We start from the raw sequence: 57,325 nt of genomic DNA, 5'->3' as shown, positions 1-57,325 counted from the left end.
CCGAGGCCCGAGCTGGTGAAACCGTCCCAGATGAGGTCCCGAACGGCTCCGTCCGCCGTGTCTTTCGTGGTGATCTTCTGGACGGTACGGCCGGTCCTCTCCGACGTGATGGTCAGGGTCGCCCAGGCCAGGGGTTCGGTGGTGTCGAAGGCCGGGGCCCAGGTGTCGCGGACGCCGTCGCCGTCGGGGCTGAAGCCCAGCAGACGTACCGAACCGGTCAGCCGGGGGTGCGACGTCACCTCGAAGGGAAGGTCTGAGACCATGAGATCCATAGGTTCGTATGGGTTCTCGCGCTCCAGCGAACGGGCGACCAGGCCCCGGTCGAGGGCCAGGGAACGGGTGGTGCCGGGCAGGTGCACCGGAGTGCTGTCCCCGGCGGACAGATCGAGCACTGCTGCGTCTCCGGCGGCCACCCAGGCGAGCGAGCCCTCGCCGATGCTGAGTTCGATGTCGGCGGGCTCCGTGGTGGGGACGATGCCGGTCGCCACACTTCGGATGGCGCCGGTCACCAGGTCGCGCACGGCGAGGCGGGTGGCGCCGCAGTTCAGCCAGGTTGCGGTGCGGCCCCACAGGGCGACCGGTGGGGCGTGGTCGCAGGTCTGCTCGAAAAGCATCACGGCCTTGCGCTTCTCGGCATCCAGGAGCCAGACCTGGCCGCGTCGTCCGGCGGTGGTGCCGTACAGCACCTTCGGGCCGAAGAGGCTCTGCCGGCCGGCCACCCGGGCCGCAGCGGGCAGCGATCCCAGCAGTTCGCCGTCCGTACGGTGAATCTGGCCACCCAGTAAGGCGTATGCGCCGGACACCTGCGGTTCGGCGGCGACGACCACGGTGCCCCTGCGGGTCTTCACCGGTGTCTCCTCGATCGAGACGGTGTGCCGGTCGCGGTCGAGCAGGTCCCACTGCAGGTTGTACTTCGGGCTGCCGACGATGCCCCGGGCGCCGGAGAAGGCGATCGGCAGGGCGTTCCGCTCCTGCGGCACGCCCCCGGCGGGGGATGCCATCGAGATCTCGTCACCCAGCTCCGCCCCGGTCCCGATCGATCGCGCCCACAGGGCCAGAGTTCGCCCCGATCCCTTCGCGCGATCGGCGTAGTAGAGCTTTCCGGCGTCGAGATCCCAGCTGCCGACCGGGTTCTCGGGAGCCTGGACGCGTGCTGCCAGAACCGGGGTGCCGTCGGCGCCGATCCGGTAGACACCGGGGGAGTCACCGCGGCCGGTGGCGGTGACGAAGTCGCCACCCACCGCGTCCAGGCCGGCGCTGCCGGTGGGCAGGGAGACGTCCCGCACCGCTGAACCGCTGACGGTCCGCAGGACGGTTCCGGTGCCGGTGGGCACGAGATAGCCGACGGTGCCGTCATCCCGCACGGCGAGGTGGTCCAGGTCGGCCTTCGGGTCGGCCTCGACGTGGCTGACCGGGGTGCCGCCGGTGCGGGCGGCGGTCGAGACCCGGCGCACACCCGAGGAGTCCTGGGTGCTCCAGGCGATCGTGCCGGTGCCGAGAGCCAGATCGGTGACGTCGGCGCCGTCGGTCGTCGCCAGAGGCTGAGGCAGGCCTCCTGCCAGCGGCTGGACCTGGACCTGGAGGTTGCCCGTGGGACTGAAGGGGTTGTCGTCCTTCCCGTAGGCGCGCGTGACGACGGCGGCCGAAGTGGCGTCCGAGTCCCAGCCGGCCAGGGCGGCTGTGGCCGGCGGGGTGAAGAATTCGCTCTCTCCCGGCCAGCCCGCTACCGCGTCGCCCGGGGCGGTGGCCAACGGCAGCAGCTGGAGGCCCTCAGACCCGAACGGCAGGGTGGCGAACGGGTCGGGCCGCGTCAGCCAGCTGTTCCCGGCCAGCCGGAAGCTCACACCGGAGGTCCGGCCGTCGAGTGTGGTGCTCCCGGTCGCCAGGTCGGTGCGGTACAGGGTGGAGCTGGAGGAGTTCGAGCCGTGGAAGGCCATGCCCCAGGCCAGGACGTCACCGGACACGTCACCGGTGAGGTACTGCTGCCGGAAACCCTCGGTGGTGGGCATCTGCGGGCGGGCGGTCAGGTCCAGCCCCCAGAGACCGGTGTGGACGACGTCCGGGTCCGCGGTGGAGGCACCGTCTTGAAGTACTGCCACACCGGTGGACGAGGCCCCCAGGAGCCGCACGTCCCTCACCTGGGTGTGCAGCGGGAGGGTGGAGTCGGCGTGGGCCGGGCCGATCGCCGTTCCCAGGAGAAGGACCAGTGCGCCGGTCACGCCGGTCGTTCCGGTCATTCCGGTCACCGGACGGTCAGGACGTTCGAACACAGCAGGTTCCCCCGGGACACGTGAGCGTCAGCGACGGTCCGAGCCTGCCGTTCAGGGCCTGACAAAGCATGTCGCCGCCTCGGGGGGCGACCCCGGAGGCGGCGACAGACAGAGCGGGGCGTGCTACTCGCCCGACACCTCGTCCAGGTTGAAGAGCGAGGTGACCGAACCGTCCTCGAAGACCTCGTGGATCGCCTGGGCGATCAGCGGGGCGATCGAGAGCACGGTGAAGTTCGGCAGCAGCCGGTCGGAGTCGATCGGCAGCGTGTTGGTGAGCACGATCTCCGTGGCACCGCAGTCACGCAGCCGCTCGGTCGCGGGGTCGGACAGGATGCCGTGGGTGGCGGCGATGATCACGTCTTTCGCACCCTGCTCGAAGAGCTTGGTGGCGGCCTTGGTGATCGTGCCCCCGGTGTCGATCATGTCGTCGACCAGCACACAGGTGCGGCCCTCGACGTCACCGACGACCCGGTTCGTGACCACGGTGTTCGGCATGCGTGGGTCACGGGTCTTGTGGATGAAGGCCAGCGGCGTGCCACCCAGCCGGTCGGCCCAGCGCTCGGCCACGCGAACGCGGCCGGAGTCGGGCGCGACCACGGTGATCTCCTCACCCTTGTACTTGCTCGCGACATGGTCGGTGAGCAGGTGCAGGGCGAAGAGGTGGTCGACCGGGCCGTCGAAGAAGCCCTGCGTCTGGTCGGTGTGCAGGTCGACCGTCATCAGTCGATCGGCGCCGGCCGTCCGCAGCAGGTCGGAGATCAGCCGGGCGGAGATCGGCTCCCGGCCCCGGTGCTTCTTGTCCTGGCGCGCATACGGGTAGAACGGCAGCACCACGGTGATCCGATCGGCTGACGCGCGCTTGAGCGCGTCGATCATGATCAGGGTCTCCATCACCCAGGTGTTGATGCCTGCGCCGCAGGACTGGACCACGAAGGCGTCCGCCCCACGCACCGACTCCTCGAACCGCACGAAGATCTCGCCGTTGGCGAACTCGTAGGCGGATTGAGGCGTCAGGCTCACGTCGAGATACTTGACGATCTCCTCAGCCAGCTCTGGGTATGCCCGGCCGGAGAAGACCTGGAGCGTCTTCCGGCTTTGGATCGAAACAGTGTTCACCAGCGGTACCTCTCACGGGGGTGTTGCCGCCATGTTCCCAGACTTTTCATGCGACAAGCTTTTGGGGGATTGAAGCACCCTTCCCATCGGCCGACTGTTTATCGACGATGACCGAAAACTGGCCCCTCCGGCTCGGGGAGGGGGTGCTGATCGGTATGGCTGAATCGCAAGGGGGCTACATGTCCACATTCGTGCAGTTGGGTCGGGTGGAGGCTGGGCTGCCACCCGCGCTCACCGACGATGATGTCGTACCCGGACCGCAGCTGGTGTACGTGCGCAGGGTGCTCGCCGGTAGCGCGGGTCACGTCTGGCACATCTTGGTAAGTCCGGTCGGCACCTCTGTCTGGCTGGGTCACGGTGCCGTGCTGCGCGGCGAGGGGCACAGCTTCATGAGTGACGAGGGTGAGGCCGGCATGGTGCGTAGCTATCACCCTCTGGAGCAGTTGCGACTGTCGTGGCACTCCGGGGACGCCGACGACGAACCCAGTCTGGTCGAACTCGATCTGACCCCGGTCACGGGCGGTACGCGGCTGCGGCTGTGGCACGAGGGCCTGCCCGCGGAGCAGCGGCAGCGGATGCAGCAGGAATGGGAGCACCGGTTGGACGACTTCGCCCAGGTCTGTCTCTAGGGCGCGCAAGGGCCTGCCGCGATGCCGGCACGGTCTCGGCAGGGCCCTCGAACCCCCGGTCGGTGCGAATCCGGCCGGGGGCCCGTGGCACCTACGGGTTCCAGCTCAGCATCAGCCAGCCACCGGCCACGATCGAGGCCAGGGACAGCAGGAAGAACACCGTGACCCAGAACACGCCGGGGACGTGGCTCAGCCAGGCCAGCTGATCGGCGTCCGAGGTCACCGGGGGCCCACCGCGCCGCCCGCTGCCCTGCGCCCGGCGGGAACTCTGCAGCTCGATCACTGCGCGCAGCCCGCCGATCAGCAGCAGCCAGGTCACCGCGCAGGCGAAGCCCAGCGCCGTGCGCTCGTTGCCCCAGACCATCACCGCCACCGCCGCACCACCGGTGACGACCACCGTGAGCACCCCGAAGGCGTTGCGGATCTGTGTCAGCAGCACCGCCAGCAGGCCCACCACCACCCACAGCAGCACGGTGATCAGGTCGAGCCCGATCAGCGCCGCCAGCCCCACACCGATCACGGCCGGCGCCGGGTAGCCCGCGAGCGCGGTGAAGATCATGCCCAGGCCGCGTGGCTTGCCCCGGGAGAGCGTCACGCCGGAGGTGTCCGAGTGCAGCTTGATACCGGCCAGCTCGCGGCCCATGAGCAGCGCGATCACGGCGTGGCCACCCTCGTGGGCGATCGTCACCACGTTGCGCAGCACGTGCCAGGTGGTGCGCTCGCCGGTCAGCACGACCGCTGCGACCCCCAGCACGATCACCATGACGCGCTCGTCGCCGAGGGAGTCCCAGGAGAGGTTGTCCCAGTTGAGACGGGAGAAATCGGAGTTCACCGCTGACATTTCGCCAAGGGTAGGGGTCATCCCCGCTGGGGAACGAGTCTGCGGTCCGGAAGATGATCATCGACGGGCCCGAAGGCCGGATCGTCCACACCCTGCCGCCGTACCGGATCGGCCTGGGGCCGGTAGATCGTGTGGACGATCATGGCGCAGATGAGCAGCACCAGCAGGTCACGCAGCACCACCACGGTGAGGAACCGCTCGGGGGAGTTGCCCCGGGACGGGTCCTGCAGGCCGAGGAAGTACCCCAGCCGGGGGTACCAGAGGTAGGCGTCCGTGACCATCCAGACCAGCAGTACCCAGACCCGGGGCAGGGCCAGCACGGCCAGGGGCACCAGCCACAGTGAGTACTGCGGGCTCCACACCTTGTTGGTCAGCAGGAACGCGGCCACCACCAGGAAGACCAGCGAGGCCAGCCGGGGCCGGCGCGGTGAGGTGAGCCCGATCACCCCGATCACCAGGCACAGCACCAGGAAGGCAGCCAGGCTGAAGGTGTTGAGTTTCTCCGGCGACTGACCCGCGTACAGCGGGCCGTCGAACCCTTCCCAGCGGGTGAAGGTCGTGATCGCGTTGTAGATCGAGTCGTGGTCGGCCGGGCGGGTCGAGTTCAGCCGGAAGAACTCCCACCAGCCGCGCGGGTAGAGCAGCGCGAACGGGGCGTTGCAGGCGATCCAGGCCCCGGCGGCCGCCAGGGTGGCCTTCCACCACGGCTTCAGCGTTCCCGAGCGCCAGCAGAGGATCAGCAGCGGCCCGAGGATGAACAACGGGTAAAGCTTGGCCGCCGCGCCGATCCCCAGCAGCAGGCCGGCCAGCAGAGGCCGTTGCCGGGCCCAGGCGAGCATCCCGGCGGCGGCCAGGGCCACGGCCAGGGTGTCGAAGTTGGTGAAGGCGTGCACGAACACCAGCGGGGAGAGTGCCATCAGCACCACCTCCCACTTGCGCACCGCCAGCGGGATGGTGCAGGCCACTGCCACCAGCCAGGAGATCGCCAGCACGATCGCCATGATCACGAAGTAGGGCACCACCTCCGGCCCGGTGTCGCCGGTGATGCCGACGTAGACCTTCGTGAACCGCATGCCGACGTACTGGAGCATGCCGGTGACCACCGGGTACTCCATGGCCCGCACGGTGCCGTCGGCGTCGGTCCAGGTGGTCTTGTACGGCAGCGTGCCGTCCTGGAGGTGGTCCACCCCGTACAGCGGGATCGCGTCGGAGTAACAGTGCAGCGAGTACTGCCGCGCGTCCCGCCAGTCGAGCGCCACCTGGCCGTCAGGAGTGGTGTAGGTGTCCACGCAAGGGGCCTTGGCGGCCCAGCCCACCGCCAGGCCCACGCAGGCCAGCAGCATCACAACCAGCCATATCCGCAGCCCTCGGTCGAATCTGCTGGTCCCGGTCATCGGCCGGGACTCTACCGACCCTTTCCCTGGGTGAGTACTACGACGCGAGATCGGTCAGGAACTTCTTGGCCACCGGCACTGCACTCTTGGCGCCGAAACCGCCGTCCTCGACGAGGACCGCGAACGCGATGTCGCCCTGGAAACCGGTGAACCAGGCGTTCGTCTTCGGGGGCGTGTCGGTGCCGTACTCCGCGGTGCCGGTCTTGCCGGAGACCGGCCCGCCGGGCACGTTCTTCATGCCGGTACCCGTACCGCTGGTGACCACCGTGCGCATCAGTGAGCGCATCGTCCGCGCGCTCTTGGTATCCAGCTTCACCGGGTCGACATCGGCCGTGGCCTCGTCGTTCCCGGTGCCGTTCAGCACCAGCTTCGGCGCGTGCCAGGTGCCGGAGGCGATCGCGCCGGACGCGCTCGCCACGGCCATCGGGCTGACCAGCACGGTGCCCTGGCCGATCATCGCGGCGGCGTGGGCGACGGTGTCGCCCTTGGTCGGGACCTGTCCGGTGAAGGCCGTGACGCCGGTGGCGTTGGGCTGTCCGTAGCCCAGCGAGCCCGCGGCCTCGGCCAGCTGCGCCTGGCTGATGAGCTTCGCGCTGCCGACGAACGCGGTGTTGCACGAGTGGGCGAAGTCACTGGAGAAAGGCACCTTGCCGAGGACCTCGTCCTCCGCGTTGGTGAATTTCTTGCCGCTGACCGTCAGGGCCTTGGGACAGGCCACCGTCTTGTTCGCGGTCATCCCGCCGTACTCCACCAGGCCCAGGCCGGACGCGATCTTGAAGGTCGAGCCGGGCGCGTACTGGCCGAGCAGGGCGCGGTTGTAGCCGTTGCCGTTCGGGCCACCGTTGGCGATCGCCAGGATGTTGCCGGTCTTCGCGTCGATCGCGACCATCCCGGCCAGGTGCGTCGCCGTCGCGATCGCCTTGTCCGCGGCGTTCTGGATCTCCAGGTCGAGCGTGAGCTGGAGGTCCTTGCCGTCGGTCGCGTCGGCCCGGAACATCTCCTTGCCCTCACCCTCCTTCGGCACGGCCGTCACGACCACGCCCGGGGTTCCGGCGAGCTGCTCGTCGTAGGTGCGCTGCAGGCCGGACAGGCCGGTCTCGTCGCCGGCCTGCACCCGCCCGTCCGACTCCTTGACGATGTCGGCCGTGGCCGCGCCGACGTTCCCGAACAGCGGCCGGGCGAAGTCGGAGGAGGGGGTGAGCGCGACGTCCTTGGTCTGGAACACCACCCCGGGGATCGGTTTGAGCCGGGCGCTCACCTGGTTGTAGGCGGCCCTGCGCAGGGTGATCACGTCGACGAAGGTGTCGGCACCGGCCGCCTTCACCCGCTTGAGCAGGGCCGCGCCGTCCACACCGACCACTCCGGCGACCCTGGTCACCGTCTGTTCCACGTCGTCCGTTTTTGCCTTGTGGATCCCGACTACGACCACCGGGCGGTCCTCGACCAGCACCTTGTCGTTCGCGCCGAGGATCTGGCCGCGCTTGCCCGTCACCGTGCTCGCCTTCAGCGTGGCGGTGGCGAGGTCACCGGTCAGGTCCGGGTGCACCAGCGTGGACACGTACTGCGGCAGCCAGCTGTCGTCCTGGTTCACCAGCGTCAGCGTGGTGTCGTACTCCCACGTCCGGTCGCGGGCCAGGGTCCAGGTCACGTGCAGCGGTGCGGTCGCCGTGTCGCCACTCGCCGACTCGGTGACCTTGCCCACGGTGACGTCGGAGGGCTTGTCGGTCTTCTCGGACGTCAGGCCGGCGGTGGTGGTCTGGACCGCCTGGGCGGGGTCGTCCGTGGTGCCTGCCTGGCCGCCGGCCCAGCCGATGGTGCCGAGGTTCCCGCCCGCCCAGGCCCGGCCGAACGCCTCGGCCGCGGTTTTCTGCGCTCCGCTGTTGTCGCCCCCGCGCAGCAGGTACAGGGCTGTACCCCCTGCTCCCGCGAGGACCAGCACGGCCACCAGGACATAGATCAGGACGCGACGGTTCACGGTGCCCGACGGTAGCGGTCATGCCGGGCCTGCGGTACGAAGGGAAGGTGCCCTCCTTGATCCTCGGTCCTGTCCTTCGGCATGTCGGTGCTGCTCACGCCACTCTCTGGGTCGAGGTGGACACCCGCTGTGAAGTTTCTGTGCTCGGCACCACCGAGAAGACCTTCGAGGTCAGCGGCCATCACTACGCCCTCGTACCGGTCACCGGCCTCCCGGAGGGGGAGGTGATCGAGTACGACGTGCGCCTGGACGGCGAACTGGTGTGGCCACCGGTGCGCACTACCGGACTGTCGGGCACGTCCGGCGTGTCGGATTCGCCACATCCGGCCCCCGGTGTTCTCCCCTCCTCGCGGATCCGCACGCTCGACCCCGATCGTCCGCAGCGCATCGCCTACGGTTCGTGCCGGGTCGCCACCCAACGCACGGTCAAGGGGCGACGTAAGTACGGGGTGGACGCCCTGGAGGCCTACGCCGTCCGGGTGGCCAACGATTCCGGTGACGGCTGGCCCGACCTGATGGTCATGCTCGGCGACCAGGTCTATGCGGACGAGACCACCGAGCTCACCCAGCAGCGCATCGCCGATCACCGGGACATCTCCCGGCCCCCGCACGGCGAGGTCGCCGACTTCGAGGAGTACACCTGGCTCTACCACGAGTCGTGGAGCGATCCGCAGATCCGCTGGCTGATGTCGACCGTGCCGATCGCGATGATCTTCGACGACCACGACGTGCACGACGACTGGAACACCTCGCGCTCGTGGCGGGCCGACGTGAAGAAGACCGACTGGTGGGCCGAGCGCATCATCGGCGGTCTGGTCTCGTACTGGGTGTACCAGCACATCGGGAACCTGTCGCCGGACGAACTGGCCGCCGACGAGGTGTACCAGCGGGTGCGGGCGCTGGCCGAGGTGGACGAGGACGCCGCCCCGATGCTGCGGGAGTTCGCGGTGATGGCCGACGCCGAGGCGGACGGGGGCAAGGGCTACCGCTGGTCGTTCTGGCGTGACCTGGGGCGTACCCGGCTGGTGGTGATCGACTCGCGGTGCGGGCGGATGCTCGACGGCGACTACCGGTCGATGCTGTCCGAGGACGAGTTCGCCTGGGTCGAGGAGCGCACCCGGGGCGACTACGACCACCTGCTCATCGGTACCTCCCTGCCCTGGCTGATGGCGCCCGCCCTGCACCAGATCGAGGCCTGGAGCGAGCATCTCGCCGAGGGCACCGGCCGCCGCGCCGTACTGGGCGAGAAACTACGCCGCGCGGCCGATCTGGAGCACTGGCCGGCGTTCCGCGAATCGTTCGACCGGCTCGCCCGGCTGATCGCCGACGTGGCGTCGGGGCCGCAGGCCCCGGCCACCGTCTGCGTGCTGTCCGGCGACGTGCACCACAGCTACATCTGCGAGGCCGATGTCACGGCGCTGATGTCTTCCGTGCCCGCCGAAGCGTCGAAGGTCTACCAGCTGACCTGCTCGCCCGTGCACAACACCATCCCGTGGGTCATGCGACTGGCGTTCAGCATCTCCTGGACCGGGCCTGTCACCCGCCTGGCGAGGCTGCTGTTCACCCGTCCGCGCACCATTCCCGAGACCGTCATGTCGTGGGGCTCGATCGGCGGCCCGATCTTCGGGAACGCCATTTCCACGCTGATTCTCGAGGGTCGCGCGGCCCGCGTGATGCTGGAGTCGACCCGTGAGGCGCAGCCCTTGCCCCCGCGCAACCGGCTCTCCATCCCCTCCGGTGGGCAGGAGCCGGAAAACCAGTGGGCCCTCACCGAGCAGGACTGGGACCCGGCCCGCTATCCGCTCACGGTCGCAATGGCCCGGGACCTCTCGGGCCGTTGAGGTGGCTTGAGGTGGCTTGAGGTGGCTTGAGGTGGCCCCGACACCTCGTTCGTGATCATGCAAAATCTCCCCGGCGTTCTAGAACTGTGAGCTCGAGAGTTCTAGAACGCCGGGGAGATTTTGCATGATCACGGCGTTTTTTTGGGGGGCGTCGATGACGTCTACGGGCGCCGGGGGCGCCTGGAGGCCCCGACCACATCGTCCTCTGCCGGCTGCTCCTCTCGGGAATGCTATCGACAGCGATACGTTACCGATATATCGTCAACGTATCGCCGAAGCTCATCGGGAGCTCCGGCAGATCTGAAGGAGCTAGTGATGAAGCAGGCGCAGAAGGACAACGACGAGCAGGCGTACGAGGTCGACCGCGACGATCCGGCCTGGGGTTCCCCGGGGGCTGACGACGGCGACGGGCGGCACGGTTCGCGCCGGCGGTTCGGGCGGGGGCGGTTCGGTCCCGGTCGCGGGTTCGGGCCGGGTTTCGGGCCGCGGGCGGCCGGGCGGGGCAACGACCCCGAGGACTTCCCGGAGGACGAGGACGGTCGCGAGGGGTTCGGTGACGGGCGCCCGGGTGGCCGGCGTGGTTTCGGCCGGTTCGGGCAGGGGCCGTTCGGTCCGGGTGGTTTCGGTCCGGGTGGTTTCGGTCCCGGGGGGTTCGGCCCGGGTGGGTTCGGCCGGGGTGGCTGGGGTCCCGGTGGTGGTGGTCCCGGTCGCGGTGAGGGTCGCGGTGACCGGGGTGGGCGTCGTCCGCGGGGCAACGTGCGGGCCGCGATCCTCGCGCTGCTGGCCGAGGAGCCCGCTCAGGGCTACCACGGTTACGCGATCATGGGTGAGCTGACCAAGCGCAGTGGTGGCCTGTGGCGGCCCAGCCCGGGATCGGTCTACCCGGTGCTGCAGCAGTTGCAGGACGAAGGGCTGGTGCGGGCGGAGGACGCCGAGGGGGGTCGCAAGGTCTTCTCGATCACCGATGCCGGACGCGAGTCGGTGCAGCAGAACCCGTCCGAGTACGCCGAACCGTGGGCGATGGCCGGTCCGGGTCAGCGGCAGCGGGTGCAGACCCTGTTCGAGGGCATGGGTGCCCTCGGTCAGGCCACCCAGCAGGTCGCCCGGTTGGGTTCGGACGAGCAGGTCGAGCGGGCACGACAGGCGCTGGACGAGGCCCGGCGCCGGATCTACCTGATCCTCGCCGAGGACCGGAGCGCCGAACCGGCCCCGGAGCCGGGCGCATCGGATGACACTGAGTGAACCGGTTGATCCGCACCGTGGATGTCGTGTCCGGTCCTGGGCCGGATGCGGCATCTGCGGGTGTGCGCCTGCCTGTTCGCTGAGGGTGGAGCCGGATCGGGGATTTACCGACGTGCCGGTAGCGTTGTAGATGCCGGGTGCCCGTTTCGGCGCATCGGCGCCATCGTCGATGCGCGTCGCGGAACGGGCCGGGACGAGCACAATGCGCGACGGTGAGTAACCGCGCCCGGCGATGGAGGAGGACGCTCGTGCTGGATCCGCGGGATCTTTACACGCTCGCCGACGAGCAGCCCGAAGAGGGCGCTCTCGAACACCCTGTGCTGCTGCACGCGCTCGGAGGTTTCATCGACGCGGGCAACGCGGGCCGGCTGGCGGGAGAGCACCTGCTCAGCTCGCTGGAACACCGGGTGCTGGCCACATTCGATGTCGACCAGCTCTACGACTACCGCGCGCGGCGCCCGGCGATGACCTTCATGGAGAACCGCTGGGAGAGCTACGAGGCTCCCCAGCTGGTGCTCGAGGAGGTCAAAGACGTCGAGGGGCGCGGCTTCCTGATGCTGACCGGCCCGGAGCCGGACATCCAGTGGGAGCGTTTCGTGGCCGCGGTCACGGAGCTCGTCGACCACTACAACGTGCGCCTGACCATCGGCGTGCACGCGATCCCGATGGCGGTGCCGCACACGCGCCCCTCCGGTATGACCGCGCACGCCACCCGAAAGAACCTGATCGACATCAAGAACATCTGGGCCGGCAATGTGCAGGTCCCGGGCAACGTCGCCGGCCTGCTGGAGTTACGACTGGGCCAGGCCGGTAGAGATGCCGCGGGATTTGCCGTGCACGTGCCGCACTACCTGACCCAGGCCGAGTTCCCCGATGCTGCCGTGGTGCTGGTCGACGCCGTGGCCGACGTCAGCGACCTGACACTGCCCACCGGCACGCTCATCGAGGCCGGCATCGAGACCCGCGCCGCCATTGAGGAACAGGTCGCCGGGCAGCCCGAGGTGGCTGCCGTGGTGAGTGCCCTGGAGCAGCAGTACGACGCCTACGTCGCCGGTGAGGGCAATGCGCTGCCGCTCGCGGACGGCCCGGGTGAGCTGCCCACCGCCGACGAGCTGGGCGCCGAGCTCGAGCGCTTCCTCGCCGAGGAGAACGACCGCAAGGGCCGTGGCGACGTCTGACGTATCGGTACGCTGCCCCTGTTCGTACGGTGATTTCCGGCATACGGGGAGTTCGTGATGGGCATCGACAGCGGGTGGATCAGGGCCAGCGGCGCCGACGGCAGTGACGAGTTCGTCGAGATGCGCCGCACCGGCGAGATGATCGAGGTGCGCTACTCGAAAAACGGCGAGACCGGCGACGTGCTCTCGTTCACCCCCGGTGAGTGGGACGCGTGGCTCGACGGCGCGAAGAAGGGCGAGTTCGACCACCTCGTGTAGGCGGGTCGCCTTTCGTCCGAACCTCATGGTGGACGTCCTCCAGCCCCGCCCGGTGTCAGTCACCCGGCGGGGCTGTCGGGTTCGGTCAGGTGTTCGGTTGTTTCCGCGGCCAGAGTTTCAGCGTGCTGCTCCGGCTGAACGCCACCAGCGTGATCAGCAGCACCGACAGTCCGAAGAAGAACCCGCCGACGACGTCGGTCAGGTAGTGCACGCCCAGGCCGAGCCGGTCGAGCGCGACGAAGACCGGCCACGCGAACGCTCCCACCCACAGCGCTACCCGCCCTCGGGTACTGCGCACGGACCGGCCGTCGCCGGGGGCCCGTACGTGGTGCCGCAGGCTGGGCTCGAGGAGCACCAGCACGATGCCGGCGAACATCACGGCGTTGGTGGTGTGTCCGGAGGGAAAGCTCGACCCCGAGGCCAGGTAGACCGGGTCGGGCAGGTCCGGCCGGTTCCGCTCGACCAGCAGCTTGATCAGGGGGTTGAGCGTGCCGCCGATGACCAGCGTCGCGACCATCCAGGCCACCGCCCGGCGGGCTCCGCGCCGCCAGAGCACGATCGCCAGCACCAGGAAGATCGCGCGGATCACGAACGGCTCGGTGACGTGTCCGATCACCGTCAGGATGTCGGCCAGCCAGGGCCGGTCCACCACGTAGCCGTGCGCCCCGGTCGACACGTCGTGATCGATCTTCGGCACGCCGGGTAGGCCCGTCGCCACGAGCACACCGATCAGCACGAACCCACCGAGCAGCGCCGTCCCGAGGAACAGCAGCAGCCCGGTGAGTACCAGGCGGCCCTCATGCTCGGACGGGGTGTCACCGGCCAGGTGCGACTCGAGGTTGTCGGGGTCCGGATGGTCGTCGTCGTGCACCGCTGTCGAGGCCTCAGATCCTGAGGCCGCGTTGCCGGGCTGTGATGCCATGGGGTCGCGTGCCTTTCCCTCGTCGTACGGCGGGGCTCCAGTGAGGTGCCCCGGTTGTCCAGCTCCGTCCGGTCTTCCGTGTCTTGTCATCTCGCGTCGGGGTCGGCGTCACGAGGCTGCTCGCCGGGGCCGTCCCGTCGGTGGGCACGGAGCCTCATGCCTCCTCCTGCTCCGCCTCGGCGGGCGTTTTCGTCTCGCCCTCCTCGACGACGTGGTGGCTGCGGACGGTCGCGATCGTGTCGGCCTCGGCGGCGGGCTTGTCCGGCCGATGGGCCAGGACCCGGGCGAAGCGCAGGGCCAGGCCGGCCGGGTAGCGCGGCGAGCGCTGCACGCCGTCGAAGGCGATCTCGACGACCAGTTCGGGGCGTACGTGCACGACCCACGTCGACTCGCGCTCGGCCAGCTCGCGCAGCCTCCCGGTCTGCCAGTCGAGCATCACGTCGGTGAGGCCCTTGAAGGTCTTGCCGAGCATGACGAAGCCGCCGGGCGGGCCGTACTCACCGTCCGGGTCGCGGGCGCCGAGGTGCAGGTTCGAGAGTTTGCCGGTGCGCCGGCCGTGCCCCCACTCGGCCGCGAGCACCACCAGGTCGAGGGTGATGCGGGGCTTGACCTTCACCCAGCCCGCACCACGTCGGCCCATCGTGTAGGCGGCGGCCAGCGACTTCACCACCACCCCCTCGTGCCCCCGGGCCAGGGTGTCGGCCGCGAACGCCCGCGCCCCGGTCACCGCGGCCTCGTCGGACGGGTCGTCGACGACGTGCCGGGGAACGAGGAGTTCCGGGGCCGCGGCCTCGAGGCGCGTGCGCCGGTCGGTGCCGGGCCGATCGATCAGGTCGTCGCCGTCCACGTGCAGGGCATCGAACAGGGTGAGACTCAAAGGGGTTGCTGACCTTGCCTTCTCGATGTCATGCCGGGCCACCCGGGCGGAGGTGACCTGGAACGGGGCGGGTCGGCCGGAGGCGGCGCACGCGATCACCTCACCGTCGAGAATGGCGTCGGCCACGTCGAGACCCCGCACCGCCTCGACCACTTCGGGCACGCGTGCGGTGATGTCGTCGAGGGTGCGGGTGAACACGGCCACCGTGTCGCCCTGCCGGTGGATCTGTACCCGTACCCCGTCGAGCTTCCACTCCACGCCGGCGGGGCCGGTCTTCATCAGTGCCGCACCGAGTTCGGGGGCCGGGGCGGCGAGCATCGGGGCCAGGGGCCGGCCGACCGAGAGCTGGAACGCGGCCAGGGCGCTCTCGCCACCCTCCAGCGCGGCCGCGGCCACGTCGGGCAGGTCGCCGTGCACCGCCAGGGCCCGGCGCACGGAGGCCAGGGGGACCTCGGCGGCCTTGGCCACAGCGTCGACGATCAGCCCGGCCGCGGCGCCCTGGCGCAGCTCGCCGGAGATCAGGCCGGACAGCAGCCGCTGCTCACCGGCGGTGGCCGCGGCGAGGAGCTCGAGCACGATCCTCTGCCGCTCACCGCTCGACCCCGCACCGGTGAGCAGCGAGGCCCGGGCGAGTTGCGCGTCCACCATGTGAACCGTGAGGGACGGCGACACCGCAGGTGGGGGAACCGCCCGCAGGGAGGCCCACCCCAGCCCGGTGCGCCGCTGGAAGGTGCGCCCGGACAGCCAGGCCGCCACCACCGGCGCGTCCGAACCGCTGGCCCGACGCAGACAGGCGGCCAGCAGCGCGACCTTGTCGCGCCGGGCGGACGCTGCGGCCACGGCCTCGGAGGCCGCGGCGATCTCGGTGAGGAGCACGCACCTACTCTGCCCGCGACCACCGACAAGAACACTTCGAAACGATCACCGGGGAAGGTGGGGGGATCGCCTGATCACGAACAAGGCCAGGGGCTCGTGATCAGGCGAACCTTCCCCGTCAGGTCTCCGAGACCGTGCCGACCCCGTCCTGGGCCGCCACACCGAAGCGGCGGGTCACCCGCACCGCCTCCAGCATCCGCCGGTCGTGCGAGACCAGCAGCAGGGTGCCGCCGAACGAGTCCAGCGCCTGCTCCAGCTGCTCGATCGCGGGCAGGTCGAGGTGGTTCGTGGGCTCGTCGAGCACCAGCAGGTTCACCCCGCGGGCCTGCAGCAGGGCCAGCCCGGCGCGGGTGCGCTCGCCGGGGGAGAGAGTGCCGGCCGGGCGGGACACGTGCCGGGCTCCGAGCCCGAACTTCGCCAGCAGGGTGCGCACGTCGGCGTCCGGCCAGTCCGGCACCTGTGCGCCCAGGGACTGCATCACGGTCCTCTCACCGGTGAACGCCGAACGGGCCTGGTCGATCTCGCCGACCACCACGCCCGAGCCCAGCGCGGCCCGGCCCGACGTGGGGGCGAGCCGGCCCAGCAACAGGGACAGCAGCGTGGTCTTGCCCGAGCCATTGGGGCCGGTGATGGCGATGCGGTCGGCCCAGTCGATCTGCAGGGTCAGGGGCCCGAGGCGGAAGTCACCGCGCTGCGCCACCGCGGCGTCGAGCGTGGCTACCACCGCACCGGAGCGGGAGGCGGTGGCGATCTCGAACTGCAGCTGCCATTCCTTGCGCGGTTCCTCGACCACATCGAGTCGCTCGATCAGGCGCTGGGTCTGCCGGGCCTTGGCGGCCTGCTTCTCGGACGACTCGGCCCGGAAGGCCTTGACGTTCTTGTCATTGTCCGTGGCCTTGCGCCGGGCGTTGCGCACGCCCTGCTCCATCCAGTTGCGCTGCGTGCGGCCGCGTTCCTCCAGGCCAGACTTGGTGTCGGCGTAGTCCTCGTAGGCCTCGCGGGCGTGCCGCCGGGCCACCTCGCGCTCTTCCAGATAGGCCTCGTAACCGCCGCCGTACACGCTGACCTGCTGCTGGACCAGGTCGAGCTCCACCACCCGGGTCACCGTGCGGGCCAGGAACTCCCGGTCGTGGCTGACCACCACGACCCCTGAGCGCAGTTCGGTGACGAACTGCTCCAGCCGGTCCAGCCCGGCCAGGTCGAGGTCGTTCGTCGGCTCGTCGAGCAGGATCACGTCGTACCGGCTGAGCAGCAGCGACGCCAGCCCCGCGCGGGCGGCCTGGCCGCCCGACAGTGAGACCATGGGCGTCCGCAGTCCACCGACCAGGCCCGACCGCAGGCCGATCTCCTCGGTGACCTGCTCGGCCCTCTCGTCGAAGTCCGCGGCGCCGAGCGCCATCCAGCGGTCGAACGCGACCGAGTAGGAGTCGCCGTCCCCACCGCCGGCCAGCTCCTCGGTGGCGGCGTCGAGTTCGGCCTGGACGGCGGTGATGCCGCAGCGCCGGGCCAGGAACTCGAGCACGGTTTCTTCGGGCCGCCGCTCGTGCTCCTGCGGCAGGTAACCGACGATGGCCTGCTCGGGGCTCAGGGAGACCTTGCCGTTCTCGGACTCCTCCAGCCCGGCAAGGATTTTCAGCAGGGTTGACTTGCCGGCGCCGTTGGCGCCGACCAGGCCCACCACGTCACCGGGGGCGACGACCAGGTCGAGCCCGGTGAAGAGCTGACGGTCACCGTGCCCGGCTGCGAGGTCGCGGGCGAGCAGGGTTGCAGACATACCGAGAAGGTTCTTCCATCCGGAGCCCGCGCACCAAATCCTTTACGGCTCGTCCGTGCCTCGTCTGTGCTTCGTCTATGCCCAGGCCACCGGCAGGGCGCGCGGGTCGTCGGAGGAGACGACCTCCTTGCCCAGCGGTGCCAGCGCGACCAGGGCCAGCTTGATGTTGGCCCAGCCGAACGGGATGCCGACGATGGTCAGGCAGAGGGTGATCCCGGTGACCACGTGACCGATGGCGATCCACACCCCGGCGAGCACGAACCAGAGCACGTTGCCGATCAGCGATGGCGTGCCGGCGTCGTGCTGCTTCACGATCGTGCGCCCGAACGGCCAGAGTACGAACCCGGCCAGGCGGAACGACGCGACCCCGAACGGGATCGTGACGATGAGCAGGAACATGAGCACGCCGGCGAGCGCGTAGCCCAGCGACAGCCAGAACCCGGCGAGAACGAACCAGAGCACATTGAGGACGAGGCGGATGGCGCCCATGGGTGACTCTCCCTTGGCTTCCGTGCGGCGGGGGAAACGGACGAAACCCCCGCGGTCCAGACGCTGCCGGACCGGCGGGGGTTGCATCGAACGCAGAAAACCCTAGTGGCTGGTAGCCACCGGCTTGCCCTTCTCCTGGCCGATCGCGCCGAGCAGCTCGCCGAACCAGGCCTGCTCGGTGTCGAACGGCTTACCGCCCTTGATGCGCGGGAACTCGATCGCCCGCAGCCGGTTGCCCTGCTCCTCGTCGTGGCCGATGACGCCGCTGGTGCCCTCCAGGGCACTCTGCACGGCCAGGTCGACGCAGCCCTTGATCAGGCGCAGGTCCTGTGTGTTGGCCGCGGCCGAGCGGGCGAAGTACCCGCTCTTCTGCACGAGCACCTTGTTCGCGCCGACCTTCTCGGCGAACTGCTTCGCGAACCACTGACCCGGGTTGATCGTGTCCAGCTTGACGTGACCGAACGCATCCCGGTCGGGCTCCTCGCCGCGGGCGATGAGCTCCTCGACGATGGTCTCGACCCCGGCCCCTTCGGACAGGAAGATGTTCACGGCGCCGACCTCGTCCATCTGCCGGCGCAGGCGGGCGGCCTCGGCCTCGATGTCGAAGCTCAGCTCCGGCACGAACACGGCGTGCACGTCCCAGGCCTTCGGGTCGTTGCCGAAACCCGCGTACTTCTGGGTGGTCACCCACTCGTGGTACTCGGAGGCGGTGGCGGCGGTCAGCCAGCCGCAGTTCCGGCCCATCACCTCGTGCACGATGAGCATGCGCTCGTTCGAGGAGTGCTCGGCGACGACGTTGCGCGCGTAGATCGCGCCCTGCTCGGCCGCGGTCCAGGCACCCAGGCTCTGGCGGATCGGCACCACGTCGTTGTCGATGGTTTTCGGCAGGCCGACCACGGTCAGCTCGTAGCCGTTCTCGTGCAGGTACGCGGCCAGGTCGGCGGCGGTGGTGTTGGTGTCGTCGCCGCCGATCGTGTGCAGCACGTCGATGCCGTCTTTCGTCAGCTGCTCCGCGGCGACCTGGAGCGGCACCTGGCCCTCCTGCACCAGGCCACGCTTCACGCAGTCGGCGACGTTGGTGAGCTTGACGCGGCTGTTGCCGATCGGGCTGCCGCCGAACTGGTGCAGCAGGTGGGCGCGCTCGCGGATCTGCGGTGTGACCTCGATGTGGTCGCCGCTCAGAAGGCCGGCGTAACCGTTGCGGTAGCCGATGATCTCGACGTCCGGCGCGATCTCGGTATAGCGCTCGATCAGGCCGCCGACGGCGGAGGACAGGCAGGGGGCCAGACCACCTGCGGTGAGCAGTGCGACACGACGTACGGACATGCTGGGCGCTCCCGAGGAAACCGAGTGGCTATTCCGTCTTCAACACTAGCCGGGGACCTTCGTCCGGCATGGCTCCGGGCCCTTCGGACCGGACACGTCGCGCGATGGATCAGTAGCGAATCGTGACAATAGTCTCAGCTGAACTCTTCGCACCGATGAAACGACGACGAATACTTTGTCGTTTATCGGCGGGTGGAACCCCGATTCTGGCGCTCGGTGTCGAAACATCGGCGTGGAGGGAAGCGCGACACAGCCGTGAGCGGAATACTACGGAAAGCCCGGTACGTCGCACTGTGCGTGCCGTAGCGACAGGAAGTGACGTTAGCCCTACGAAGCAGACACACCCGTACCAGGAGGTGGGCACCATCAGTTCGTCCGACGCCCACCACGCACACCCGGCCCCGTCGATGTCCGGCCCGGGCCTGGTCCCGCTCGCCGGTTCCGGCGCGAGCGCCCACGTGCGGTGGACCGCCGATGCCGTGCTCGAGGCCCGGCAGGACTGGGTCGTCCGGGCTCAGGACGGCTTTGCCGAGGATGTTCTCGCCGAGGTCGAGCAGGCGCTGCGGTCCGTACCCGAACCCCACGCCCACGCGGCGGCCCTCTACGTGCAGGGCCTGTGCCTGATGACGCTGGGGGAGACCTCCATCGCCGTCACGGTCGCCCGTGAGCTGATCGCGCTGTGCCGCCGCACCGGGCAGGTCGCCGGGGCCGTACAGGCCCGCGCGCTGCTGGTCGAGCTGCTGCGTCGTGAGGGTCAGCTGGAGCAGGCCGTGGAGCAGCTGGCCCACGGCGCGGCAGCTGCCTCGGCCCTGGACGACCTGCTCGACCCGGAGGTGCAGACCGCGCTGGCCGCGCTGATGCTGGCCCACCGCATGATCGGGGTTCGCGAGGGAGCCCGGGAGATCCGGCAGCGCCTCGACACCGTGGAGCGGTTCCTGCCCCGCCACCAGCAGGTCTCCCGGCTGAGCAACCTGGCCTTCGAGCACGCCGAGCGCGGGGTGCGGGCCGCGCACCGCCCGCCCTTCGCCCCCGGGCGGGACGACCTGGCCGAGGCGGTGGCCACCATCAGCCGGGCCGCCGTTGCCGACGGCGGCCGCACGTACCGGGTGGTCGAGCTGGAACGCCAGGTGCTCGTCGCCCTGTACGAGGCGATGCTCGGTGACCCCGCCCTGGCCCAGGCCCAACTCACCGCCATCCCGGGCATTCTCGAACGAGGCCCCGAAGCCGCGTCCGCTCAGGTCTTCTGGGCGATCGGCATGGTCCGGGCCCTGGCCCGCCAGGACCGGGCCGTCGAGGGCGCGGCGATCGGGGCCCGGGCCCTGGCGGTCGTGCGCGGGCACGTCGTCGACTCCGAACGGCAGGTGCTGGCCTACGAGGTGGCGCTGGCCGAGCACCCGCCGCTGAACGACCCGGGCAGCGGGACGATCGAGTACCTGACCCTGGCCGGCCGGCGGGCGGACGAGACCTCCACCCTGCTCGACGCGCTCTTCCGGGCCCGTGTCGATCTGCTGCGGGGCGCGGACGAGCGCAAGGTACTCGCCCGGGCCGCGCGGCTGGACTCGCTGACCAACCTGGTGAACCGCCGCGGCGGAGCCGACGCGATCTCCGAGGCTGCCTCCCTGCCGGTCGGGGAGCCCGTGGCGCTGCTGCTCATCGACCTCGACGGTTTCAAGGAGGTCAACGACTCGCAGGGGCACCTGGCCGGTGACGTCGTGCTGCGTGAGGTCTCGACGGCGCTGCGCACCGCGGCCCGGCTGGAAGACGTGGTCGCCCGGTGGGGCGGCGACGAGTTCGTGGTGATCGCGGCCCTGGAGGAGGGGCGCGCCGTGGCCCTGGCGGAGCGCCTGCAGGAGACGATCCGCCACTGCCCGCAGTCGGCGGGGGCGCGCATCAGCGCGAGTATCGGGGTGGCCGTGCGCACCGCGCCGATCGACGAGCACGAATGGCTGCGCCGCGCGGACGAGGCGATGTACGCGGCCAAGCGCGCGGGCGGCAATGCCGCGGTGGTCGGATAGGCCGTTCACAGCAGTGAGGACGCGTGTCCGCCCGGTTCGGTTGTCAGGCCCGGGGCACGCGTTCTCCCCGTCGGTGATCGGTGTTCCACCCTTTGGGCCGATGTAGCGGCCCGGGCTCCCGGACGAACTCCTTGGTATGGACACGGCCCGTCGGGAGCCGTCGGCGGGCGCTCCGGGCGCCTCCGGCGCGCCACGCCTATCGACCCTCCTGGTGGCCGCCCTCACCGTCGGTCTGGTGCTGATGTTCGGCATCTCCCTGGTCTTCGCCTCCGACTCCACCGGACGCTGGATGCGCGGTGGTGGAGAGGGCATGCACCCGGCCCTGCCGCAGGACCTGGCCAGCGCCCCGCTGGCCGCCCCGGCCCCGGCGCCCTCCGGCACCGGTGGCTACGAGCTGCTGGAGTACCAGGACGACGGATCCGCCGTCCCGGTGCGCTGGGACCCGTGCCGGCCGGTGCACTACGTGGTGCGCGGCGAGGGTGCCCCGCCCGGCGGGCAGAAGGCGATCGACCGGGCCGTCGCCGAGGCCGGACGGATCACCGGGCTGCGGTTCACCTACGACGGCCCGACCGACGAGGCGCCGACGGTGAACCGGCCGGCCCAGGACCGCGGGCGCTACGGGGACCGCTGGTCGCCGGTGCTGGTGGCCTGGACCGACCCGACCGAGTACCCACACATGAAGGGCTACGCCGGGCTCGGCGGCCCGGACACCGTGTCGGGGGCCGGGCCGGGCACCCGGCGCTACGTCAGCGGAGTGGTCTACCTCAATCGTGAGCACCTGTCCGAGGTGGCCACCTGGGCCGACGGGCAGGCCCGCATCGATGCCGTGGTGCTGCATGAGTTCGGGCACGTGATCGGCCTGGACCACGTGGACGACCCGGCTGAGCTGATGTACCGCACCCCGACCGCGCAGCCGCACACCGCCGGGTTCGAGGTCGGTGACCGGCGCGGGCTGGCGCAGCTCTCCGGCGGCCCGTGCTTCCGCGATTTCTGAACGATGCTCCGGTCCTGCTGTCCACAGCAGGCACGACCCCGGGGTTGTCCACAGGGGTGGTCGGGACCGTCCGGTGGGCCGGGGCTCCCGGGCAGGGTCGTGGCATGTCCTCCTCCGACCTCACCGTGAACGAAGCCGGGCCCGCCGACCTGATCGCGGCTGTCTGGTACACCCTCGGCTTCCGGCCGCTCAACAGCCTCGTCCTGGTGGCCCTGCAGGGCCCGCGGGGGCGGGTCGGCTCGATGCTGCGCATCGACATGGCCCCGGTCTGGTTCGGTGGTGATCAGGCAGCCGGGGTGACCGCTGTGCTCGACGCCGCGATCGAGGCCCTGACCGGGCCGGCGTCGGCCGCTTTCGGCGGTGCGCCGGGAGAACCGGAGAAGGACGCGCAGGACGGCCTGCCGGTCCGGGTGGTCGCCCTGATCGCGGTGCCGGACGCGCTCGCGGTGCCGCCCCCGATGGTGGTCCGGGCCCTGCCGCAGCGGATCGCGCGGGCCGGGTTGTGGCTGTACGACCTCATCGGGGTCACGCCCACCGCTTTCCGGTCGATGCTCTGCCCGGACGGGTCGTGCTGCCCACCGGGCGGGCGGCCGTTGAGCGAGGTGGAGGCCAGCCGGGTGGCGATGGCCCACGTGCTGCGCGGAGACCGGCTGGCCACGAGCGAGGCCGACGTGATCGGTGACGTGGGGCAGGCCGTGCCGGTCGGGGAAGGGGGCGAGCCGGAGGTGCCGGGCGAGCACGGTGAGCGGGCCCGCCGGATCTGGTGGCGTACCTGGAACGCCCTGCTGGGAGAAGCGAAGGGCTGGAACACCGATCAGCTGGCACTGGGGCCGCTGCACGACTCGTTCCTGCGCGACGCGATCTTCGTCCGGCTGGCGGCGGCACCGGGCCCGACCCGGCAGCGGTTCCTGAACCAGTTGCTGGCGGGGCAGTCTCCGCCCGACCTGTCCGGCTACTGGGAGGAATTGTTCAGCGAACTGCCCGACCGGGTGCTGCTGGCCCGGGGCGAGCAGATTCTCGCAGTGCTGGCCCGGCGGGGCACAGCCTCCGAGCGCGCACCCCTGCTGGCGGTTCTGGCCCTGCTGGCCTGGTACCGGGGCAACGGGGTGCGGACCCGGCTGCTGATGGAACGGCTGCGTGAGGAGGGCCCGGAACTGCCCGAGCCCCTGCCCCGTCTGGCCGGGCTGGTCGAGATGCTCTGTACCGCAGGCATTGCCCCGCCGTGGGTGGAGGCTCCGGTGCGGGCTGACGCGGAATGATGTGTCCCGCACGACATCCCCTGAACGGTCCAGATCCTGAGACGGTCTGGGCCAACCCCGGTCCGCTCAATTACTGTGCAGTCCTAGGTCATGAGTACCAGCGACAAGCCCCGGCTTGCTGGTCGGCAACCCTCGTTCCGCGGTGGGGTGCCCCGGGTGATGACCAGGCCGTCGCAGTTGCGACAGCAAGCGCGGTCGACACCAGTCGACCCGTCTCATTGCCGGCGGACCTCCGGGTCCGCCCGGGCACGGGTCGATGGCCTGTGCCCCTGAGCCTGGAGGAGTACCCATGAGCGCCGACTGGTCGTTCGAAACTCGTCAGATTCATGCGGGGCAGAGCCCCGACCCCGCGACCGGTGCGCGGGCGCTGCCGATCTACCAGACCACGTCGTACGTGTTCGAGAACACCGAGCAGGCCGCGAACCGGTTCGGGCTCAAGGAGTTCGGGAACATCTACACCCGGCTCAACAACCCCACCACCGACGTGGTGGAGCAGCGCCTGGCCAACCTGGAGGGCGGTGTCGGGGCCCTGCTGGTGGCGTCCGGGCAGTCCGCCGAGACCCTCGCGCTGCTGAACGTGGCCGAGGCCGGTGACCACATCGTGTCCAGCCCGAGCCTCTACGGCGGCACCTACAACCTGTTCCACTACACGTTCCCGAAGCTCGGCATCCAGGTCAGCTTCGTCGAGAACCCCGACGACCTCGCCTCCTGGCGCGCCGCGGTGCGCCCGAACACGAAGGCCTTCTTCGGCGAGACCATCTCCAACCCCAAGCAGGACATCCTCGACATCGAGGGTGTGGCCGGGGTGGCGCACGAGGTGGGTGTGCCGTTGATCGTCGACAACACGGTGGCCACGCCGTACCTGATCCGCCCGTTGGAGTGGGGTGCCGACGTGGTCGTGCACTCGGCCACGAAGTACATCGGCGGGCACGGGGGCGCGATCGCCGGCGTGATCGTCGACAGCGGCAACTTCGACTACACGGCCCAGCCGGAGCGTTTCCCGGGCTTCAACCAGCCCGACCCCAGCTACCACGGGCTGGTCTACGGGCGTGACCTCGGCGTCGGCAGCCCGCTCGGGGCGAACCTGTCCTACATCCTCAAGGCCCGGGTGCAGCTGCTGCGTGACCTCGGCCCGGCCGCCTCGCCGTTCAACGCCTGGGTGATCGCCCAGGGCCTGGAGACGCTCAGCCTGCGGATCGAGCGGCACGTGGAGAACGCCCAGGCGGTCGCTACCTGGCTCCAGGGGCGTGACGAGGTGGCGTCGGTCGCCTACGCCGGTCTGCCCAGCAGCCCTTGGTACGAGCTGGCCCAGAAGTACGCGCCGAAGGGTGCCGGGGCTGTCGTGGCCTTCGAGATCAACGGTGGGGTCGAGGCCGGGCGCCGCTTCGTCGACGCTCTCGAACTGCACAGCCTGGTCGCCAACATCGGAGACGTACGCAGCCTGGTCATCCACCCGGCCAGCACCACCCACAGCCAGCTCTCCGAGGAGGAGCAGCTGGCCACCGGCGTCACGCCGGGGCTGGTGCGTCTGGCCGTGGGCCTGGAGAACATCACCGACATTCTCGCCGACCTGGAGGCCGGATTCCGGGCGGTTAAGGTCGGCTGAATGAGTACGCAGGAGGATTCCGTGCCCGCCGTGCCGCCGGCATCCGGGGCCTGGCGGGCCGGAGATTCCCGCGGGGGCCGCAGGTTCACCCGGATCGGGAGTGTGACGCTCGAACGCGGCGGCCGTCTCGACGACGTCGAGATGGCCTACGAGACCTGGGGCACGCTCTCGCCCTCGGGTGACAACGCCGTGCTGGTCCTGCATGCCCTCACCGGCGACAGCCACGTCACGGGAGACGCCGGTCCCGGCCACCCCACCCCGGGCTGGTGGAACGGTCTGATCGGTCCCGGGCGAGAGCTCGACACCGACCGCTGGTTCGTGGTGGCCCCCAACGTGCTCGGGGGCTGCCAGGGCAGCACCGGCCCCTCCAGTGCCGACCCGCACAGCGCCGACGGCAGCCCGTACGGCAGCCGGTTCCCCTACATCACCGTGCGCGACCAGGTCTCCGCCGAGGTGATGCTGTCCGACCTGCTCGGCATCGATCGCTGGGCCCTCGTGGTCGGCGGCTCGATGGGCGGCATGCGCGCCCTGGAGTGGGCGATCATGGAGCCGGAGCGGGTGGAACGGCTGTTCGTCCTGGCTTCCACCGCCGCCGCGACCGGTGACCAGATCGCCTGGTGCTCGGCGCAGATGATGGCGATCCGGTGTGACGCGAACTTCCACGGCGGCGACTACTACGGTGCCGGGCCCGGCGAGGGCCCGCACAACGGTCTCGGGGTGGCCCGCCGGATCGCGCACACCACCTACCGGTCGGAGGCGGAGATCAACCTGCGCTTCGGCCGTCTGCCCCAGCCGGGGGAGAATCCGCTCGGCGGTGGTGGGCGCTTCGCGGTCGAGTCCTACCTCGACCACCACGCGGACAAGCTCACCCATCGGTTCGACGCCAACTCGTACCTGGTGCTCACCCAGACGATGAACTCGCACGACGTCGGTCGCGGCCGGGGCGGGGTGGCCGCCGGGCTGGGGCGGGTCACCGCCCGCACCGCCGTCGCCGCCATCTCCAGCGACCGGCTCTACACCCCGGGGCAGAACGCCGAGATCGCCGCCGGCATCCCGGACTGCGCCCCGCTGCGCGTCATCGACTCGCCGTACGGGCACGACGGCTTCCTGGTCGAGGTCGAGCGGGTGGGGGAGATCCTCGTCGAGCTGCTGGGCGAACCGGCGCAGCAGGCCCTCGCCACCCACTGAGCCCAGGCGGGGTCCACCGGCCGAGACATCCGGCAGACCGGGGAAGATCCGTGCGCTCTGGGCGCACGGATCTTCCCCGGATCGGCTGACCGGATCGGCTGACCGGATCGGCTGACCGGATCGGCTGACCGGATCGGCTGACCGGATCGGCTGACCGGATCGGCTGACCGGCTGACGGTCGGTGGACGGGGCGCCCGACGGGTCAGCGGGGCCGGTCCGTCACGAGCGCCGGCCGGGCGCGGATCTCCTGGAGCAGCGTCGGCCAGGTGCGGGCGAAGGCGGTGTGCAGGGTGCGGGACGCCACGTCGTCCAGGTCGACCCATTCCAGGGCGTCGCTCTCCGGGGTCACATCGGCGACGGTCAACGACGGGTCGGCGAGCCCGATCACGTAGGTGTACGACCAGTCGCCGTGGTCCGTGCCGACGAACTCGCCGGAGACGGTCACCAGGGCGGGGTCGATCTCCGCCTCTTCGGCGGCCTCACGCAGGGCGGCCTCGGACACCGTCTCGTGACTGTCGCGGGCACCCCCGACCAGACCCCAGGTGCCGCCCTCGTGCGTCCATTCGGCCCGCAACTGCAACAGGATCTGCGGCCCCTGCGCACCGGGGCGCACCAGCGCCAGACCGGCTGCTCCGTACACGCCCCAGTGCTGATGGCCGCACCCGCAGGTCACCCATCCATTGCCATCGCCGCCGGCCATGGGGATCACCGTACGTTGCCGGTGTCGTCCGGGTGCCCGGTGGGGTAACGTCCCGGGCAGGAGGTTTCCTATGCCAGTACTGGTCGGATTTGTGCCCACGACCGAGGGCCGGGCCGCGCTGCGGCGCGCCGTCGAGGAGTGCCGCGTGCGCGGAACCCGGTTGATCGTGGTGAGTTCCGAGCAACCGTCGGTGGATCCCTTCGGCAATCGCCGTCCGGCCCCGGTCGCCCCGGAGGCCGAGGTCCGCCGGGTCTGCGCCGAACTGGGGCTCGACGGGGGCGAACTCGAGATCCGCTGGATCCGTGACGCCTACGAGCCGGCCGACGACATTCTCTCCGTGGCCGAGGAGACGGGTGCCCAGCTGATCGTCATCGGCCTGCGCCGCCGTACCGGGGTGGGCAAGCGCATCCTCGGGGGCAGCGCCCAGCGCATCCTGCTCGACTCCTCCTGCCCGGTCCTGGCGGTGAAGGTCGACCAGCGTTCCCCGCTAGACGACTCCGGTCACGACGGTGAGGTCTTCACTCTCTCCATGAGCAGTGTCGACGAGCACCAGGGCATCCGGTGACCCTGCGGATCCGTCTGGCTCAGCAGGAAGCAGCCGACGACCTGCTCGGTCGTGACCCGTTCGCACTGCTCACCGGCATGCTGCTCGACCAGCAGGTGCCGATGGAGAAGGCCTTCGCCGGCCCGCGGTTGATCGCCGACCGCCTCGGCACCGACGGTCTCGACCCGGAGCTCGTGGCCGCGACCGACCCGGAGCGCTTCACCGAGATCATGACCGGGCCGCCCGCGGTGCACCGCTACCCGAAGTCGATGGGCGCCCGGGTGCAGGACCTGGCCCGGGCCGTGGTCGAGGGGTACGGGGGCGACGCCTCGGCCGTCTGGCGCGATGTGACCACCGGCACCGAGCTGTACAAGCGGCTGAACGCCCTGCCGGGTTACGGACCGCAGAAGGCGAAGATCTTCGTCGCGCTGCTGGGCAAGCAGGCGGCGGTACGACCGGAGGGGTGGCGCAAGGCGGCCGGGGACTACGGCCTGGAGGGCTTCCGCTCGGTGGCCGACGTCACCGACGACGACTCTCTGCTGAAGGTCAGGGACCACAAGAAGTCGGTCAAAGCGGCTGCAAAAGCTGCCCAAGGGTGACCGTCCGGTGAACCTGGAGTAGTCACAGAGACTTCATACGGTCGGCACCCTTCACTATTCAGGTGGTCAGACGGCCAGCAGGCCTTACCCTGGATGTTGCGGCGGGTTTAGCCATCCTGCCCGTAGGTATGCAACAATGAACAGTTGACTGGGCTTGACGCACAACATCACCGACGCTAACCGGGCATCATCGGGGCCCTTCCTGCGTTGAGTACTTGGGTCGCCCACTCACTCATCAGACGTATTTTCAAGCCGTAGTTAACAGCGCAGCGTGGCTCAGTCGAGCCCGCATACGCCCACGACGAAAGGTAGTCCGTGTCGTCGGTTCCGTCCCCCCGGCCTCTCCCGCCCGAGTTCGGTCACCCCGCACTCCAAGAGCTGCTCCGCCTCGGCGCCACGCGGGGCTCGGTCGACGCCGCCGCCGTGCGGGTCGCCTGCGAGGAGGCGGCCGTCCCGATGGCGCGTATGCGCCCCGTCCTCCGCGCGCTCGACGACGCGGGGGTCGTGATCGAGGTCCCGCAGGAGGCCAAGAGCTCGCGGCGTGCCGTCGCGGCCACGGCCTCGCGGGTCACCGCGGCCACCGCCAAGACCCCGGCCCGGGTACAGCCCGCCGTGGTCAAGACCACCACCACCACGACCGCCACCGTGGGTGCCGCCGAGGGTGGGGCCGACGCGGCCGCTCCCGCGGTGAAGCCCGCCAAGCCGGCGAAGAAGGCCGCCGCCAAGAAGGCGACGGCCAAGAAGACCGCGGCCAAGCCGAAAGACGGCGCCGACGGCGACGAGGAGATCGAAGACGTCGAGCTCGTCGACGGTGACCTCGAAGAGGTTGAGGTCGAGGTGGAGGTCATCGACGACTCGGACGACGAGACGGACGACTCCGCGAGCCCCGCCGCCGCCAAGGGCAGTGCGGCACCGGCTGCCAAGGAAGCTGCTCCCGCGACGCCGGCGAAGGAGGAGGAGGGCGCGTTCGTCCTCTCCAACAACGACGACGACGACGCGCCCGCGCAGCAGGTCATGACGGCCGGCGCCACCGCCGACCCGATCAAGGACTACCTGAAGCAGATCGGTAAGGTCGCGCTGCTCAACGCCGAGCAGGAGGTCGAGCTCGCCAAGCGCATCGAGGCCGGTCTGTTCGCCGAGGAGCAGCTGAACTCCGGCGAGAAGATGGAGACCAAGGCCCGCCGCGAGATGCAGTGGATCGCGGAGGACGGCCGCCGGGCCAAGAACCACCTCCTCGAGGCCAACCTGCGACTGGTCGTCTCCCTGGCCAAGCGCTACACCGGTCGTGGCATGCAGTTCCTGGACCTGATCCAGGAGGGCAACCTCGGTCTGATCCGCGCGGTCGAGAAGTTCGACTACACCAAGGGCTACAAGTTCTCCACGTACGCCACCTGGTGGATCCGTCAGGCCATCACCCGCGCCATGGCCGACCAGGCCCGCACCATCCGTATCCCGGTGCACATGGTCGAGGTCATCAACAAGCTGGCCCGTGTGCAGCGCCAGATGCTCCAGGACCTGGGCCGCGAGCCCACCCCGGAGGAGCTGGCCAAGGAACTCGACATGACCCCGGAGAAGGTCATCGAGGTCCAGAAGTACGGGCGCGAGCCGATTTCGCTGCACACGCCGCTCGGTGAAGACGGTGACAGCGAGTTCGGTGACCTGATCGAAGACTCCGAGGCGGTCGTCCCGGCCGACGCGGTCTCGTTCACCCTGCTGCAGGAACAGCTGCACTCGGTGCTCGACACCCTGTCCGAGCGTGAGGCCGGCGTGGTCTCCATGCGCTTCGGTCTCACCGACGGTCAGCCGAAGACCCTCGACGAGATCGGCAAGGTCTACGGGGTCACCCGTGAGCGCATCCGGCAGATCGAGAGCAAGACCATGTCGAAGCTGCGTCACCCGAGCCGTTCGCAGGTCCTGCGCGACTACCTCGACTGATCTCAGTCAGCCAAGAAACCCCCGGTCATCACGACCGGGGGTTTCTTGCGTCGTCCCCCCAAAAAAACCTTCCGTGATCATGCAAAACCTCCCCAGCGTTCTAGAACTCTCAGGTCAACAGTTCTAGAACTCCGGGGAGGTTTTGCATGATCACGGAAGAAAAAGGGGGGTCATGTGGGCGTGGGCGCGGGCATGGATGCGGGGTGGGCGTCCTGGGGCATCGGGCGGAGGGCCAGGTCGCTCACGAACAGGCGCCTCGCCACGAACAGCAGCATCGCGCCGACGGACATCCCGACGGCCATCACCCACCACGCCACCGGGTAGCCCCAGGCGCTCGCGACCAGGCCGAAGAAGAGGGGGCCGAAACCTCCACCGGCGAAAGCGCCCGCCTGCACCACCGCCGCGGCGCTGTTCGGGCGGTCCCGGCCCAGGCGCACCACCGCGAAGATCAGCAGGCCGGGCCACGACCAGCCGATCGCGAAGGCCAGCAGCCCACCGACCACCACCGACGGCCCGGTGCCCAGCGCCAGCACGGCGAAACCGATAGCGCCCAGCGCCATCTGCCCGGTCACGACCGGCAGGTTCCGGCCGACCCGGCGATCGGCCCCGAACCCCACGAACAACCTCCCCGCGATCGCCAGCGCACTGCCGGCGGCCACCAGAAAACCCGCCGCCGACGTCCTCAATCCCGATGCGTGGGCCCACTGCGGCAGGAAGGCGACCAGCGACATCGCCGCGCCGTTGGCCGTGCACATCGCCACGGCGGTGAGCAGGAGGGCGAGGCGGGGTGCGGCGTCCGGGTCACCGTGCGCGGCCGTCACCTTCGCGATGGAGGACGCGGACGGGCGCGGGATCCGGGTGGCCACCAGGATCAGGACCAGCGCCAGGACGCCGAGGATCGCGTAGCTCCAGCGCCACCCCAGCCAGAGGCCGACAGCCGGCACGGCCAGGCCGGCGATCAGGGCGGCGGCCGGGGGAGCGGACTGCTTGATCCCGAATCCGAGGCCCTGCCGACCGGGCGGGACGGTCTCCGACAGGCTGAAGTTCGCGGCCGTGGTGAGCCCGGCGTTGCCGATGCCGCCGACACAGATGAACGCGAGCAGCACCCAGTACGAGTCCGCGACCGCACCGGCACCGAGGGCGCAGACCGCAGTTCCGGTCGCGGCCAGCAGGGTGAGGGCCCGCCGGCCCCGGCGCTCGCCGAATCTGGTGATGGCCACGGAGGCGAGGGCGGCGGTGGCGGAGGACGCGGAGATCAGGAGTCCCTGCGCGGCATCACCGAAGTGCAGGTCGGCACGGATCAGCACGGACTGGTTGCTGAGCAGTTGCATCGGCAGGGTGCCGAGCGAGGCGATGCCCGCGGCTGTCAGGGCGGCGCGGGTGAAACTGGGGGCCGGGGACACAACCTCCATGGTCGATTCGCGGCACTCATCTGTGAAATGCATATACCGGAGCGCGGATATGCGTCAGACGTATAGTTCCGCCATGGACGACCGTGACCTGCGCTGGCTGACGGTGCTCGCGGAGACCGAGAACGTCTCGCTGGCCGCCGCCCAGCTGAGGGTGCCGCAGCCCACGGTGTCCCGGGCCCTGGCCCGGCTGGAGGTGGATCTGGGGGCGCCGCTGTTCGACCGGGTCGGTGGGCGGCTACGGCTGAACGCGAGCGGACGGCTGGCCGTCGGCCACGCGCAGCGGGTGGTGCACGAGATCGACACGGCCCGCGAGCGCATCACCGAGCTGAACCATCCCGAGCGGGGCCTGATCCGGATGGGTTTCGTGGCGTCGCTGGGGGAGTCGGTGGTGCCCCTCGTCCTCAATCGTTACCGGGCCCAGGCGCCCCAGGTGAGATTTGTGCTGCAGGAGGGGCATTCGAACGACATCGCCGAGTGGCTGGCGGAGGGCCGGGTCGACCTGGCGCTCACCGGGCGCACCCGTCCGGACACGGTGCCGGACTGGAAGGACGTGACCTGGACGCCGATCGAACGGCAGCGGCTGTGCCTGGTGGTGGCCGACGATCATCCGCTCGCCGGGCTGGGACGCGTCGCCCTGGTCCAGGCCGCCGACGAGCCGTTCATCACCTTCTGGCCCCGGGCGGAGCTCCGGCTGCTGACCGAACATCTCTGTCGTCAGGCCGGTTTCGTGCCGTCCGTGGCGCTCCAGACCGGTGAGGTGGCCACCGCCCGGGCCCTCGTGGCGGCCGGTCTGGGGGTGGCGGTGATCCCGCAGCCGACCACGGGCACCACGCCCGGCACCGAGCATCTGCCACTGACGGATCCGGGGGCGGAGCGGCAGATCGGCATCGCCTGGCCCTCACACGGGCGGCACAGCCCCGCGGTGGCCCGCTTCCTGGGCTTTCTCCGGGAGCCGAGCCAGGGCCAGAACCCGGTCGAATCGGATTGAAAACACCGAACAGGGCCTCACCGGAGCCACTCCGGAGTAATTCTCACCGCATCCCGCGTGCCCGGTGTACGAACAGGTGTCCGGACGGGGGACAATGCGGGCATGGCCAGTCGTTCGCGCAACACCCCGCCGCCTGAGGACTTCACCGAGCGGATCGTCGACATCGACGTCGAGCAGGAGATGCAGGGCGCGTTCCTCGAGTACGCGTACTCCGTCATCTACTCGCGTGCCCTGCCCGACGCGCGTGACGGGCTGAAGCCGGTGCAGCGGCGGATCATCTACACGATGCAGGACATGGGCCTGCGGCCCGAGCGTCCGCACGTGAAGTCGTCGCGCGTGGTCGGCGACGTGATGGGCAAGCTGCACCCGCACGGCGACACGGCCATCTACGACGCGCTGGTGCGGCTGGCCCAGGGCTTCACCATGCGGGCACCCCTGGTCGACGGGCACGGCAACTTCGGCTCCCTGGACGACGGCCCGGCGGCCGCCCGGTACACCGAGGCCCGGCCCGCCCCGCTGACCACCGAGCTGACCAACGGTCTCGACGAAGACACGGTCGACTTCGTCCCGAACTACGACAACAGCCTCAGCCAGCCCGAGGTGCTGCCCGCGTCGTTCCCGAACCTGCTGGTGAACGGTGCGAGCGGGATCGCGGTCGGCATGGCGACGAACATGGCGCCGCACAACCTGATCGAGGTGATCGCGGCGGCGCGGCACCTGCTGATGCACCCGAACGCGACGCTCGACGACCTGATGCGGTTCATCCCCGGTCCTGACCTGCCCACCGGTGGGCGCATCATCGGGCTGGAGGGCATCCGCGACGCCTACAAGGGCGGCCGCGGCAGTTTCAAGACCCGCGCGACCATCGCGATCGAGAACGTCACCGCCCGCAAGCAGGGCGTCGTGGTCACCGAGCTGCCGTACCTGGTCGGCCCGGAGAAGGTGATCGGCAAGATCAAGGAGCTCGTGCAGGCCAAGAAGCTGCAGGGCATCTCCGACGTGGTCGACCTCTCCGACCGCACGCAGGGCCTGCGCCTGGTCATCGAGATCAAGACGGGCTTCAACCCCGAGGCCGTGCTCGAGCACCTCTACCGGCTGACCCCGCTCGAGGAGTCGTTCGGCATCAACAACGTCGCGCTGGTCGACGGTCAGCCGCGCACCCTGGGCCTGGTCGAGCTGCTCTCGGTCTACGTCGAGCACCGCATCACCGTGGTCCGGCGCCGCACCACCCACCGCCGCAAGAAGCGCCAGGACCGGCTGCACCTGGTCGACGGTCTGCTGATCGCCATCGTCGACATCGACGAGGTGATCCGGATCATCCGTTCCAGCGACGACACGGCGATGGCCCGAGAGCGTCTGATCGCGGCGTTCGAGCTGACCCAGACCCAGGCCGACTACATCCTCGAGATGCCGCTGCGCCGCCTGACCAAGTACTCCAAGCTCGAGCTCGACAAGGAGAAGGCCGAGCTGCAGGGCGAGATCGACGAGCTCAGCGTGATCCTGGCCGACGACAAGGTGCTGCGGAAGCTGATCTCCGGCGAGCTCGCCCAGGTCGCCAAGACCTACGGCACACCCCGTCGCACGGTGCTGCTGGAGGGTTCGGGCACCGCGGTCACCACCTCGGCCACGCCGCTCGAGGTCGCCGACGCGCCGTGCTGGGTGCTGCTCTCCTCCACCGGCCTGCTCGCCCGCACCACCAACACCGAGCCGTTGATCCCGTCCGACCCGTCACAGCGTCAGGCCCACGACGTGCTCGTGTCGGCCGTGCGGACCAGCGTGCGCGGTGAGGTCGCAGCGATCACCAGCCAGGGCCGGATGATCCGCGTGCCCGTGGTCGACATGCCCGCGCTGCCGCCCACGTCGTCCGCGCCCACTCTGTCGGGCGGGGCCCCGGCCACCGAGTTCGTGACCCTGGCCAAGGGGGAGCGGCTGCTGGCCCTGACCTCGCTGGCCACCGAGACCGCCGGCCTGGCGCTCGGTACGGCGAAGGGTGTGGTCAAGCGCGTCGTCACCGACTACCCCGGCAACAAGGACGAGTGGGAGGTCATCGGCCTGCGTGACGGCGACGAGGTCGTCGGCGTGGTCGAGCTGCCCACCGACGAGGTCGACCTGGTGTTCATCAGCTCCGAGGCGCAGCTGCTGCGGTTCGGCGCCAAGCTGGTGCGCCCGCAGGGCCGCGCGGCCGGCGGTATGGCCGGCATCAACCTGCCCGCCGGGGCGAAGGTGATCTGGTTCGGCGCCATCGATCTCACCGTCAAGGACGGCGAGTGGGGCAACGTCGTGGTGACGGTCTCCGGTGCCAGTTCGGCGCTGCCCGGCACCCAGACCGGGGCGGCCAAGCTGACCCCGTTCGCCGAGTACCCGGCCAAGGGCCGGGCCACCGCGGGCGTCCGCTGCCACCGCTTCGTGCGGGGTGAAGACACCCTGCTGCTTGCCTGGGCCGGTCCGTCGCCCGCCCTGGCCGCGGGTTCCACCGGTGCGGCGGTCGAGCTGCCCGCCCCCGACTCCCGCCGCGACGGTTCGGGTCTGCCGCTCAAGGCCGCCGTGGCCGCGATCAGCGGTCCCCGGCCGTTGTTCGGTGCGGACGTCGAGGCCGCGGCAACGGGTGAGACCAGCAGCGAGGCAACACCCTCCGAGGACTGACTCCTCCTTCGTGATCATGCGAACCTTCCCCCGGGAAGGTTCGCATGATCACGAACCGGGGCTGAGAGAGCTCAGGACGCGTTGCGGCCCGTGACCGCTGCGTCCAGCAAACCCCGCCACACCAGCCCGGTCTCGGGATAGCCGGCCGTGCGCAGCGCCTCCAGGTGCCACGCCGACGGCCTGAGCGACTCGGTGTGGTTGTCGCCGCGGCGCTCGGCGTAGAAGGCATCGCGCTGGGCGGTCGGCCCGGCCAGGTCCGGGTCGGCGCGCATCAGCTCCCACCACTTCTCCCAGCTCGGCACCCCACCCTCCCAGCGGGCGGTGCGCTCGCGCCGTTCCACCCGGGCCAGGCCGTCGGTCAGGGAGGCCAGGCCCTCGTCGGGCATGTAGTCCGCGTTGACGAAGAGCCCGCCGGGCCGCAGCAGGTCCCGGGCCTCGGCGTAGACGCCGGTCACCCGTTCCGGCGTCAGCCAGTGCAGTGCGGTTGCGGTCAGAACGGCGTCGAAAGACCCCGTGACCTCTTCGCCGAGCTCGGAGGCCAGTGCCGCGGGCCAGTTCCGGTAGCCCAGATCGACGGACGCGATCCGCACCCGCGGGTCGTCGGCGAAGGTTCCGCGGGCGATGGCCAGCAGGGCCGCGTCCACGTCGAGCACCACGGTGGACGCCTTCGGGAACCGCCACAGCACCCGCCGGCTGATCGAGCCGGTGCCGCCGGCCAGATCGAGGATGCGCGGGGCGATCTGGTCCCGGGGCACCTCGATGCTCTCGTCATGACGGTCGGCCGACCGGGTCGGGGCGATCGGCAGCAGGGTTGCCTCGACCGCGTCGAGCATCGCGGCGAACCGCTGCTCCCGGTCGGGCAGGTACGCCTCCTGCTGCGCGTCCCACTGGTCCTGCCACTCCTGCCAGTCCGGCTGCGTCGAGGTGCTGGTCATGGGCGTCCCCTGTTCTTGTAATGGGCTGATTGGCGATCTGCTCATTACGCTAACCCGGCGGCTGTAAGCTGCACAAGTGGACTTTGCCGCTTACGCACAACGGGCCGTGGATCTGGTGAACACCCCGATCGACACGGAGGACGACGTGCGCACCTATGTGGGGGACCGCCCGTGGGTGGCCGACCGGCTGACGGCGGACGATGTCGGCGTGCTCGCCGGTCTGCGGACGGGCCTGACCGGGATGGTCAATGCGTCGGCGGCGGGCGACGGCCCGGCAGCGGTGGCCGCGCTGAACGATCTTCTCGCGAAACACCCGATCCGGCCGATGATCTCGGGGCACGACGAGAGCAGCTGGCATCTGCACGTCTACGACGAGTCCGGTTCCGCCAGCGAGACCGTCTGTGCCGAGGCACTGTTCGGTCTGGCCATGCTGGTCTCCGAGCACGGTGCCACCCGGATCGGCCGCTGTGCGGCCACCGACTGCGACAACGCCTTCATCGACACGTCGGCGAACCGGTCCCGGCGGTTCTGCTCGACGCGATGCAGTACCCGGATGAATGTCGCGGCACTGCGCCGGCGTCAGCAGGCCGCGAAAGACGTTTAGGAAAGCTACAAACCACGACAGTGGACGTTCACGGCCCGAGCGCGTGAACGTCCACCACCGTGCTTCGTCAGAACTGAACCACGTTGCGGTTGGAGGCCTTCGCCTGCACCAGCGCCCGATCGGCGCGGTCCAGCAGCAGATCCGGCGTCTTGTCCTTGTCCTGTGAGATGGCGAACCCGATGCTGGCCGAGATGGTGATCGGTTCGCCGTGGAAGCTGACCGTCTCGCTGACCGCGTTCACGACGCGCTCACCGATACGGGTGATCAGGTGGTCGGGACCGATCGCGTCCATGATCACCATGAAGGTGTCGTTCGCGACGCGGCAGACCATGTCGCCGGTGCGCAGCTGCGACTGCATGCGGGCCGCGGTCACCTGCAGCACGTGGTCGCCGACCTCACGGCCGTGGATCTCGTTGAGTTCAGCGAAACCGTTGATGTCGAGGATCATCACGGCCAGCCGGTGGTTCCGGTTCCGGGCCCGGGCCAGCCGGGTGTTCAGCCACCACTGGGCCTCGGCCCGGTTGGGCAGACCGGTCAGCGTGTCCAGGCCGCGTTCGGAGTTCTCGGCCGGCGGCTTGCCCAGCAGCTGACGCAGGCGGCTGCGCGCGGCGTAGGCAGCACCGGCCGCGGCGATCAGGGCGAGCGCCACACCGGAACCGACCAGGATCCGGCGGTGGCGACGCCGCGACGCGTTGCGACTGCCGGTCAGGCCGGGCAGGTGATGCAATGAGCTCGGCACCTGCAGGTTCGGCAGGTGGGAGGTGAATTGCGTACTGATGGACTTCCCCCGTGGGCTGAGGCTGGAGGGAGTGGCTGGTGACAACCTCGGGCGCTTCATGGCCAGATCTTCGGGCCGTTTCCGCTCCGCCTTGAGCCCACAGGGTGAAGTTTCAGATGTCGATGCGCTCCCGGTCGAGCTGGGCGGCGCCCTCGACGATGAAGTCCTTACGCGGCGCGACGTCGTTACCCATGAGCAGGTTGAACACCTTCTCGGCGACGGCGAGGTCGGCCATCCGGACCCGGCGCAGCGTGCGCCGCCGCGGGTCCATCGTGGTCTCGGCCAGCTGGTCGGCGTCCATCTCGCCCAGACCCTTGTACCGCTGGATGTTCTCCTTCCAGCTGCGACCACGCTTCTTCAGGTCGGCCAGCAGGGTGTGGAGCTCCTGCTCGGAGTAGGTGTAGACCATCTCGTTCTTCTGCCGGCCGGAGCCGATGACCTCGACCCGGTGCAGCGGCGGCACCGCGGCGTAGACCCGGCCGGCCTCGACCAGCGGGCGCATGTAGCGGAAGAACAGCGTCAGCAGCAGCGTGCGGATGTGCGCGCCGTCGACGTCGGCGTCGGTCATCAGGATGATCTTGCCGTAGCGCGCGGCCGGCAGCTCGAACGTGCGGCCCGAGCCGGCCCCGATCACCTGGATGATCGCCCCGCACTCGGCATTCTTCAGCATGTCGGCGATGGATGCCTTCTGAACGTTCAGGATCTTGCCGCGGATCGGCAGTAGCGCCTGGAACTCGCTGTTGCGGGCGAAGTTCGCGGTACCGAGCGCCGAGTCACCCTCCACGATGAAGAGTTCGGAGCGGTCGACGTCTTCGCTGCGGCAGTCTTTCAGCTTCGTCGGCAGCGACGAGGTCTCCAGCGCGTTCTTGCGGCGCTGCGTCTCGCGGTGCTGGCGGGCCGTGACCCGGGTGCGCATGGCACCCACGACCTTCTCCAGAACCAGGGCCGACTGCGCCTTCTCGGCCCGGCCGGCGGAGTTGAGCTGCGCCGTGAGCTCGCGCTCGACGACCCGGGCGACGATGGCGCGGACCGCGTTGGTGCCCAGGACCTCCTTGGTCTGGCCCTCGAACTGCGGCTCGGCGAGGCGGACGGTGACGACGGCGGTGAGGCCCTCGAGCACGTCGTCCTTCTCGATCTTGTCGTTCTTCTCGTTGAACTTGAGCTTGCGGGCGTTCTCGGAGATCACACCGCGGAAGGTCTTGAGCATCGCCTGCTCGAACCCGGTGATGTGGGTGCCGCCCTTGGGCGTGGCGATGATGTTGACGAACGACCGCAGCTCGGTGTCGTACCCCGTACCCCAGCGCATCGCCACGTCGACCGCGCACTCCCGCTCGACCTCGGTCGGCGCCATGTGGCCCTGGGCGTCGAGAACCGGCACGGTCTCCTTGAAGTGGCCGGTGCCCTCAAGTCGCCAGACGTCGGTGACCTGGGGGTCGGTGGCGAGGAAGTCGACGAACTCGCCGATGCCGCCCTCGTGCAGGAAGCGTTCCTCGACCGGGCTCTCCTCGCCCGGCGTACCGGGCAGGCCGCGCTCGTCGCGCAGCACGATCTCCAGGCCCGGCACCAGGTAGGTGGTCTGGCGGGCCCGGGTGACCAGCTCGTCGTAGGAGAACGCGGCGTCTTTCAGGAAGATCTGCCGGTCGGCCCAGTAGCGCACCCGGGAACCGGTGACGCCGCGCTTCACCTTGCCCACCACCTGGAGCCCGGAACTGTCCAGGTGAGGCGTGAACTCGGAGTCGGGGTCGATGCCCTCGGGGTCGGCGAAGACACCGGGCTCGCCGCGACGGAAGCTCATCGCGTGGATCGAGCCACCGCGGTCGACCTGGACGTCGAGACGGGCGGACAGGGCGTTGACCACGCTCGCGCCGACACCGTGCAGACCACCGGAGGCGGTGTAGGAGCCGCCGCCGAACTTGCCGCCCGCGTGCAGCTTGGTGAAGACCACCTCGACACCGGTCAGCCCGGTCTTCGGCTCGACGTCGACCGGGATGCCCCGGCCGTCGTCGCGGACCTCGACCGAGCCGTCGGAGTGCAGGATCACCAGGATGTGGTGGCAGTGACCACCCAGGGCCTCATCCACCGAGTTGTCGATGATCTCCCACAGGCAGTGCATGAGACCGCGGGAATCGGTCGAGCCGATGTACATGCCGGGGCGCTTGCGGACGGCTTCCAGGCCCTCCAGCACCGACAGGTGGCGCGCGGTGTACTCGGAACCCCCGGAAGAGCGTGAGCCCGCGGTGGACGGCCGCTTGCCGTTGCTGCCGGCGCGGGAACGGGCCGTCTCGCTGGGTTGCACGGCCACGGGCGGCTCCTTGCTGTCGGTGGTGCGTGTGGGGGTGGGTCGGGCATGAGTCTGGGTCGTCGGTCGAACGTCCGTTCGAATATACCCGGGGCACGACAGGTCCCCGGACCGCACCGGACAGCGTGGTTTCGGCCCGCTTCCGGGCAGATTACCCGGATGCCCGCAAGCCGCGGTGACCAACGCGCCGGACCCAGGGTCTCTCACGTCACTCCGGACCCGTCGCTCTCGGTAGCACTGGGTGACCGCTGTGATGCGTCCAGTGGTCCCGCTGTGACTACGCGGACAGCGAACGGACCGATCTGACCGTGCCAGGGAAGGGTAAAGCCTGCTTGACTGTTCTCTCAGTGTCACCGATGTCCATTCCCGTCAGGGTCCCGGACGGGATGTTCAAGGAGGTCACCTGTGGGTGCTGCCATTGCTCAAGAAACTCTGACCGCGGCCGACCGCTGTGACCGCTGCGGAGCCCGGGCCTACATGCGGGTCACGCTGCCCGCCGGGGGCGAGCTCCTCTTCTGTGCTCACCACGGTCACGCGCACAAGGATGCGCTGGCGGCCGCTGAGGCCCTGATTCAGGACGAGACGAAGAATCTCTCGCCCACCCCTGCCATCGCTCCCGAGGGCGAGCGCTGAGGCAGGGGCCACCCCGAGTCCCTCATCACCCCTTCTAGACCTGTCTGATGGGCTACCGATTCTGATGGGCCACCGATGAACACCGCGACCGTCCTGGCCGCGGTGTTCGTCGTGTGCGGGCTCGCCGGCGTGATCGTGCCGGTGCTGCCCGGGCTGCTCCTCGTGGCCGTCGGCGTGCTGCTCTGGGCCTACGCCGAGAGCTCCGCCGGCGGCTGGACCGTGTTCGGTCTCGCCGTCGCCGTGCTGGTGCTGGGCACGGTGGTGAAGTACATCCTGCCCGGCCGGCGTCTGCGGGAAGGCGGTGTGCCATGGATCACCATGGCGGCCGGAGCGTTACTCGGTGTGTTCGGATTCTTCCTCATCCCGGTGATCGGCCTGCCCATCGGTTTCGTCCTGGGCATCTATCTGGCCGAGTTCCTGCGGTTGGGAAACCACGCGTCCGCGTGGCCCTCCACCGTGCAGGCGGTGAAGGCCGTAGGCCTGTCCATGCTCATCGAACTGGCCGCCGGCCTTCTCGCCACCGCGGTCTGGATCGCCGGGATCATTTTTCTCTGAGCCTTTTCCGGGCCGGCCCGGCGTCAGCTGTGCTCCGCCCTGATCGTCTCGGCCCTGATCGTCTCGGCCCGATGCGATCGGGCGCGTTCGGAACGGATGCGCTCGGCCCGGCTCCGGTGCGGTCCCGACCGTCCCTGGTCGATCGGCCGGGTGGCGGCCTCCGGCGCCACGACCGTGCGGTGCACCTGACCGGCCCTCAGCTCGATCACCTGATCGGCGTAACGGGTCAGTTCCAGGTCGTGCGTGACGAGCAGCACGGTGCGACCCCGGGCCGTCAGCAGCCGCAGGGTGCCGATCAGGTGACCGGCGGCCTCCGGGTCCAGGCCGGTGGTCGGCTCGTCGAGCACCAGGACCGGTCCTTCCCGCAGCAGTGCCCGGGCCAGCGCGATCCGTTGCCGCTGCCCACCGGACAGGGCCCGGCCGCGCTGGCCGACCTGGGTGGCCAGGCCGTCGGGCAGACGATCGAGGAACTCGGCCGCGCCGCTGTCCCGCGCCGCCAGGGTGATAGCCCCGGTGCCGGGGTCGTCGGGAACGCCGTAGGTGATGTTCTCGCGCACGCTCTCGTCGAACATGAAGGGTTCCTGGGGCAGCAGGGTCACCTGGTTGCGTAGTTCGCTGAGCGGATAGTCCCGCAGATCGCGCCCGTCCAGCAGTACTCTCCCGCGGTCCGGGTCGCGGAAGCGCACGAGCAGCTCGACCAGCGTCGACTTCCCCGCGCCGCTCGGCCCGGTGACCATCACCAGGGCGCCCGGCGGGATCCACAGGCGAACGTCGTGCAGCCGGTCGGCCCGGCCGGGGGAGTGCACGGTGACGTCCTCGATCAGCAGACCCGACTGCAGCGGCCCGGTCGAGGCCGGCAGACAGGCCTGGGCGGGCAGCAGCAGGGCGCCGTCGGCCCGGGCCTGGGTCACGGCGGGCCGCAGGTCGAGTAGTTCTGTCAGCCGGGCCGCGCTGGTACCGGACGAGGCGGCGGTGAGGCCGAGCCGCCCGACCGCGGTGATCGGCGGGTACAGGTAGGTCAGGTACGCGGTGAAGGCCAGCAACCCGCCGGTGGTCAGCCCGCCCCGTGAGATGTCGTAGACACCGATCCCGATGACGGCGAGAAGCCCTCCCATCTCGACGAGTTCGGTGAGCGGGCCCTGCACCGCGGCCAGCCGGGTCTGGCGTAGCCGGGCGCGCATCAGCCGGCCCGAGACGGTGGCCAGCCGGCTGTGCTCGTTGCGCTGCCCGTTGTAGGCCTGCACCAGGGCCGAGTTCGTCAGGCTCTGCTCCAGGGCGGAGGTGAGCTCGCCGTGGGCGATCCGGGTGCGCATCGACACCTGGTGGGTACGCCCGGTCAGCCAGCGGTTGAGCAGCCAGAGCACGGGGGCCGCGGCGACGACCACCAGTGCCAGCAGCCAGCTCTGGCGGAACGCGGCCACCCCGAACACGATCACCGCCAGGATCGAGCAGGCGGCGTCGAGCAGGCCGGTGACCACCAGGTGCTCCACCTCCTCGGTGTCGTCGACCACCCGGGAGAGCACGTCGCCGAGGCGGCGGCGGTCGAGTTCCTCGGGGGCCACGGTGAGCAGGTGGTCGTGGGTGCGGGCGCGCAGGCGCCGGCTGAACTGCTCGGCGGCGGACGCGGTGAGCACCGAACCGAGGTAGGTGAGCAGGGCGGCGCCCAGGGTGATGGCGGCCCAGAGTCCGGCCGGGTGCCAGAACTCTTTCAGACTGCCGTTCTCGACCGCGCCGTCGATCAGGGTGGCCAGCAGCTCGACGCCGACCGCGTCGCCGATCACCGCCGCGGTGTAGAAGATCAGCGCGCCCCCGACGGCCAGGCGCCGCCCACGGGTCAGGGGCCAGAACCGGCGCAGCACCGCGGGCCAGCTCAGCCGGGCCGAGTCGTCCCCGGCCTCGGAATCGTCGAAATCTGTTGTGGTCATGGGCGGATCAGGTCACTGCACGCCGGTGACGTGCGGGACGGGCCTTGACCATGACGAGCTCCTTCGGTTTTCGGGACAGCAACTTTTGCTGGTCATCCTCCCGGTCCGGCCTGACCGGTGGCCGATCGCTTGCTGGGAGCGGCCTTTGACCGGTCCGCCCGACCGGGAGACAAAATCCGGCGGGGCCGGTGGACACCTGAGGTGTCCACCGGCCCCGGCCTGCCGAGGGCGAGATCGGCGCCGGCGACCGGATCAGTCCCGCGGTTCGGGGCCCTGCTCCGGCTGCGGCTGCAGCTCCTTCTTGTGCTTCTTCGGCAGCGGCTTCTCGACGGGACGACGCTTGCGGGCCTTCAGGATCTTCGCCATGTCTGGCTCCTTCGTGGTTGTGGCAGCGAATGTTTCGCCGCCGTGAGAAGAACTCTGCTGATCTTTCCTGGCAATAGACACCAGTGATCACTGTGGAAAACCTACGAGCGCAACCACATTCACGCGGATAACGAGGATGGGCCGGTCAAGTGGAGGGGCGCAGGGGTCAGGGGTGTACGGGCCGGGTGGTCACGTTGCGTGTCGGTGAGCCGCCCCGGCGGGGCCGGCGGGTACACGTGGTGCCCGCCGGCCCCGCACGACGCGTGTGACTCGCGCCGCGGGTGCCTCAGCGCTGCTCGCCCCGGGCGGGGTCCTGCGGGGTGGTGTTCTCCTGCTCGCGACGCTGGGCCGGCGCCTGCGGCCTGGCGACCGGACGACGCTTGCGGGCCTTCAGGATCTTCGCCATGTCTGACTCCTCAGTTGTTGTGCCAGCGACTGTTTCGCTGTCGTGAGAAGAACTCTGCCGGTGCTTCCTGGCAGGACCGGGCGGGAATCCTGGTAGTCGCCTCTGACAGGATTGACAGAAAACTGGTCAGGGGCGGAACGGATTACCGAAAGTTCCTTCGTGCGAGACCTCTTCGACTCCACGGCGACCCCGGCGCAGCGACGGGGACCGGCGGTCGGTGCCCGGCGCCGGTGGATGTCCCAGGCTGATCACCCCCACGATGCGCCGGTCGGCAGGGATCGCGAAGGTCGTCAGCACCGCCTCGCGACGCTCCGGCGGAACCCCGAAGAAGCAGCCCGCCAGCCCGGCGTCCACCGCGGCCAGCAGGATGATCATCGAGGCCATGCCGGTGTCCACATCCCAGTACGGCACCGGCCAGCGCGCCTCGTCGCGGTCGGTCCAGCCCTTGTCCGGCTCGGCGTAGCGGTCCAGGTAGGCGTTGCGGTCGGACAGGCACAGGATCAGCGCCGGGGCCGTGCGCATGCCACGCAGCCAGCGGTCCGCCTCCCCCTCCCCGGGCGCGGTGGCCCCCCAGAAGCGCTCCACCTGCTCCGGCGTGCTCAGCACCACGAAGTCCCACCCCTGGCTGAACCCGGCGCTGGGGGCCCGGACCGCGAGGTCCAGGATCTGGCCCAGCACCTCCCGGCCCACGGGTCGATCGGGGTCGTAGGTACGCACCATCCGTCGTCCACGGACGACGTCCTCAAATTCCATGCCCCCGATCCTGCCGTGCGGGCGGGCCCCGATCACGAACAGAGGAGGTTGGGGGAACCAGGGCCCTGCCCGTCCCGGCCCTTCCTGCGTAGCCTGGGGCAATGGCCCGGGACTACCCCCTGCACTGGGAAGCGGACGTCGTACTGCGGGACGGTGCGACGGCCCATCTGCGCCCGATCACGGCCGACGACGCCGACGCGTTACAGCGATTCCACGTGCACCAGTCGCCGGAATCGATCTATCTGCGGTTCTTCGCGCCGATGCCCCGGCTGTCCCCGCGCGACCTGCATCACTTCACCAATGTCGACCACGCCGACCGGGTGGCCCTGATCGCGGTACTCGGCGACGACATCGTGGGCGTGGGCCGCTACGACCGGCTCGACGCCGGCTCCGACGCCGCCGAGGTCGCGTTCAACATCAGCGACGCGCATCAGGGCCGGGGCATCAGCTCGGTGCTGCTGGAGCATCTGGCCGCGGCCGCCCGGGAGAACGGCATCCGCCGGTTCGTGGCCGACGTGCTGCCGCGCAACCGCAAGATGATCACCGTGTTCCAGGACGCCGGGTACGAGCTGACCTCGCGGTTCGACGACGGGGTGATCGAGGTGCGGTTCACCATCGACCCGACCGAGAGGTCGCGGGCGGTGATGGAGGCCCGGGAGCACCGCGCCGAGTCGCGCAGCATGGAGCGGCTGCTCAACCCCTCCTCGGTGGTGCTGATCGGCGCGAGCCGCCGCGTGGCGACCGTCGGGCACCGGCTGCTGGAAGACATCATCGCGGGCGGCTTCACCGGCACCCTGCACGTGGTGCACCAGGAGGCGGACCAGTTGCTCGGGCTGGCCACCGTGAAGAGCCTGCGCGACATCGAGGGTCCGGTCGACCTGGCTCTGGTCGCCATCCCGGCCGAGGGTGTGCTCGACGTGGTGCGAGAGTGCGCCGAGCACGGCGTGCGCGGAATAGTGGTTTTATCCAGCGGTTTCGCCGAGACCGGCGACGAGGGCCTGACCCGCCAGCGGGAACTGGTGCGGCTGGCGCGTTCTCACGGCATGCGCGTGGTCGGGCCGAACTCGTGGGGCCTGATCAATGCCGGCAAGGCCGTGCGCCTGAACGTCTCGCTCATTCCCGCCCTGCCGGAAGAGGGCCGTCTGGGCCTGTTCTCGCAGTCCGGTGGGCTGGCCGTGGCGGTGCTCGACGCGGTCGAGCGGCGAGGTCTGGGCGTGTCCACGTTCCTGTCCGCCGGTAACCGCGCCGACGTCTCCGGCAACGACTGCATGCAGTACTGGGAGGAGGACGCGGGCACCGACGCCGTGGGCCTGTACCTGGAGAGTTTCGGCAACCCGCGCAAGTTCTCCCGCATCGCCCGGCGCCTGGCCCGGTCCAAGCCGGTCATCGTGCTGAAGTCCGGCCTGTCGAGTTTCGGCGTGCCGCCCGGGCATTCGGTGCGTGCGAGTACGGCGCCGCGGGAGGCGTTCGATGCCATGTTGCGGCAGTCGGGCTGTATCCGGGTGCAGACCGTGGCCGAGATGCTCGACGTGGCCCAGCTGGTGATGAACCAGCCGCTGCCCGCCGGGCCCAACGTGGCCATCGTCGGCAACAGTGACGCCCTCAGCACCCTGATCGCGGACGGGTGCGTAGCGGCCGGGCTGGTCGTCGTCCACAAGCCCGTCGCCCTGCACCCCCAGGCCGACCCGGCCCAGTTCCGGGCCGCCCTCACCGAGGCGTTCGCCGCCGAGGGCGTGCAGTCGGTGGTGGCCGCGTTCATCCCGCCCATCGCCACCGAGGCCGGGGAGGTGGCCCGGGCCCTGTCCGAGGTGTCCGCCCAGGCGCCCGACATCACGGTGGCCGCGTGTTTCCTCGGCGTGCACGGGGTGAACCGGGCCCTGTCCAACCCACGTCTGATCCCGTCGTACCCGACGCCCGAGGAGGCGGTGAGGGCCCTGGCGAAGGCCGAGTGGTACGCCCGCTGGCGCCGTCGTGACCCGGGGGAGCGGTTCGACCCGGACGACCTCGACCTGGCCGGCGCGCGGGCCGTGGTGGCGCAGGCGCTGGCCGCGTCCCCCGGCCAGGACAGCACCACCCTCGACCCCGGGGCCTCGGCGAAACTCCTGAAGGCCTTCGGCATCGATCTCTGGCCGCGGACCCCGGTGACCACAGCGGCGGAGGCCGCCGCGGCCGCGCGTCAGAGCGGGTACCCGGTGGTGCTCAAGACCACCGCGCCCCATCTGCGTCACCGCGTCGACCTCGGGGGAGTACGGCTCAACATCGAGGACGAGGCCGAGCTGATGGCTGACTTCGCCCAGATGCAGGCGACGCTCGGCAGTGGTGACCTGGTGGTGCAGAGCATGTCCGAGCCGGGGGTGGCCTGCGTGCTGCGCACGGTGGAGGACCCGCTGTTCGGCCCGGTGGTCTCGTTCGGGCTGGGGGGCGACGCGAGCGGCCTGCTCGGCGACATCGCCCACCGCATCCCGCCGCTGACCACCGTGGACGTCTCCGACCTGGTGCGCTCGGTACGGGCCGCACCGAAGCTCTTCGGCCACCAGGGAGCCGAGCCGGTCGACGTGCCCGCCCTGGAGAACGTGCTCGGCCGTCTCGCCTGTCTGGCCGACGAGCTGCCCGAGGTGGCGGAGCTGGAACTCAACCCGGTGGTGGTCGCCGGGAACGGGCTCGCGGTGCTCGACGCCGTGATCCGGGTGTCCCGGCCGGCCGAACGCTCCGACACGATCCGACGCGAACTCTCCTCCTGAGCCTGACCGGCGGCCTGACCGGCGGCCGGAAAAGCCGAATGGTGGACGACGGACGCCTCCGCCGGGCGTGGGCCTGCGCCGACCCCATCCCGGAGTGACAAGATGGGGCAATGCGTGAAGGACCCGGGACGGACGCCACCGTGAGCGAGAAGAGCGGCCTGCCCGACGAACTGGTCGCCGAGGTGGAGCGTGCGGGTTTTTACCCCTCGCTCGTGCTCGACGCGCTGGACGTCGCCATCGCCGGTGAGGAGGTGGTGTCGTACCTGGTGCAGCAGGAGACCACCTTCGACAGGGTGGAGGTGCGCCGGCACGTGACCGTGCTGTCGCTGACCCCGACCCGGCTGGTGGTCGCGCACGCCGACGACCATGATCCGGACGCCCTCAGTCCGGAGCCCTACGCCTCCGCCTCGACCGAGGCAGTGCCGCTCAGCAAGGTCACGTCGGTGGTGCTCTCGCACGCCGTCACGGCCCCTGAGCACCACCGCAAGGGGGTCGTGCCCCGCGAGCTGAGCCTGACCATCGGCTGGGGCTCCCTGACCCGCGTCGACCTGGAGCCCGCCTCCTGTGCCGACCCGGACTGCGAGGCCGACCACGGTTACACCGGCACCCTGGCCGCCGATGACATCACCGTGCGGCTGTCGGCCGAGGCCGAGGGCGAACCCGCGGTGCAGGGGGCCAAGGCCTTCGCCCGGGCCCTGTCCGCGGCGACGGCCAGGGTCTGACCCTTGGCCCTCCCCACCCTCGCGGACGTCCTGCCGTCCGCGGCGCTCTCCCTGTCCGCGAAGAAGGGCGGGAGGCTGCTGCCGAAGGCCCGCACCGTCGTGGTGCTGCTCGTCGACGGCCTGGGCAACCAGCTGCTCGCCGCCAGCTCCGGGCACGCGCCGTTCCTGCGCCGTCTGCGCGAGCACCCGCACTCCACCACGCTCACGTCCGGCTTCCCCAGCACCACGGCCACCAGCCTGGGCATGCTGGGCACCGGGCTGCTGCCCGGTGCCCACGGCCTGGTCGGCCTGGAGGTGCTCGACCCGGACCGCGACCGCGTGTTCAACGAGCTGATGTGGGACCCGGAGGTCGACCCGCGCCGCTGGCAGCCCGCGACCACCGTGTTCGAGCAGGTCGTGGCCGCCGGTCGCGACGTGGTCCGGATCGGCCCGGCCTTCTTCGACGGCTCCGGCCTCACCGAGGCGGTGCAGCGCGGGGGCCGGTTCATCGCCGCCCAGTCGCTCGAGGAACGGGTCGACGTCGCGATCGCCGCCGCCCGCAAGTCCAAGGGCGCGCTGATCTACGTCTACTGGGGCGACCTCGACAAGATCGGCCACGAGCAGGGCTGCCGCTCCTGGAACTGGACCGGTGAGCTGGAGCGCATCGACGCCTGCGCCCAGCAGCTCGCCGCCGGCCTGCCGGGCAACAGCCTGATGGTGGTCACCGCCGACCACGGCATGGTCGACGTTCCCTTCGAGAACCGTCTCGACCTCGCGAGCGAGCCCGAGATGCTCACCGGGGTGCGGCACCTGGGTGGGGAGCCGCGCTCGCTGCAGCTCTACTGCGAGAACGGCGCGGCCGACGACGTGGCCGCGGCCTGGCACGCCCGGGTCGGCGGCGACATGGTCGTGGTCACGAAGGAGCAGGCCGTGGCCGAGAACTGGTTCGGGCCGGTCTCACCGCACGTGCTGCCGCGCATCGGTGACGTGGTGACGGCCGCGACCGGGCCGGTCGCGGTGGTGGACTCCCGCACGGCCCGGCCCCAGGTGCTGCGGTTGCTCGGGCTGCACGGCTCCCGCACCAGCGTCGAGACCGAGATCCCGATGCTGGTGCACCAGAGCTAGACCTTCAAGAGCCGACCACCCAGATGCAGGACGCCCACTACGACACTCGTGGTGGGCGTCCTGCATCAGTGGTTGCCAGAACTCAGTCGCGCCGTTGCCCGAAGACGATGTCGTCCCAGGACGGCACGCTGGCCCGGCGCTGCTTACGGTTGCCACCCGGGCGGCGACCGGCCGGGACCGGGACCTCTTCCGGCGCCACCGCGTCCACGTCGATCTCGGCCTTCTCCGGCCTGTCGGCGCCGGCGGCCTCGCGCTCGATGCGTTCCTGTTCGGCCCGCTCGAGTTCGGCGCGTTCCCGGCGCTCGCGCTCGGCCCGCTCGCGCTCCCGTTCCGACCGTTCGCGCTCGCTGCGGTCGCGGTCGAGACGGTCGCGGTCGCTGCGGTCGGTGCGCTGCTGGGCCGTCCGGGTCACCGTGGGATCGGTGTCGTCATCATCGTCGTCGTCCGGGTCGCTCAGATCGTCGAGGTCGTACAACGACTCGGCGTCGGGCAGCACCAGGACCTCGCCGTCGCGGGCGTCCTGCGGCCGCGAGCGGGCGGGGTGGGCGGCCGGCGGCTCACCCATCGTGTCGGAGCGGCTGAGCAGGGAGTCGATCGCCTCGCGGACCGGGTCGGCGTGACCCGCGCGGTCGTCGTCATCGTTGATCACGCGGCTGCGGCGGCCGCGACGCTCGCGCAGGGTGTCGAGCAGATTGACGGCGGCGGGCTCCTCGTACGGGGCCCGGGCCACCGGGGAGTCGGCCCGTTCCTGGTCGTAGGGGTCGAAGCCACGCACCGGGCTGAGGCGGCGCATGCCGTTGGGGGAGGTGGCGGTGGGTGCCGCCCCGGTGCCCCGGTCGGGCTGCGGCTCGTCTTCCGTCAGCCAGCGGGCCTCGTCGTTGTGCGCCGTGACGTTGCGCAGCCCGGCGTTGTACAGCCAGCGGGCCTGGCGGAGCGTGGAGCCGGCGATGAACTCGAGCACGAGCACCCAGAGCCCGTCGTCACCGCGCCAGGCGTCCCAGGTGACCGAGTCGGAGTCCACCTCGCGGGCGGAGAGCCGCTCGGCGACGGTGTCGTCCAGCGACAGTGATTCGGAGCCGCCACCGCGGCGCACCCGCACCCGCCGGGCCTGCTCGGCCACGTAACCGCGCTCGGCGAGCACCGGGCCCTCGTACTTACGCACATGGTCGATGGACAGGCCGGCGGTCTCCGCGACCTCCTCGGCCGTTTCTCCCGCCCGGATCCGCGCCTGGATCTCGCGGGGGCGCAACCGGCCCTCCGACTCGATCTGAATCTGGCTCAGGCGGGCGCGGTCGCGACGGATCGCTGCCCTCAGCGCATCATCCACCCGCAACCGGAATCGCTGGCCGTTGGGCCCCGCGACCAGCAGGTGTTCACCGTCATCATGGACGCCGACGAGCGAAAGATCTTCCATGTCCACTCCCTCCGGCTACCGCGGCCTGCGTGAAGACTGTGCCACTTCGTACCTCGTCGGCGAAGCACGTGCATGGGCGAGTCGGCGCCGAGTTCGCTGATCGGCCGATTCCACAGCTGAGCACCCAGTGTCCATCGTGACCTGGGTGTCGATGAAATCACGTTGCGCGGTTGATGGGGAGACGAACCCGATTATGGATGCGGGCGGTCGCCGTCGGTGGGTGCGGCACGCCGGGACGGGTTCCCGACCCGCCCAGATGCGCCCCGACACGACCGACACGCGACCGACACGCGACCGACACCCCACCCGGGCGCGCGGTCCGGTCCCGGGCTTGGCAGGATCTAGCCCGTGAGCTCCTTGAAGCCGTACGACGCAGTCCTCCTGCTCTCGTTCGGGGGCCCCGAGGCCCCGGACGAGGTCATGCCGTTCCTGGAGAACGTGACCCGGGGCCGGGGCATCCCGCGGGAGCGATTGCTGGAGGTGTCCGAGCACTACCACCACTTCGGCGGCCGCAGCCCGATCAACGACGAGAACCGGCTGCTGCTCGCGAACCTGCGCGAGCAGCTCGCCGCCGCCGGCGTCGATCTCGACGCCACGCCGGTCTACTGGGGCAACCGTAACTGGGCGCCCTTCACGACCGACGTGCTGCGCGATGCGCACGAGGCCGGGGCCCGGCGGGTGCTGGCCGTGGTCACCAGTGCCTACCCCAGCTACTCCGGCTGCCGCCAGTACCGCGAGGACCTGGCCGAGGCCCTGGTGACGCTGGCCCACGAGGGCCGCTCGATGCGGGTGGACAAGATCCGCCACTACTTCGACCAGGACGGGTTCCAGCAGCCGATCACCGACTCGATCCAGGAGGGTCTGGAGTCGCTGCCGGCCGGTTCGCGTATCGCCTTCGTGACGCACTCGATCCCGAATGCCATGGACGACGCCTCCGGTCCCGGCGGCAACGCCTACACGAAGACCCACCGGGAGGCCTGCGAGGCGGTGGTGTCCCGGCTCGGCCTCGACACCGTCCCCGAGTGGGACCTGGTCTACTGCTCGCGCTCCGGCCCGCCGTCCCAGCCCTGGCTGGAGCCGGACATCGGTGACCACCTGACCGCGCTGAAGCAGGCCGGCGTCCCGGGCGTGGTGTGCGTGCCGATCGGGTTCGTGAGCGACCACATGGAGGTCGTCTTCGACCTGGACACCGAGGCGCTCGAGATCGCCCGCGACCTCGACCTGCCGTTCGTGCGGGCCGCCACCTCGGGGCGGGCCGCGGCGTTCGCGCAGACCCTGGCCGCCCTGGTGGTCGAGCGCGCCGCCACCGAGCGCGGAGAGAACCCCGACCGCCCCTCGAAGGCCGGCTCGGGCCCCTGGCACGACGTCTGCCCGGCCGGCTGCTGCGCCAACCTGCGTCACCCGGACAAGCCCGCGGCCTGTGGGGTGGACTGGGTGCTGCCCGTCGACAAGCCCCTCGCGAGCGGTTCCCCGGCCGAGGTCTCCTGATGAGCAACGGCACGGGCCACGACACGGCCCATGACGCTGCGGCCCTGCGGACCCTGGCCGAGCGGGTCGCCCGGGCCGGTGGCGACCTGATCCGGGCCGGCCTGGCCGACGACCCGGATGCCCGCGCGGTGGAGTCGACGAAGTCCACGGCGACCGACATCGTCACGGCGATGGACCGGGCCGTGGAGAAGCTGCTGCGTGAGCAGCTGGCCGCCCAGCGCCCGGACGACGGCCTGCTCGGCGAGGAGAACGGCTACGCCCCCGGCGACTCCGGCCTGACCTGGGTGCTCGACCCGATCGACGGCACGGTGAACTACCGGTACGGCATCGACGCGTACGCGGTCAGCGTGGCCGTGGTCGAGGGCGACCCGACGGTCGACGGCGCCTGGACGCCGGTCGCGGCCTGCGTGCACAACCCGGCCACCGGTGACACCTGGACGGCCGGCCGGGGCCTGGGGGCCGCGCTGGCTCCCGGTGACGGCTCGCCGGTGCGGGAGCTGAAGCTGGGCATCCCGCCGGAGCTCGACCAGGCCCTGGTGGCCACCGGGTTCGGCTACGCCGCGACCCGGCGGGCGGGCCAGGCCCGGGTGCTGACGGGGGTGCTGCCGCGGATCCGGGACATCCGCCGGATCGGCAGTGCGTCGCTCGACCTGTGCGGCGTCGCGACCGGAACGGTCGACGCCTACTACGAGCGCGGTGTGAACGTCTGGGACATCGCCGCCGCGGTGCTCGTGCTCACCGAGGCCGGTGGGGCGCTGAGCGGACTGCGGGGTGCCCCGGCGGGCGGGGCGATGGTCGTCGGAGCGGCGTCACCCCTCCTGGAGGGGCTCTGCGACGTCCTTGGGCAGCTGGACGCCGACTCCGACCCGGTGTGACCCCCTACGGGCGCCTACGCCACCGGTATCGCTGAACATCGCTGAACGGTGTTTCCGACCAGGTCCCCTCAGGCCGTCGCCTCATTGGGGCGGCCCTGGGGGACCTGCAGGCCGTAGGCGCTGAGCGACTCGGCCAGCCCCTCCAGAGGGATCTGGTGGTCGGCCGCCACGCGGGCGATCGACTCGATCTGGTCGAGCGAGACGTTGACGAGGTACTCGTCCCCGCTGGCCTGCGCCTGCTGCAGCCAGGTCAGCGCCTCTTCCGCACGACCCCTGATCTGCGCGACGAACTCGCTCATGAGCTATCTCCCTCACTCGCCCCCGAACAGTGTCCGGCGAGCCCTTCGGCGACGGGGGCCATCTCCACCCGGCGCTGGTGCATGGTGTTTCCCACGGATGACGACGTTCTGCGAACAGGCCGTGAGTCGTCGGTGAGGCGCACTGCACCGCCTGCCACTCTACGTTCTACCCTCCGTGGTCGTAACAGGTCCCAGGGCCCCGGGAGCCGACCGGTGCGGGAACATTTCGTGACGACCACCCGTTAGGGGCCCTGTCTGGCGACGGACAGTGAGCTCTCATCCGCACAGTGACGGGAATTCGTGGCGATCTCCCGGGGTGGCGGGATGGCCAACGGCGCTGGACTGGTGCACAATCCCTGCCGCGAGAGCGGGCACAAATCAGGCTCCGGACGCGTTGGTCCACAGTCCGGTAGCAACGACCTCGAACGTGCAGGGCGCGAGCACCGTCACCTCGGCGTAAGACAGCAAGACCAGTACCACCAGTAGCGACCAGCAATCTCGTTCCCATGGGGGAAACGCAACCTCGGCCGGCCCTGCACGTGCGGGCGCGGGAGGAGGGCGCGTCCTCATGGGTTCCACACACCGGAGCGTGACTCAACCATGGCAACCGACTACGACGCGCCGCGCAAGACTGACGACGACCTCAACGAGGACTCGCTCGAAGAGCTGAAGGCCCGCCGGGTGGACAAGTCGACCGGCTCGGTCGACGAGGACGAGACCGAGGCGGCGGAGGGCTTTGAGCTCCCCGGCGCCGACCTCTCCAACGAGGAGCTCTCCGTCCGGGTCCTGCCCCGGCAGGCCGACGAGTTCACCTGCATGAGCTGCTTCCTGGTGCACCACCGCAGCCAGCTGGCGGGCGAGAAGAACGGCCAGCTCATCTGCAAGGAGTGCGCGGCCTGAGGTTCAGGCGGCGGACGAACTGAGTGGGGGGCGCGCGGGTTCGGTCACGAGCCCAGCGCCCGCACCCATTCCTGCGGCCTGCGGGTCGAGATCAGCCAGTAGGGCGTGGGGTCCTGCGGGTCGTTCAGGGTGACCCTGATGCCCGTGTGCACCCAGGCCCGGGTGCAGAGGTACGCGCGCGCGTCCAGATCGACGCCGTGCGCGGCCCTCATCTGAGCCGCGTCGAGCGGCTCCACCTTCGCGACCAGCGATGCGGGCACCTTGGCCCGGCCGGCCGAGAAGACGCCCTTCGCCAGCTGCAGGCGCGGGGTGAAGGCGAACACCAGGACCACCGCGAGTACGGCCGTGGCCACCCCGGTGACCACGGCGATCGTGGTGTTGATGGGGCCGGGGATCAGTCCGAACGAGGCACCGAGCACGACGAGGACGAGCCACATCACAGGAGAAGGGCGGAGGGACTCCACGAGATTCGTGACGCCGGTCTTACGCTGCTGATCCGAGCTCATGAAATCAGCTTCCCACGCCCGGATCCGGAGTGTGCGCCAGGTGGTGGCGAGCGCTGGCTAGGCTGTTCCACCGTGAGCACGCCTTCCGCGCCCGCCGGCGCCATCGACGAGGGTCCCGGCCGGCCAGGCTTCGCGCCCGGCCAGGTCGAGGTGCTGATCCAGCGCCTCGACCCCGAGATCCCCGTGCCCGGTTACTCCCACCCCGGTGACGCCGGGGCCGACCTCGTCACGACCGTCGACGTGACCCTGGGGCCCGGTGAGCGCCAGACGGTCCCGACCGGTGTCGCGATCGCGCTGCCCGACGGGTACGCCGCCTTCGTGCACCCGCGGTCGGGCCTGGCCGCACGGTGCGGTCTGACGGTGGTCAACGCCCCCGGCACGGTCGACGCGGGATATCGCGGGGAGATCAGGGTCACGCTGCTGAACACCGACCGCGAGACACCGGTCGAGCTGAAGCGGGGTGACCGGATCGCCCAGCTGGTGGTGCAAGCGGTGAGCCGGGCGTACTTCGTCGAGGCCGGGCGGTTGCCGGGCTCGGCCCGCGGTGAAGGTGGGTTCGGGTCCACGGGCACGGCGACGGTGCCGGCGACGGGGCAGGCAACGCAACGAGGAGAGCACTGATGAGCTGGTTCCGACGCAACAAGGGGGACGACGCCACCGGCGTCGACGAGGTCACGGCGTCCACGGGTTCCACGGACGATGCGGCGGAGGGGACGTCGGGTGAGGCGTCCACGGGACGGACCCTGTCGCCCCTCACCGACGTCTACGACCGGTCGAAGGGCCCCTGGGACGAGTCGGAGGCCGACGCCGAGGAGACCTACATCGATCTCGGCGCGATCCGGCTGCCCGCCAAGGAGGGCACGATCCAGATCCGCCTCGAGATCGAGGAGGAGACCAGCAAGGTGATCGCGGCGACCGTGCAGCTCGAGGACTCGGCGGTGCAGCTGCAGGCGTTCGCGGCCCCGCGGACCTCCGGCATCTGGGACGAGATCCGCAGCGAGATCTCCGCCAGCGTGAGCCGTCAGGGCGGCGAGGTGGACGACGTTCCCGGCGTGTTCGGCCGGGAGCTCCTGGCCAAGGTGCCGGCCCGCACCCCCGACGGCCGCACCGTGCTCCAGCCCGCCCGGTTCTCCGGTGTCGACGGGCCGCGCTGGTTCCTGCGCGCGGTCTTCCACGGTGCCGCGGCGCTGGACGAGGAGAAGGCGCAGGAGCTCGAGCGTCTGGTGCGCGACGTGGTGGTGGTGCGCGGTACCGAGGCGATGGCCCCGCGGGAACTGCTGCCGCTGCGCCTGCCCGAGAACGCCCAGTCGGAGGGGGAGGAGGGCACGGCCGATCAGGCCGGGCGGCCCGATTCCCTGCGCCCGCCGGAGCGGGGCCCGGAGATCACCGAACTGCGCTGAGTCCATTCGGGTCCAGTTGGGTCCAGTTGGGTCCAGTCGGGTCCGTCGAGGGTCCGGACATGCTCGTGAGCCGTCCGTCCGGCATCCGTATCGGGTGCCGGGCGGACGGCTTTCTCATGAGGGTCAAGACTTGATCAAGGTTGTCCCCGAGCGCGGGAATAAAATCTGAATTACCTTGTTGAGCAGGAGTTCGCCAGACAGGGAAAGAGTGCTGTTGGCCACTCTTCCGATAGCCGGGGGACGGTCGGAGAGCGGGTCCGGGATGGGTACGCTGAAAATTGTGGGTAAGCAGATCACCGGTGATCAGGCGACGATCGCGTCGGTAGAAACCAGAGCGGCCGAGAAGGCCGAGCGCTTCGGCCTGCGCCGGGCCCTGGCCAAGTTCACGGCACCCCAGCACGTGGTGCACGCGGACGAGGAGCAGGAGCATGCGGTCCGGCTGGGTGGCACGCCGATCGCGCAGCTGAAGTCGCGGCAGCCCGCGATGGTCTGCGGCACGCTGCGCGCGGTCACGCTGCGGCCCCGGGCCGGTGTCCCGGCGCTGGTGGCCGAGCTGTACGACGGCAGCGGCAGCATCTCCGTCATCTGGCTGGGGCGTCGCCACATCGCCGGGGTCGAGCCCGGCCGGCGCATCCGGGTGCAGGGCGTGGTCTGTGAGGCCAGCGGCACCGCCACCATCTACAACCCGCGGTACGAACTCGTGCCCGGTACGGGAAGCTGATGACCGAGTCGCGGATGTCGGGGGAGCACCACCACGTGACCGAACAGGCGGAGCACGCGGCCGAGGCCGTGGTCCAGGGCAAGTTCGGCGCGGCCGTGGCGGCCGAGTTCGACCTGAAGAAGAGCATCGGCGGCCCGCGGGGTGTGATCGAGTCGGTCCTGCCGTACGCGGTCTTCTCGTTGGTCTTCGCGATCACCCACGAGCTGCGGCCGTCGGTCATCGCCGCCTGTGTGCCCCTGGCCGTGCTGATCGTCTGGCGCCTGATCGCCCGTGAGCCCCTGACCCAGGTCTTCTCGGGCGTCATCGGCATCGCGATCGGTGCCTACGTGGCCAGCAAGACCGGCCGCGCCTCGGACTTCTTCCTGCCCAGCATCCTCAAGAACGCTGCCTCCGCCGCCGGTGCGATCATCTCGGCGCTGGTGCGCTGGCCGATCGTCGGCATCTTCGTGGGGCCGATCACCGGTGAGATGTTCGAGTGGCGCAAGCACCCGGCCCGGACCCGGGTCTACGTGCTGGCCACCTGGATCTTCGCCGCCCTGTTCCTGGTCCGCCTGGCCGTGCAGATCCCGCTGTGGCTGGCCGACAAGACCGCGCTGCTGGGCACCTTGAACGCCACCGTGCTGGGTCTGCCCCTCTTCGCCCTGGCCCTCTGGCTGATGTGGCTGGTGCTGCGATCGGTGCCCGTGGTCAAGCCGGCCGAACCCGTGATCCTGGTCGACCCGGACGAGAGCCCGAAAACCCCGTACTGACCCGGGGCGGCCCACCTCCCCGACGTTCTGCAACTGCCGAGGGCGAAGGCCCTTGATTTTCCTCGTCGTGATCATGCCAAGTGTCCCCGGCGTTCTAGCACTCCGGGGACACTTGGCATGATCACGGAGAAGGTGGCGGGTTAGTACGGTCGTTGCACCAGTCCTGATGGTGGTGGAGGGTGCTTGTGCCGGGTGAACGGTTGACGTTTGGGGAGCGGGTCGCGATCAGCGCGATGCTGCAGGAGGATCGGACGTTCCGGT

General features: G+C 70.3%; 48 protein-coding genes and 1 riboswitch (1 of these 49 cut by a window edge). Of the genes, 28 read left to right on the top strand and 20 right to left on the bottom strand.

Annotation, left to right across the window (positions count from 1 at the left end; translation table 11 throughout):
• Positions 1-2,237 carry the 5' portion of a hypothetical protein gene (locus QSK05_RS32775; protein WP_285601283.1) on the bottom strand. It extends 115 nt beyond the left edge of the window, so only the first 2,237 of its 2,352 coding nucleotides appear in the window; its start codon is at positions 2,235-2,237; its stop codon lies off the left edge, out of view.
• Between the two features lie 156 nt (positions 2,238-2,393).
• Positions 2,394-3,386, bottom strand: coding sequence for a ribose-phosphate diphosphokinase (locus tag QSK05_RS32770; protein WP_231486559.1), 993 nt, complete (start codon positions 3,384-3,386; stop codon positions 2,394-2,396).
• Between the two features lie 179 nt (positions 3,387-3,565).
• On the opposite strand from QSK05_RS32770, the gene QSK05_RS32765 reads away from it, so the two are divergent.
• Positions 3,566-4,015 carry an SRPBCC family protein gene (locus QSK05_RS32765; protein ID WP_285601282.1) on the top strand — a complete coding sequence of 150 codons (450 nt, stop codon included), beginning with the start codon at positions 3,566-3,568 and terminating at the stop codon, positions 4,013-4,015.
• A gap of 91 nt (positions 4,016-4,106) precedes the next feature.
• Here QSK05_RS32765 and QSK05_RS32760 read toward each other — a convergent pair whose 3' ends face one another.
• From QSK05_RS32760 to QSK05_RS32750, 3 genes are read right to left on the bottom strand one after another with little or no spacing between them, the layout of a single operon-like run.
• Positions 4,107-4,856 (bottom strand): M50 family metallopeptidase, encoded by a 750-nt coding sequence (locus QSK05_RS32760; RefSeq protein WP_285601281.1) that lies wholly within the window; start codon positions 4,854-4,856, stop codon positions 4,107-4,109.
• A 17-nt stretch (positions 4,857-4,873) separates the two neighbouring features.
• Positions 4,874-6,250, bottom strand: a complete 1,377-nt coding sequence (locus QSK05_RS32755; RefSeq protein ID WP_285601280.1) for a glycosyltransferase family 87 protein — start codon at positions 6,248-6,250, stop codon at positions 4,874-4,876.
• A gap of 37 nt (positions 6,251-6,287) precedes the next feature.
• On the bottom strand, positions 6,288-8,225 hold the full coding sequence (locus QSK05_RS32750; protein ID WP_285601279.1) for a penicillin-binding transpeptidase domain-containing protein: 1,938 nt from the start codon (positions 8,223-8,225) through the stop codon (positions 6,288-6,290).
• A 47-nt stretch (positions 8,226-8,272) separates the two neighbouring features.
• Between QSK05_RS32750 and QSK05_RS32745 the strand changes: the two genes are divergently transcribed.
• The 4 genes from QSK05_RS32745 to QSK05_RS32730 all read left to right on the top strand — a co-directional run bounded on the left by QSK05_RS32745 (position 8,273) and on the right by QSK05_RS32730 (position 12,744).
• A complete protein-coding gene (locus QSK05_RS32745; RefSeq protein ID WP_502879854.1) occupies positions 8,273-10,066 on the top strand; it encodes an alkaline phosphatase D family protein in 1,794 nt (597 codons plus the stop codon).
• A gap of 315 nt (positions 10,067-10,381) precedes the next feature.
• On the top strand, positions 10,382-11,308 hold the full coding sequence (locus QSK05_RS32740) for a PadR family transcriptional regulator (RefSeq protein ID WP_285601277.1): 927 nt from the start codon (positions 10,382-10,384) through the stop codon (positions 11,306-11,308).
• A gap of 248 nt (positions 11,309-11,556) precedes the next feature.
• Complete coding sequence (locus tag QSK05_RS32735; RefSeq protein WP_285601276.1) at positions 11,557-12,486, top strand: PAC2 family protein; 930 nt, start codon at positions 11,557-11,559, stop codon at positions 12,484-12,486.
• A 57-nt stretch (positions 12,487-12,543) separates the two neighbouring features.
• Positions 12,544-12,744 carry a DUF397 domain-containing protein gene (locus QSK05_RS32730; RefSeq protein ID WP_285601275.1) on the top strand — a complete coding sequence of 67 codons (201 nt, stop codon included), beginning with the start codon at positions 12,544-12,546 and terminating at the stop codon, positions 12,742-12,744.
• Between the two features lie 85 nt (positions 12,745-12,829).
• Here the strand turns inward: QSK05_RS32730 and QSK05_RS32725 are convergent, their stop codons facing one another.
• The 5 genes from QSK05_RS32725 to QSK05_RS32705 form a co-directional block, all read right to left on the bottom strand.
• Positions 12,830-13,666 (bottom strand): phosphatase PAP2 family protein, encoded by an 837-nt coding sequence (locus tag QSK05_RS32725; protein WP_285601274.1) that lies wholly within the window; start codon positions 13,664-13,666, stop codon positions 12,830-12,832.
• Between the two features lie 154 nt (positions 13,667-13,820).
• Positions 13,821-15,419 carry an ATP-dependent DNA ligase gene (locus QSK05_RS32720; protein ID WP_285601273.1) on the bottom strand — a complete coding sequence of 533 codons (1,599 nt, stop codon included), beginning with the start codon at positions 15,417-15,419 and terminating at the stop codon, positions 13,821-13,823.
• A 118-nt stretch (positions 15,420-15,537) separates the two neighbouring features.
• Entirely contained in the window at positions 15,538-17,193 is a 1,656-nt protein-coding gene (locus QSK05_RS32715; protein ID WP_285601272.1) for an ABC-F family ATP-binding cassette domain-containing protein, read from the bottom strand.
• Positions 17,194-17,268: 75 nt separating this feature from the next.
• The gene (locus QSK05_RS32710; RefSeq protein WP_285601271.1) at positions 17,269-17,682 is read right to left on the bottom strand and encodes a YccF domain-containing protein; all 414 of its coding nucleotides are present in this window, start codon (positions 17,680-17,682) and stop codon (positions 17,269-17,271) included.
• A 102-nt stretch (positions 17,683-17,784) separates the two neighbouring features.
• On the bottom strand, positions 17,785-19,008 hold the full coding sequence (locus tag QSK05_RS32705) for a pyrophosphate--fructose-6-phosphate 1-phosphotransferase (protein ID WP_285601270.1): 1,224 nt from the start codon (positions 19,006-19,008) through the stop codon (positions 17,785-17,787).
• 356 nt (positions 19,009-19,364) lie between these two features.
• Between QSK05_RS32705 and QSK05_RS32700 the strand changes: the two genes are divergently transcribed.
• The 5 genes from QSK05_RS32700 (at position 19,365) to metX (ending at position 26,070) form a co-directional block, all read left to right on the top strand.
• Positions 19,365-21,023 carry a GGDEF domain-containing protein gene (locus tag QSK05_RS32700; protein WP_285601269.1) on the top strand — a complete coding sequence of 553 codons (1,659 nt, stop codon included), beginning with the start codon at positions 19,365-19,367 and terminating at the stop codon, positions 21,021-21,023.
• Positions 21,024-21,159: 136 nt separating this feature from the next.
• Positions 21,160-22,017 carry a matrixin family metalloprotease gene (locus QSK05_RS32695; protein WP_285601268.1) on the top strand — a complete coding sequence of 286 codons (858 nt, stop codon included), beginning with the start codon at positions 21,160-21,162 and terminating at the stop codon, positions 22,015-22,017.
• 104 nt (positions 22,018-22,121) lie between these two features.
• Positions 22,122-23,276, top strand: coding sequence for a DUF4192 family protein (locus QSK05_RS32690; protein WP_285601267.1), 1,155 nt, complete (start codon positions 22,122-22,124; stop codon positions 23,274-23,276).
• Between the two features lie 86 nt (positions 23,277-23,362).
• Positions 23,363-23,474: riboswitch (SAM riboswitch) on the top strand.
• A gap of 91 nt (positions 23,475-23,565) precedes the next feature.
• Positions 23,566-24,882, top strand: a complete 1,317-nt coding sequence (locus tag QSK05_RS32685; RefSeq protein ID WP_285601266.1) for a bifunctional o-acetylhomoserine/o-acetylserine sulfhydrylase — start codon at positions 23,566-23,568, stop codon at positions 24,880-24,882.
• On the top strand, positions 24,883-26,070 hold the full coding sequence (gene metX, locus QSK05_RS32680) for a homoserine O-acetyltransferase MetX (protein ID WP_285601265.1): 1,188 nt from the start codon (positions 24,883-24,885) through the stop codon (positions 26,068-26,070).
• Positions 26,071-26,272: 202 nt separating this feature from the next.
• On the opposite strand, the gene QSK05_RS32675 is transcribed toward metX, so the two are convergent.
• A complete protein-coding gene (locus QSK05_RS32675; RefSeq protein WP_285601264.1) occupies positions 26,273-26,770 on the bottom strand; it encodes an NUDIX domain-containing protein in 498 nt (165 codons plus the stop codon).
• A gap of 70 nt (positions 26,771-26,840) precedes the next feature.
• On the opposite strand from QSK05_RS32675, the gene QSK05_RS32670 reads away from it, so the two are divergent.
• From QSK05_RS32670 to QSK05_RS32660, 3 genes are all read left to right on the top strand, one after another.
• On the top strand, positions 26,841-27,335 hold the full coding sequence (locus tag QSK05_RS32670; RefSeq protein ID WP_285601263.1) for a universal stress protein: 495 nt from the start codon (positions 26,841-26,843) through the stop codon (positions 27,333-27,335).
• Positions 27,332-27,913 (top strand): HhH-GPD-type base excision DNA repair protein, encoded by a 582-nt coding sequence (locus tag QSK05_RS32665; RefSeq protein WP_285601262.1) that lies wholly within the window; start codon positions 27,332-27,334, stop codon positions 27,911-27,913. The genes QSK05_RS32670 and QSK05_RS32665 overlap by 4 nt, the downstream gene beginning before the upstream one ends.
• 315 nt (positions 27,914-28,228) lie before the next feature.
• A complete protein-coding gene (locus QSK05_RS32660; RefSeq protein WP_285601261.1) occupies positions 28,229-29,848 on the top strand; it encodes an RNA polymerase sigma factor in 1,620 nt (539 codons plus the stop codon).
• Positions 29,849-30,018: 170 nt separating this feature from the next.
• Here QSK05_RS32660 and QSK05_RS32655 read toward each other — a convergent pair whose 3' ends face one another.
• Complete coding sequence (locus QSK05_RS32655) at positions 30,019-31,251, bottom strand: MFS transporter (RefSeq protein ID WP_285601260.1); 1,233 nt, start codon at positions 31,249-31,251, stop codon at positions 30,019-30,021.
• A gap of 82 nt (positions 31,252-31,333) precedes the next feature.
• On the opposite strand from QSK05_RS32655, the gene QSK05_RS32650 reads away from it, so the two are divergent.
• A complete protein-coding gene (locus QSK05_RS32650; RefSeq protein WP_285601259.1) occupies positions 31,334-32,248 on the top strand; it encodes a LysR family transcriptional regulator in 915 nt (304 codons plus the stop codon).
• 102 nt (positions 32,249-32,350) lie between these two features.
• Positions 32,351-34,891: a DNA gyrase/topoisomerase IV subunit A gene (locus tag QSK05_RS32645; RefSeq protein WP_285601258.1), complete on the top strand. Its 2,541-nt coding sequence runs from the start codon at positions 32,351-32,353 to the stop codon at positions 34,889-34,891.
• A gap of 71 nt (positions 34,892-34,962) precedes the next feature.
• On the opposite strand, the gene QSK05_RS32640 is transcribed toward QSK05_RS32645, so the two are convergent.
• Positions 34,963-35,826, bottom strand: coding sequence for a class I SAM-dependent methyltransferase (locus tag QSK05_RS32640; RefSeq protein ID WP_285601257.1), 864 nt, complete (start codon positions 35,824-35,826; stop codon positions 34,963-34,965).
• A 76-nt stretch (positions 35,827-35,902) separates the two neighbouring features.
• On the opposite strand from QSK05_RS32640, the gene QSK05_RS32635 reads away from it, so the two are divergent.
• Positions 35,903-36,430, top strand: a complete 528-nt coding sequence (locus QSK05_RS32635; protein WP_285601256.1) for a CGNR zinc finger domain-containing protein — start codon at positions 35,903-35,905, stop codon at positions 36,428-36,430.
• A gap of 67 nt (positions 36,431-36,497) precedes the next feature.
• Here QSK05_RS32635 and QSK05_RS32630 read toward each other — a convergent pair whose 3' ends face one another.
• Together QSK05_RS32630 and QSK05_RS32625 are read right to left on the bottom strand one after the other, a co-directional pair.
• On the bottom strand, positions 36,498-37,268 hold the full coding sequence (locus tag QSK05_RS32630) for a GGDEF domain-containing protein (RefSeq protein WP_285601255.1): 771 nt from the start codon (positions 37,266-37,268) through the stop codon (positions 36,498-36,500).
• Between the two features lie 52 nt (positions 37,269-37,320).
• Complete coding sequence (locus QSK05_RS32625) at positions 37,321-39,510, bottom strand: DNA gyrase/topoisomerase IV subunit B (RefSeq protein WP_285601254.1); 2,190 nt, start codon at positions 39,508-39,510, stop codon at positions 37,321-37,323.
• A gap of 402 nt (positions 39,511-39,912) precedes the next feature.
• Here QSK05_RS32625 and QSK05_RS32620 point away from each other — a divergent pair, with 402 nt between their 5' ends.
• Positions 39,913-40,140, top strand: coding sequence for a DUF7455 domain-containing protein (locus tag QSK05_RS32620; RefSeq protein ID WP_285601253.1), 228 nt, complete (start codon positions 39,913-39,915; stop codon positions 40,138-40,140).
• 75 nt (positions 40,141-40,215) lie between these two features.
• Positions 40,216-40,695, top strand: coding sequence for a DUF456 domain-containing protein (locus QSK05_RS32615; RefSeq protein ID WP_285601252.1), 480 nt, complete (start codon positions 40,216-40,218; stop codon positions 40,693-40,695).
• Positions 40,696-40,718: 23 nt separating this feature from the next.
• Here QSK05_RS32615 and QSK05_RS32610 read toward each other — a convergent pair whose 3' ends face one another.
• Both QSK05_RS32610 and QSK05_RS32605 read right to left on the bottom strand, forming a co-directional pair.
• A complete protein-coding gene (locus QSK05_RS32610; protein WP_285601251.1) occupies positions 40,719-42,620 on the bottom strand; it encodes an ABC transporter ATP-binding protein in 1,902 nt (633 codons plus the stop codon).
• Between the two features lie 898 nt (positions 42,621-43,518).
• Positions 43,519-44,145, bottom strand: a complete 627-nt coding sequence (locus QSK05_RS32605; RefSeq protein ID WP_285601250.1) for a nitroreductase family protein — start codon at positions 44,143-44,145, stop codon at positions 43,519-43,521.
• Positions 44,146-44,246: 101 nt separating this feature from the next.
• Here QSK05_RS32605 and QSK05_RS32600 point away from each other — a divergent pair, with 101 nt between their 5' ends.
• From QSK05_RS32600 to QSK05_RS32590, 3 genes are all read left to right on the top strand, one after another.
• Entirely contained in the window at positions 44,247-46,886 is a 2,640-nt protein-coding gene (locus QSK05_RS32600; RefSeq protein ID WP_285601249.1) for a bifunctional acetate--CoA ligase family protein/GNAT family N-acetyltransferase, read from the top strand.
• Between the two features lie 110 nt (positions 46,887-46,996).
• A complete protein-coding gene (locus QSK05_RS32595; RefSeq protein WP_285601248.1) occupies positions 46,997-47,608 on the top strand; it encodes a DUF5998 family protein in 612 nt (203 codons plus the stop codon).
• 3 nt (positions 47,609-47,611) lie between these two features.
• A complete protein-coding gene (locus tag QSK05_RS32590) occupies positions 47,612-48,712 on the top strand; it encodes an alkaline phosphatase family protein (RefSeq protein WP_285601247.1) in 1,101 nt (366 codons plus the stop codon).
• Between the two features lie 82 nt (positions 48,713-48,794).
• Here QSK05_RS32590 and sepH read toward each other — a convergent pair whose 3' ends face one another.
• On the bottom strand, positions 48,795-50,126 hold the full coding sequence (sepH, locus tag QSK05_RS32585) for a septation protein SepH (RefSeq protein WP_285601246.1): 1,332 nt from the start codon (positions 50,124-50,126) through the stop codon (positions 48,795-48,797).
• Positions 50,127-50,474: 348 nt separating this feature from the next.
• Here sepH and QSK05_RS32580 point away from each other — a divergent pair, with 348 nt between their 5' ends.
• Together QSK05_RS32580 and QSK05_RS32575 are read left to right on the top strand one after the other, a co-directional pair.
• Positions 50,475-51,614: a ferrochelatase gene (locus tag QSK05_RS32580; protein WP_285601245.1), complete on the top strand. Its 1,140-nt coding sequence runs from the start codon at positions 50,475-50,477 to the stop codon at positions 51,612-51,614.
• The gene (locus QSK05_RS32575; protein WP_285601244.1) at positions 51,614-52,489 is read left to right on the top strand and encodes an inositol monophosphatase family protein; all 876 of its coding nucleotides are present in this window, start codon (positions 51,614-51,616) and stop codon (positions 52,487-52,489) included. Before QSK05_RS32580 ends, QSK05_RS32575 begins: the two co-directional genes overlap by 1 nt.
• Positions 52,490-52,557: 68 nt before the next feature.
• Here QSK05_RS32575 and QSK05_RS32570 read toward each other — a convergent pair whose 3' ends face one another.
• Complete coding sequence (locus tag QSK05_RS32570) at positions 52,558-52,788, bottom strand: hypothetical protein (RefSeq protein ID WP_285601243.1); 231 nt, start codon at positions 52,786-52,788, stop codon at positions 52,558-52,560.
• A gap of 600 nt (positions 52,789-53,388) precedes the next feature.
• Between QSK05_RS32570 and QSK05_RS32565 the strand changes: the two genes are divergently transcribed.
• Positions 53,389-53,688 (top strand): DUF4193 domain-containing protein, encoded by a 300-nt coding sequence (locus QSK05_RS32565; protein ID WP_231486427.1) that lies wholly within the window; start codon positions 53,389-53,391, stop codon positions 53,686-53,688.
• A gap of 44 nt (positions 53,689-53,732) precedes the next feature.
• Here the strand turns inward: QSK05_RS32565 and QSK05_RS32560 are convergent, their stop codons facing one another.
• Positions 53,733-54,194, bottom strand: a complete 462-nt coding sequence (locus QSK05_RS32560; protein ID WP_285601242.1) for a DUF3093 domain-containing protein — start codon at positions 54,192-54,194, stop codon at positions 53,733-53,735.
• Between the two features lie 102 nt (positions 54,195-54,296).
• On the opposite strand from QSK05_RS32560, the gene dut reads away from it, so the two are divergent.
• From dut to QSK05_RS32540, 4 genes are all read left to right on the top strand, one after another.
• A complete protein-coding gene (gene dut, locus QSK05_RS32555; protein ID WP_352303473.1) occupies positions 54,297-54,815 on the top strand; it encodes a dUTP diphosphatase in 519 nt (172 codons plus the stop codon).
• On the top strand, positions 54,815-55,594 hold the full coding sequence (locus QSK05_RS32550) for a DUF3710 domain-containing protein (protein ID WP_285601240.1): 780 nt from the start codon (positions 54,815-54,817) through the stop codon (positions 55,592-55,594). Before dut ends, QSK05_RS32550 begins: the two co-directional genes overlap by 1 nt.
• A gap of 280 nt (positions 55,595-55,874) precedes the next feature.
• Positions 55,875-56,315 (top strand): OB-fold nucleic acid binding domain-containing protein, encoded by a 441-nt coding sequence (locus QSK05_RS32545; RefSeq protein ID WP_285601239.1) that lies wholly within the window; start codon positions 55,875-55,877, stop codon positions 56,313-56,315.
• Positions 56,315-57,064: a DUF3159 domain-containing protein gene (locus QSK05_RS32540; protein ID WP_285601238.1), complete on the top strand. Its 750-nt coding sequence runs from the start codon at positions 56,315-56,317 to the stop codon at positions 57,062-57,064. Before QSK05_RS32545 ends, QSK05_RS32540 begins: the two co-directional genes overlap by 1 nt.
• Positions 57,065-57,325: the final 261 nt, after the last annotated feature.

The sequence above is a fragment of the Kineosporia sp. NBRC 101731 genome, assembly GCF_030269305.1.
In the GTDB taxonomy this organism is placed as follows: domain Bacteria; phylum Actinomycetota; class Actinomycetes; order Actinomycetales; family Kineosporiaceae; genus Kineosporia.
The sequence above is the reverse complement of the archived record's forward strand: the minus strand, read 5'-3'. Positions and strand labels throughout refer to the sequence as shown.

What these genes read in the sequence shown, in the direction of transcription:
- QSK05_RS32765 (WP_285601282.1), top strand. Translation starts at nt 3,566, where the DNA reads ATGTCCACATTCGTGCAGTTGGGTCGGGTGGAGGCTGGGCTGCCACCC.
- QSK05_RS32760 (WP_285601281.1), bottom strand. Translation starts at nt 4,856, where the DNA reads ATGTCAGCGGTGAACTCCGATTTCTCCCGTCTCAACTGGGACAACCTC.
- QSK05_RS32755 (WP_285601280.1), bottom strand. Translation starts at nt 6,250, where the DNA reads ATGACCGGGACCAGCAGATTCGACCGAGGGCTGCGGATATGGCTGGTT.
- QSK05_RS32740 (WP_285601277.1), top strand. Translation starts at nt 10,382, where the DNA reads ATGAAGCAGGCGCAGAAGGACAACGACGAGCAGGCGTACGAGGTCGAC.
- QSK05_RS32730 (WP_285601275.1), top strand. Translation starts at nt 12,544, where the DNA reads ATGGGCATCGACAGCGGGTGGATCAGGGCCAGCGGCGCCGACGGCAGT.
- QSK05_RS32725 (WP_285601274.1), bottom strand. Translation starts at nt 13,666, where the DNA reads ATGGCATCACAGCCCGGCAACGCGGCCTCAGGATCTGAGGCCTCGACA.
- QSK05_RS32715 (WP_285601272.1), bottom strand. Translation starts at nt 17,193, where the DNA reads ATGTCTGCAACCCTGCTCGCCCGCGACCTCGCAGCCGGGCACGGTGAC.
- QSK05_RS32710 (WP_285601271.1), bottom strand. Translation starts at nt 17,682, where the DNA reads ATGGGCGCCATCCGCCTCGTCCTCAATGTGCTCTGGTTCGTTCTCGCC.
- QSK05_RS32705 (WP_285601270.1), bottom strand. Translation starts at nt 19,008, where the DNA reads ATGTCCGTACGTCGTGTCGCACTGCTCACCGCAGGTGGTCTGGCCCCC.
- QSK05_RS32695 (WP_285601268.1), top strand. Translation starts at nt 21,160, where the DNA reads ATGGACACGGCCCGTCGGGAGCCGTCGGCGGGCGCTCCGGGCGCCTCC.
- QSK05_RS32690 (WP_285601267.1), top strand. Translation starts at nt 22,122, where the DNA reads ATGTCCTCCTCCGACCTCACCGTGAACGAAGCCGGGCCCGCCGACCTG.
- QSK05_RS32685 (WP_285601266.1), top strand. Translation starts at nt 23,566, where the DNA reads ATGAGCGCCGACTGGTCGTTCGAAACTCGTCAGATTCATGCGGGGCAG.
- metX (WP_285601265.1), top strand. Translation starts at nt 24,883, where the DNA reads ATGAGTACGCAGGAGGATTCCGTGCCCGCCGTGCCGCCGGCATCCGGG.
- QSK05_RS32675 (WP_285601264.1), bottom strand. Translation starts at nt 26,770, where the DNA reads ATGGCCGGCGGCGATGGCAATGGATGGGTGACCTGCGGGTGCGGCCAT.
- QSK05_RS32670 (WP_285601263.1), top strand. Translation starts at nt 26,841, where the DNA reads ATGCCAGTACTGGTCGGATTTGTGCCCACGACCGAGGGCCGGGCCGCG.
- QSK05_RS32650 (WP_285601259.1), top strand. Translation starts at nt 31,334, where the DNA reads ATGGACGACCGTGACCTGCGCTGGCTGACGGTGCTCGCGGAGACCGAG.
- QSK05_RS32645 (WP_285601258.1), top strand. Translation starts at nt 32,351, where the DNA reads ATGGCCAGTCGTTCGCGCAACACCCCGCCGCCTGAGGACTTCACCGAG.
- QSK05_RS32640 (WP_285601257.1), bottom strand. Translation starts at nt 35,826, where the DNA reads ATGACCAGCACCTCGACGCAGCCGGACTGGCAGGAGTGGCAGGACCAG.
- QSK05_RS32630 (WP_285601255.1), bottom strand. Translation starts at nt 37,268, where the DNA reads ATGAAGCGCCCGAGGTTGTCACCAGCCACTCCCTCCAGCCTCAGCCCA.
- QSK05_RS32615 (WP_285601252.1), top strand. Translation starts at nt 40,216, where the DNA reads ATGAACACCGCGACCGTCCTGGCCGCGGTGTTCGTCGTGTGCGGGCTC.
- QSK05_RS32610 (WP_285601251.1), bottom strand. Translation starts at nt 42,620, where the DNA reads ATGACCACAACAGATTTCGACGATTCCGAGGCCGGGGACGACTCGGCC.
- QSK05_RS32605 (WP_285601250.1), bottom strand. Translation starts at nt 44,145, where the DNA reads ATGGAATTTGAGGACGTCGTCCGTGGACGACGGATGGTGCGTACCTAC.
- QSK05_RS32600 (WP_285601249.1), top strand. Translation starts at nt 44,247, where the DNA reads ATGGCCCGGGACTACCCCCTGCACTGGGAAGCGGACGTCGTACTGCGG.
- QSK05_RS32595 (WP_285601248.1), top strand. Translation starts at nt 46,997, where the DNA reads ATGCGTGAAGGACCCGGGACGGACGCCACCGTGAGCGAGAAGAGCGGC.
- sepH (WP_285601246.1), bottom strand. Translation starts at nt 50,126, where the DNA reads ATGGAAGATCTTTCGCTCGTCGGCGTCCATGATGACGGTGAACACCTG.
- QSK05_RS32575 (WP_285601244.1), top strand. Translation starts at nt 51,614, where the DNA reads ATGAGCAACGGCACGGGCCACGACACGGCCCATGACGCTGCGGCCCTG.
- QSK05_RS32570 (WP_285601243.1), bottom strand. Translation starts at nt 52,788, where the DNA reads ATGAGCGAGTTCGTCGCGCAGATCAGGGGTCGTGCGGAAGAGGCGCTG.
- QSK05_RS32565 (WP_231486427.1), top strand. Translation starts at nt 53,389, where the DNA reads ATGGCAACCGACTACGACGCGCCGCGCAAGACTGACGACGACCTCAAC.
- QSK05_RS32560 (WP_285601242.1), bottom strand. Translation starts at nt 54,194, where the DNA reads ATGAGCTCGGATCAGCAGCGTAAGACCGGCGTCACGAATCTCGTGGAG.
- QSK05_RS32550 (WP_285601240.1), top strand. Translation starts at nt 54,815, where the DNA reads ATGAGCTGGTTCCGACGCAACAAGGGGGACGACGCCACCGGCGTCGAC.
- QSK05_RS32540 (WP_285601238.1), top strand. Translation starts at nt 56,315, where the DNA reads ATGACCGAGTCGCGGATGTCGGGGGAGCACCACCACGTGACCGAACAG.